This is a genomic window from Rhodococcus yunnanensis NBRC 103083 (genome assembly GCF_001895005.1).
GTDB classification, from domain to species: domain Bacteria; phylum Actinomycetota; class Actinomycetes; order Mycobacteriales; family Mycobacteriaceae; genus Rhodococcoides; species Rhodococcoides yunnanense.
In genome coordinates, this window is the sequence record NZ_BCXH01000003.1 from 344,278 (window position 1) to 401,786 (window position 57,509).

The window sequence follows — 57,509 nt, forward strand, 5'->3', positions numbered from 1 at the left end:
CGCAGGCGCAGCTCTGCTCACCCCTACCAGCCTCGGACTGCTGATCGACGCGGTTCCCGCGGAGAAGCGAGCGGGTGCTGTTCGAGTCTGGGCTGCGCTCGGTGCGCTGGCTGCAGCGTTCGGACCCGTCGTCGGCGGCCTGCTCGTCGAACTGTCGTGGCGTTGGGTGTTCGTCATCAACATCCCCATCGGCGTCGTCCTCGTCGTACTGGCCCTCCGGTTCGTGCCGGATTCGGCCGCCGGAGACCCTGCCGACACGCTCGACCTCGCCGGGGCATTGGCTCTCACGGTGGGAATCGGAACTTTGGCACTCGGACTCGTCCAGGGCCCGGACTGGGGATGGAGCAGCGCAGGCATCGTGACCTCGTTCGTGGTGGCAGCTCTCGCGGTCGGCGCATTCTGGCGCAACAACCGAAAGCATCCGTCGCCGCTCGTCGATCCCGCTCTCGTCCGCGTTCGAACGTTCGCATGGGCAAACCTGGCCGGACTGCTGTTCTCGGCGGCCTTCGCTGCAGGGCTGTTGGCCAACATCTTCTGGCTGCAGCAGGTGTGGGGATACTCCGCGCTGGCCGCGGGACTCGCGATTGCTCCAGGACCCGCCGTCGTGCCGCTCTTCAGCTATCTGGGCCAGCGACTCGCCCGACGCGTCGGCCCCGGTGTCACGGCGTCGATCGGCTGCGTGCTCCTTGCCGCCGGATCGGTGCTGATTCTGCTGTCGGTCGATACGACGCCCGGTTACGTGACCGCGTTTCTACCCGGTTGGTTGGTGGCGGGCGCAGGCGTCGGACTCGCGCTGCCGACCATCCTCTCCTCCGCCACGGCCGACATCCCCGCCGCGGTCGGTGCCACCGGAAGCGCGATCGTCAACATGAGCCGTCAGATCGGTACCGTCGCGGGCATCAGCGCCCTCGTCGCGATCCTCGGGTCGATCGACGGGCAGGCCGGATTCACCACTGCCTGGTGGGTGATCAGCGGAATCGGCGTCGCATCGGCACTGGCGGCGCTCGGGATGCACCCGAGGGCGGTGCATGAACCGTCGAATTCTGCACCGAGCACGCGCACACCGGCAGCGTAGGCGCACACTCTGTGGATGCACGCTCGGCTCGCCCCAGGTCGGTTCGTCGGAGAAACGGCCCGCTTCCTCGCCGTCTCCGACCCCGGTGGCCTGCGCCTTCGATCTGCCACCGCGACGACGATCACCGTTGTGCTTGCGATGGCGGTGCTGCTGCCCGCCTCGAAGCTGATCGGACAGCCCATCACGGTGGCGATGCTCGGGACGGTCGTCGCGATGCAATCCTCGGCAGCGGTGAAGGACAGGGACCAGCGCAGCCGCGTCGTCACGACGCTGCTGCTCGTGTTCCCGGCTGTGGCAGCGGTGTCGTTGTCGGCGGTGCTGTCGCAGTTCGGCAAGGTAGCGGACGTCGGGTTCATTCTCGTGTTGTTCGCGGCCGTATGGGTGCGGCGCTACGGCCAACGAGGAACGGCGCTCGGCATGGTGGCGTTCATCTGCTACTTCTTCTCCCTGTTCCTTCGTGCCACACCGAGTCAGATTCCCATCCTGACGGTGTCGATCGTTGTCGGCGTTGCGATCTCGCTCCTGGTACGCACGGTGATACTGCCCGACCGCCCACGAGTGGAAGTGCAGCGGCTCGTCCGCGCGCTGCGCGCCGCCTGCATCGACGTGCTGGAGGTGGCGTCCAACAGACGCGATCGCAATCTCACGTTGTTGCGCAAGAAGCTCGACCGGCTCGGCAGCACCGCCCTCATGATCGACGACTGGCTCGACCGCAACGACGCAGCCATGCTTCTCAGCGTCACCAACGAGGATCTGTCCATCCGAATCTTCGACGCCCAGATCGCGACGGAGCAACTGGTCAGCGCATTGTGGGCGCTCGACCCGGACAAGTCGTGGCCGACGTCCCTCGGACAGGCAACGACGGCGCTCGGGTCATGTCTGCAGAACAATCCCTCGGAGGATCAGCTGCGCGCGGCACGACGGCTGGCTGCATCGGCAGCCGACAAGGCCGACGCGTCGACCCAGGCAGGCATCGCGACGACCGTCGCGATGCGAGCGGTGCAGGCGCACATCGCCATCCACCACATCACGAGCAACGCCTTGAGGTCCGAATCGGAGCCGAAACCGAAAGCGGAGGAGACGCAGAGCGACGACGCCGGGCTGAATCCGAGCACCAAGGCGGCGATCCAGGTGGCCGTGGCAACCAGTGCTGCAACGATTCTCGGTGAGCTGATCTCGCCGGATCGATGGTACTGGGCGGTACTGACGGCGTTCCTGGTGTTCACCGGTGCATCGACGCGCGGTGAGATACTGTCTCGGGCGGGCCATCGCGTCGTCGGGACGATAGCGGGAGTTCTTGCAGGAGTGGTACTTTCCGCGTTGGTCGGCCACAACCAGCCGTTGCAGTTGGTGCTGCTGGTGGTGTGCGTGTTCTTCGCGTTCTACCTCGTCACGGTCGCCTATGCACTGCTCGCGTTCTTCATCACCGTGATGCTCGCGATGCTGTACGGCCTGCTCGGCACCTTCAGCGTCGACGTCCTCGAACTGCGGATCTACGAGACCGCCGCTGGGGGCGTCGTCGGGATCGCGTCGGCGTACTTCATCTTCTCCACCGGAACCAGATCGACGATGACGACCAAGATCGACGACTACCTCGACCTGATGTCCGGAATCGTCGACACCAGCATTGCCTCGGTCGTCGAACCCGGGCAGACGACCGATCTGGTCGCCGACATGCGCAGGTTCGACAACGCTTTGAAAGAACTCGTCGCCGCGGGCAAACCGCTCGAGATGGGCCCGACCACCAGAACCAGGCGCGGCGCCAAACGACTTCTGCGCATCATGACCGTCAGCAACCGCTCGGGCCACGCGCTCGCCCGCGCCGGAGTCGGGGCATCGCGCGCCGAGAAGGGCAACGGCCCGTCGGAGGCAACCGCCAAGGCGCTACGCGAGGCCGCCGACGTCACCAAGACGACGATCTCCGACGTCAAGCGAGCGCTGGCGGGCGAACACGTCGAGCCGCCGGAGAAGCTCACCGAAACCTCGGCCTTCGACGTCATGCTCACCTCGACCAACACTCCGGGATCGGTGCGTAGTGCGGTTCGATCCCTCGCCACCTTGAACCGCACGATGGGCGAGGTGTTCACCCGTGCCTGAATCAGCGCTCGTCAGGGCCGCCGCGCAGGTTCCGGCGTTGGGGGAGTACCTGAGCGGGCCGTTCGATCTACCGGCGTCGGTGATGCTCGACGCGCAGTGGATGCGCGAGCGGGTCCGGGAGATCGGCGTTCGGTGGGGGTGTTCGGACGCGCGCGTGAACGGAACGCTCTGGTGGTACGCCGCGAGTTCGACGATGGCGTTCGTCCCGATCGCGACCGCTCTCGCAGTTGGCGAAGCCGCCGATCCGCGGCTGGACGATGCACGGTGCTTCCTCCGGCCCGACGGTTCCCTCGGCGGTGTGATCGGCGAGGCAACCCTCGACGTCGAGGGGCTGGCAGCGGCGATGGTCGAGTCGTTCGGGGCACTCGTCGACGCGGTGTCCGCGGCCTCGGGCGCGCGGGTCAAGGCGCTGTGGGCGATCGCGACCGATTCGATCGCGAACCGGTGTCTCGACGTCGGTGCCGCGCTCGGGAATCGAGCGCTGGGAAGCGAATTCGCGGTTTCGCTGATCGACGACATGAGGGCGCCGATGCCTGCGCCGCGCTTCGTCGACGTCGCGGGCCGAAGATTCACCGAGCGCTGCTCGTGTTGCCTGCTGTACGAAACCGACGCCGCCGACAAATGCACCAGCTGCCCGCGCCGGACCCCGGACGACCGGCTACGGGGATTGCACATCGCCGCCCGCTGGTAACAAGGCTCGAATCAGGGAACCCACCAGTTGCCTGCGCCGCGGACGACCGTCAGTCCGCCGGGGATCTCGACCCACGCCGAGACGTCGCCCGATCCGGTGCGGATGGGGCCGGTGTCCAGCGGCCCGGGGAATGCGACGCCGCCGATCTGTGTGGAGTTGTTGAACCAGTTGATGGCGCAGTTGCACCAGTTGTTCAGCGTGAAGTCCGTGAGTCCGGGGAGTGCCGGATCGACGCGAACGAAGATCGGCTGGTTGACGAATATCTGGTCGAGTCGCCACTGGATCACTGCGGCCGGGTCGAAGCCGACGGTCGGGCTGATCGATCCCGCCGGGACGAATCGGGCTTGAGCGGTGCCCGTACCGAGGAACGCCGCCGTGAGGACGATCACGGCGGAAATCAGTGCAGCGGAGATACGAGCGCGTCGCGTCGTCATGGATCTCGGAGCCTCTCGCAAGTCGAATGTTCGTGGCGATGTTACCCGAGCTCACCACTTGGCATCGGGGCGCAGAGGCCCACCCACTTCGGGTGAAGTTCCTCCGTTGGCGTGCGTTCGCGTGTGCAGGCGAGGACTGTTATGCCACATGAAATTCGGTCAGATGGTACTCGGGTTGGTCCCTTGGATTCTGTTCGCGATCCTCACCCAGAGGTTCGGCGACAATCAGGTTGCGTTCGCGGCGTTGATCTCGGCGATAGCTGCTGTGGGGATCGCGTACTACCAGCGCAGCGGTGGTATCAAGATCATCGAGGCCTCGGCGGTGGTGCTGTTCGCGGCCATTGCGGTGGTCGGGTTCGTCGGCGGAGAATCGGTCGACGATTTCCTCGCGGACTTCGCCCGCGGTGGCACGACGCTCGTGCTCGCTGCAGTGATGCTCGTGTCGGTGGTGACCGTGCCGTTCACCGAGCAGTATGCACGTGAATCGGTGGACCGCGAGTACTGGGACAGCCCGAAGTTCCACTCGACCAACCGGAAGATCAGCCTGTTCTGGGGTGCGACGCTGCTCGTCATGGGCGTCGGTCATCTGGTGGCGGGCGCACTACAGCCGCTGAGCGATCCCGGCGAGGGCACCAGGTCGGTCGACCTGCTGCTCAACTGGATAGTGCCGATCGTGCTCCTCGTGATCGCGGTGAAATACACCCAGCGGACCGCAGCGGCGGCACGAACAGCGGTGACGTAAAAAGCGGTGACATGAAAAGCGGGGGCATGGCCCGTCGGTAGTGTGGAGCCGGTGAATACACGACGAGCACTCATCGCCGTTGCGCTGACTGCGGTCGTCGTCGCCGGATGTTCCTCGCAGACGACGCAGGAGAAGCCGGCGCCCGTTCCGAACCAGGTCACGGTGATCGATCGTTCGTACTCGCCGTCCAGCATCACGATCTCCGCAGGTGAGACGGTCACCTGGGTGTTCGACGACGGAGGCATGACGCACGACGTCGTCGCCGACGACAAGTCCTTTCGCAGCCCGCTGATGGTCTCGGATACGTTCACGCACACTTTCACCGAACCGGGAACCTACAGCTACCACTGCACTCCGCACCCCGACATGCTGGGCACCGTCGTCGTGCAACCCTGAGGATCGGTTTCAGGGGAGGGTGCGGATGAATTCGAACGCTGCGTCGGTGGCTGCGGGGTTGGCGCTGGTGACTCCGTTGACGACTCCGATGGTCGCCCCGAGCGCTGCGCCGGGAATGCAACCGACGAAGATGAACAGCACGCACCCTACGACGGCACCGATGCCCGCTCCGATGCCGGCTGAGACGGATCCCCCGTTGTTCCAGCCTATTTGGATCTGCGTTACCAGGTTCTGGTAGGCGGCGGGGCTGTACACCGGGTGGATCAGTGACGCCGAGTTCGGTGTCAGGGTGAGCGATCGACCGCCGTCGCCGATGGCACTCGCGATCGGAAGGACTTGTTCGTCAACCGAATACGAGAGCGGGACCGACGCTACGGTCGCACCCGCGGCATCGAGGATCGATACCGCGCTCCCGTCGGATGTGAGCGCGAACGTCCCCGCATCGAGAAGTGTGCGCACAGAACCGTTGTCGACGGTGGTCGAGTAACCGACGTTCGCGGGCGCGGGCTCCGCCTGTGCTGTGCCGACGGATCCGGCGACCAGTGCCACGCTCGACAGTGCAGCGATGGCGGTACGTGTTCTTCTCGTGACCCTCATGAGTGCTCACACCTTCGGTCCGCGCGTCGTTCGGTCACTGTCGACGCTAGCGACCCCGTCGTCGACCCACGATCGATTCCGGCGAAATCACCCACTCGGATGAACTCTTGTAAACCTCGAGTTCACAAGCTACGGTAAGTGTGTGAACCAAAAGTTGTCAGACCTCGATCCCGGCGACAAGCCCACCGACGTCGGAGACGAGCGGCGGCGTCGGCACGCCGCTCTGCTCGCGCTACGAGAGGCGATAGCCACCGAAGTCCGTGTCGAAGCCGAAGCTGCCGAAGCGACAGGGCACGCCGCGGAGACCGCAATGTGGTTGGGCGCCAGCCTCGCCGACCTCGCGGCAGTCACCGGCCGATCGCGTCAGGCGGCGCGTAAACGGTGGCCGACGCTCGGCGCGGTGCATCGCCGGCGAGCGTGGCTCGGCAATCATGTCGACGACATCCGCTGGGCCGTGCGGGTCGTGCTGGAGAACTCAGCCGAGATCGACGTGCAGGACCGTGCCGTGTTCGACGAGCTCCGGGCACTCGACGAGTCGGTCGGCATCGAGTTCGGCCCCGCCGCGGAGGGGGGATCCGAGCCGGCGGCCAGGTGGCACGACCTCGATCGACTCGTCGACGTCGTGCTGCGAAGGGTTACGGCCGAGGGTGCTGCGCGCGGTGGCCAGGCCGAATTCGCCCTACACGGCGCCGGTGGTGTCGTCGGTTACTACGACCACGCAGGGGCGGGCACGGGCACGCCGGACGACGACTAGCGTGCAACGTCGATAGGAAGTCCTCGGGCGCGTTCCTGGGTCAGGAGATATTTGATCGAGTATCTTCCGGTGCTCGGATCGTACGGTCGGTGCAGAACGAAAAGGAGAATATGAAATGCCCAGTGAATTCTGAGCCACCTCGCAATGGTTTTGTTCATCCTGCCGTGCAGTTCGAATGTCTTGGTCCCCGAATCGATGTACTTGTAGAACTCGATCGGTGGGGTCAGTGCGCGGCGCGGAGAAATGTTCACGTGCATTTCGGTCAACTGCGCAATTTCGATGTCCTTTGCGACAATGCACAGGGCCAGATCCAGATCTTCGTGTATATCGGGCTGCACACTGACACGATCCGCCACCTCGGCCCATGTGGACTTCCTCAGCGCCATGTTGGCGCCGTGCAAATTTTTCATCCTTCGCTCGCCGCCGAACATTCCGCGCGAAATCTGCTTCCGGACGAACCAGCCCTTGAGTGAGCGGAACGGTGAATCGTAGGAGTTGTTCAACCCGCTCACGGCTCCGACCTGGGCAGTGTCGTCCCGGCCGAAGTATTCGGTCACGCTGCGGGCCCAGCCGGGGCTGACTCTCGTGTCGGCGTCCACACGCCCCAGGATCGCCGCCGATGCTGCCTCGAAACCGGTGTTTCTCGCATGTGCGACACCTCTACGCGTTTCATGCAAGATTCTGACCTGCGGAGAGCCGGCGCCGATTTTCTCGAGAATGTCCAATGTCGAATCGGTCGAGCCGTTGTCGACGACGATGATTTCGTCGATGTCTGCCGATTGCTCCAGCAATGCCGCGATGCAGGGCCCGATGTAATTTTCTTCGTTGTAGACGGGCACTATCACTGACAAAGTAGGTAGAGGCATGTCGCATCACGATAATCGACAGTCTCGGCGTGGTCAAAAAGTTCAAAATGCAACAAAGTTGGTTTCGTAGCGAAAAAGGTCGACTGGATTGCTTATCGGACAATAAGATTCTCGTCGCCCATTTCGGCTCCTATCAGCGCGCGGCCGGTAGCGGCTATAGGGTTGAAGGCATGAACACGTCTGTCCGTTCGCGAGCGACAGGACCCCCGCTGCTCGCCGCCGGGGTTGCAGGCGCGCTGGTGGCGGTGCTGTCGGTCCGTGACCCAAGGACGTCGACGTATCTTCCGTGTCCGATTCATGCGGCCACGGGCTTGTGGTGCCCCGGTTGCGGCGCGACGCGAGCGTTCGGAGATCTGATTCGCGGTGATGTGGCGTCGGCGATCTCCGCCAACCTTCTGGCCGTTGTGCTGGCGATCGCCGGAATCGGCGTATGGGGAATGTGGATGCGGGCGAGGATGACGGGTACGACGGTGCGGCGACCACCGGCGATTCTGATCGGATCTGCAGTGGTGGTCGTCTGCGCTTTCACGATCCTCAGGAATGTTCCCGCAGGTAGTTGGCTCGCCCCCTGAAATAAGGAGTGGAATCATGTTGCTCGAAGTAGCGTCGATCGTGGTGTTGGTCGGTGTGCTGATCGTGCTGATTCCGACCGCGCGCCGCGTGTTCAAGAAGGGCGACGACGAATGACCGACTCGTTGAAGGCTCGAGTTCGCGCCAAGCTGCTCGAACAATTGGCAGGAGACGGCGGGACCGACGCCGAACTGGCGGAGGGCGACGATCCGCGTCTGGTGGCGATCGGTGACGACCTGGCCGCGCTCGACGAGGCATCCGAGAACGACCCACTGATCGATCAGCTGGCCACGAGGTACTGGGTCCCGTAGCGGCCACTCCGCCCTGTGTCACCACTCACGCACGGGTAGATCTAGTATCTATGTTGTGTCCAACACGAAATCTGCTTCGGAGCTCGCCTACCTGACGGTCAAGGAAATGATCGTCACCGGTGAACTGCCCGGCGGCGAACTGGTCAGTGAAGGCGACATCGCCGGTCGTATGGATGTCAGCCGTACGCCGGTGCGTGAAGCGTTCCTCCGACTCCAGGTCGAAGGGTGGATGCGGCTCTACCCCAAACGCGGCGCGCTCGTCGTGCCCGTGGCCCCTGGCGAGGCCGAGAACATCGTCTCCGCGCGTTGGCTCATCGAGTCGGGAAGTGTCCGTGCACTCGTCGGGGACGCTCGTGTACGCGCCGAGCTCGTCGGTGAACTGCGGACCAACCTGGTGCGCCAACACCGACTGCTCGCCCGCGACACCGGACAAGAGACAACGGCAGCCGAATTCAGTGCCGCCGACGCCGACTTTCACCGTCTGATCGTCCACGCAGGCGGCAACCCGCTGCTCGACGCGTTCTACTCGGGGCTTCGGGAGCGTCAGCGGCGGATGACGACGCATTCGCTCGCCCGTGACCCGGGCCAGATCGAGCAGATCGTCGAGGACCATACTCGACTCGCCGATTTCATCGAGGCAGGTGACGCGGACGGTTTCGAGACCGCGGTCGATGCTCACATGCGCCGGGTGCACGGATTGAACGAGAGCGGCACGCGATGACCGACACGACACGGGCCGAGGCATCGAACACGACGAGGACGGCCCGGTGGATGCTCGTCGCCGCCGGGATGTTCGCGGTCGCGTGGGGTGGCAACGAGTTCACGCCGCTGCTGGTGATGTACCGCCTCGAGCACGGCTTCTCAGCGGTGACCGTCGATACGTTCCTGTTCGCGTACGTCATCGGGATCGTGCCTGCCCTGTTGATCTGCGGCCCGCTGTCGGACCGCATCGGACGGCGTCCCGTCATGCTTCCGGCGACGTCGGTCGCAGCGGCAGGATCGATTCTGATCGCCATCGGCGCCGATACCGCAGTGGTCCTGTTCTCCGGCCGTGTGCTGAGCGGGGTCGCGCTGGGAATCGGAATGGCGGTCGGTGGTACGTGGATCAAGGAACTGTCCGCACTCGATCCGAATACCGCGCCGGGTGCAGGCGCCCGCCGCGCCGCGATGAGTTTGACGGCAGGTTTCGCCCTGGGTGCAGGTGTCGCCGGGATACTCGCTCAGTGGGCGCCCTGGCCGACGCACCTTCCGTATCTCGTGCACGTGGGTATCTGCATCGTTGCCGGGCTGGGCATGATCGGGGTGCGGGAGACCCGCGCGGCAGTTCCTCGCGGCGAACGAGGGACTCTGGCGTCGGACCTGAAGATTCCCGCCGCGGCCCATCGTCGATTCCTGATGGTGGTCGTGCCGTTGGCGCCGTGGGTGTTCGGTGCGGCGAGCGTTGCCTACGCGGTCCTTCCCTCGTTGATGGCCGATCGCAGCGGTGGGCATCCCATCGCGCTGTCGGCGTTGATGTCGGTGATCGCACTCGGATCGGGATTCGGCATCCAGGCCGTCGGCCGCAGGATCGACACCCCGAATGGGGCGCGTGGTGCACTCGTCGCGCTGTCGATCCTGGTCGTCGGGATGCTGCTTGCGGCGTGGGCGGCGACGGTACTGACCATCGCGGCAGCATTGATCGCGGCAGCCGTGCTCGGTTGCGGTTATGGCATGGCGCTCGTGTCGGGATTGCAAGAGGTGCAACGAATTGCAGGGCCCAACGATCTGGCCGGTCTGACCGCAGTGTTCTACTCGCTCACCTACCTCGGGTTCGCGATCCCGGCGATACTCGCCGCGCTCACCGAAGCTTGGCCCGGCTCGATAACCTACCCCGCCATCTTCACGGCCGGGGCAGTACTGGCAGCCCTGTGCTGGGTGTTCGTGAGGACTCGATCGAGTGCTCACCTTCCGGCCCCGCACCCCGCTCCGGAAGCGTCTAGTATCACCTGACTATGTCGGTCTCTCCGCGTGACGTCCCGCGGTGGGTGCCCATCACTGTTCCCCTCACCGGAGCACTGCGGTGGGATTGGCGCGAGAGCTACAGCGTGTTCGTGGCGTTCGCGGTACCTGTCCTGCTGTGGATTCATGTCCCAGTGCTGCTGCCGGGTGCCTTCTTCGGGCTGATCGCTCTGGGGGCGGGCATCCGCATTCGCCGGATCGCCTCGTGGTGGCCGTTGTTGCGTTCCGGTGAGGTGGCATCGGTGGATTCCGTCGAGCGGTGGACCACCGGCGCGGGAACCGTCACGCTCTCGCATGCGACGGGCTGGCGCGTCCACCGAGGGTGGTTCACCGGAGACATCACGACCAGTCGCGTGGGCTACACCGCCGCGGACCGGCGAGGAAACCTGGAGATACGCGGACTTCCCTACACCGACGGGGTGATTCTCGCGCACCCGACGGCCCCGAAGGCCATGTGCGTGAGCGAGTTTCCGTTCGATCTGAACGACAACGAGAACGGCCGATGGTCGGCGTCGGTACCGCCCCGATTCTGGGCAGGAGCGGCGGCGACGGCAGCTGTGTACCTACTGCTCGTGCTCGGCGGCGTCGTCAGCTCCGGGCAACTGTGGTTCTGAGCCTACTATCAGCTGTGCCCCAAGCAGGAGAGCCCCAAGCAGGAGAGCCCGACTCGGGATCCGGCGAAACGGTCGACGAGCGTCTCGCACGCCTCGAGCGTGAACTGGCAGAACTGCGTGCGGCCCGAGACCGAGGGCCGTCGGTACTCGGTAGCCGCGACACCGAGCAGGTCCGATCGATTCTCGGACAGTTCGGTATGGCAAGGAGCGTCGGCGGCGCGTTCGGGACACCGCCTGCCCCCGTCGTCGCCAAGTACCTGTCCGATCCGCCGCGGCCGGTACCCGCTGCTTTCCGGCTCGCCGGACTGTCGTGGAAGTGGTGGGAGGCCTTCGCGATTCTCATGACGTTCACGGCACCGATCGCGCTGTGGCTCTTCGTGCCGAAGACCCTGCCCATCCCGTTCGTCGGGCTTCTCGTGGTGATCGCGGTGACCAGGATTCGGGCCATCGGTAACCGGTCACACGTGCTGAAGTGGGGCACGGTGGCCGTCGTGACAGGAGTCGACAGAGTCTCGGTCGGAACGTATTTCAGCGGAATCACCTACAACAACGTACGGCTGGCGCAAGCAACCGGGTGGACCGTCGAACGTCGGTGGTACAGCGGGCCCGGCCACGTCACCGACGTCGCCTACACGGTGGACGGCGTCGCCGGTTCGATCCGTGTTCGCGGCCTTCCGTACACGTCGGGTGTGATCCTCGCGAGTACCAAGAATCCAGCGAAAGCACGGTGCGTCAGCGACTTTCCGTACGATCTCGACGTCGATTCGAGCGGCGACTGGGTGTCCACCGTGCGTCCGGCCGTGTGGATCGGCGCCTGCGCGTCGCTGCTCGTCTACGCCGCACTCGTGCTCGGCACCGTATGGTCCGTCGGGACGCTGTGGCTTGCCTGAGGCGCTGCGGCTTGCTCGAGGTGCTGTGGCTTGTCTGAGGTGCTGTGGCTTGCGTGACCGATCTAGGGGAGTGCCGGCAGCGTCGTATCCACCAGCCAGGCATCCCACAGGCTGCGCGGGCAGCCGAAACGTGAAGCGAGATCGGTGAAGTCGGATGTGCTGACGGTCGAGTACCGGTACTTCGACGTCCATTCCTGGATCAGCGGGAAGAACTTGTCGTCGCCGATGGTCCTGCGCAGGGCATGGAGTGCTAGGGCGCCGCGCTTGTAGACGCGGTCGTCGAACATCTTGGCGGGACCGGGATCTCCGAGGACGAGATCGCGCGGTAATCCGCGTTGCATGGTGTGCACGCGCCTGGCCTTGTCCTGTGCGGACGAGCCGCCGGAGTTCTCGGCCCAGATCCACTCGGAGTAACAGGCGAACCCTTCGTGCAGCCAGATGTCCTTCCACTTACCGAGGGTCAGGCTGTTGCCGAACCACTGGTGCGCCAGCTCGTGCGCGACGAGCCGCTCGAAGTACCGATTCCCCGAACAGTGGTTGGCGCCGAAGATCGACAATCCCTGTGCCTCGATGGGGATTTCGAGATCGTCGCCGGTGACCACGACGGTGTACGCAGCGAACGGATAGGGGCCGTACAGACGCTCGAACGTGCTCATCATCTCGGTCTGGCGCCCGAAGTCGTGCTCGAAGTTCGGCAGAAGACGTTGCGGCAGAATCACTTTCATCGGCACCGGCCCGGTGCTGGTGGTGTGCGAGACGTACGGCCCGATCTGGACGGTCGCAAGGTAGGTGGCCATCGGCTCTGGCTGCTCGTACACCCACGTCGTTCGACTCGCGCGTGTCTGCTTGCGGACGAGTGTGCCGTTCGCGACTGCGAAGTACGGGGAATCGGTGGTGATCGTGATGCCGTAACTGGCCTTCGACACGGGGTGGTCGTCGCACGGGAACCACGACGCGGCTCCGTTGGGCTGGCTGGCGACGATGGAACCCTCGGTCAGTTCGTCCCAACCGACTTCGCCCCAGAAACCGTTGATGGGCTTGGGTGTTCCGCCGTACTGGATCGTCACGACCAGCGCTGCGCCCGAGGCGATGGGCTTCGCCGGCGTGATCTTCAGCTTGGCGTGGTGCTGGCTGAACTTGACCGAGCGCGAGCCGTTCACCGATACCTTCGACACCCGCAGTGCAGGCCCGAGGTCCAAGGAGAACTTCGAGATCGTCGCGGTGGCGACGGCGGTGATCTTCGCTTTGCCCGCCAACCGATTGCTCTCGACCTTGTACTCGAGATCCAACTCGTACCGGGACACGCGGTAGCCGCGATTTCCGTTCTGCGGTAGATATTCGTCGAGCGGAGCATCGCCTCCGTCGAGATCGAAGACCGGCGTCACCAATTTCGAGCCGACCGGCTTCACTCGCTCACCTCGGCAGTCACGATACGGGCGAACGGGTCGCCCTTGGCCCACGGAGCGATCGGGTTGCCCTGCCAACGGGTGTGCGCGGGCACGGTATCGCCGCGCATCACCAGCGATGCCGGTCCGACCGTCGCGCCTTCGCCGATGCCCGCTGCGGGAAGGGCGACGCAGTGCTGGCCCAGTGTTGCGCCTCGTCCGAGTGTCACGCTGTCCATGGACATGATCCGATCATGGAACAGGTGTGTTTGCACAACGCACCCACGATTGACCGTTGCGCCGTCGGCGAGCGTCACCAGATCGGCCTCGGGAAGCCAGTAGGTCTCGCACCACACTCCGCGGCCGATGTCGGCCCCGAGCCAGCGCAGCCACATGTTCAGCACGGCCGTGCCCTCGGCGGCGCGAGCGAACCACGGCGCCGCAACGGTTTCGACGAAGGTGTCGGCCACCTCGTTGCGCCACACGAACGAGCTCCACAGCGGGTGCTCGACCTTGTCGATGCGGCCGACCCACATCCACTTGGCCACCGCGGACACTGCCGCGGCGACCGCGCCTGCGATCAGGAGCACGACGCCGCTGAGCAACGCCGCGAGCCAGTACCCGTACTCGTGCGCAAGCCAGGTCAACGCGAACAGCACTCCGAGCCCGATCCCGAACGTCACCATCACCGGTATCAACCGGCACGTCTCGACGAACGATCGAGCCACCTTGAGCTTCGTCGGTGGATCGAACGTGCGCGAGCTGTCGGCGCGACCGGCCGCCCGGCGTAATCGCACCGGGGGACTGCCGAGCCACGACGAACCGGATTTCGCCTTGTCCGGCGTCGCCGACAGCACGGCGACCAGGCCGTTCTTCGGAACGGTCCGACCGGGCCCTGTCATGCCGGAGTTGCCGAGGAACGCGCGTTTGCCGACCTTGGCGTCACCGAGGTGCATCCAGCCGCCGCCGAGCTCGTAGCTGGCCACCATCGTGTCGTCGGCGAGGAATGCGCCGTCGGCGACGGTCGTGAACTTCGGGATCATCAATACCGTCGACGCCTCGACGTCCTTGCCGATCTTCGCGCCGAGCAATCGCAACCAGTGCGGGGTCAGCAGGGACGCGTACAGCGGGAACAGGAACGTGCGCGCCGAGTCCATCAGTCGCTCGGTGGCCCACACCTGCCAGCCGATTCTGCTGCGCACCGGGTGGTAGCCCTCGGTGAGTCCGATGCTCAGAATGCGAACCGCAATCAACGTGATCAGCGCGAAGACCCCCAAGGACACAAGCGTCGCCAGCGGCAACATGATCGCCGCGCGCCCGAGTGCGCCCCACATCGTCGTCGCAGTGTGCAGCCACCATCCCATCAGGACCAGCGAGACACCGAGCGAGAAGATGGCCATCCCGGAGAGGAACAACGACGCGACGCCGTACGCCAGCACCCAGCGCGTCGCGCGCGGAGGAGCGTGCTCGGGCCACGGATGTTCGGCTTTGCCGACCTTCGTCGCGGGCGAACCCGCCCACAGCTGACCTGCTTTCACACGTCCGACGACGGCAGAGCCTGCGCTGACGACGGCGTTCTTGCCGATGGAGGTGCCGGGCAACAGAGTCGACCTGGCGCCGACGGCAGCGCCCGCGCCGATCTTGATGCCACCGATGTAGACGATGTCACCGTCGATCCAGTGCCCGGTGAGATCGACCTCGGGTTCGACGGAACAGCCGTCGCCCAGCTCGAGCATTCCGGTCACCGGCGGCAGTGTGTGCAGGTCGACGCCCTTGCCGATCTTCGCTCCCAGTGCACGGGCGTAATAGACCATCCACGGTGCACCCGAGAGGTTCGACGCCCCACTGGCGTCGGTCAGACGCGTCGCCGCCCACAGGCGGATGTGGGCACTTCCGCCGCGTCGGTACGCACCGGGTTTCACCCCGGCCAGCAGGATGCGCGAGCCGACGACCGAGATCGCCATCCGCCCCACCGGGGTGATGAACAGGACGAAGGCGAGAAGGATCCACCACCAGGACACCGTCGGCGCCCAGGAGACGTCGGCGAACCACGACATCACGTTGAACAGAACCCCGACCCAGGTGACCCACTGCAGGCCGGTCAATGTCGTCAACGGAACGGTCGCGGCGATCTGTGCCCACTGGGCCGAGCGGGGAGTCGGTTCGACGTCGCGCGGAACGACCTCGACGGGCGGCTTCAGCTCGTCCAGATACCGTGCGAGCGAACCGAGCCGAGGATGGTCGTAGAGCTGCGCGACGGTGATCTCGGGAAAACGTTCGCGCAGTGCCGTCACCAGTTGGGCCGCGGACAGCGAGCCGCCGCCGTTCTGGAAGAAATCCGCGTTCTCGTCGTTCACCTGCGCGCCGAGGATGTTGGTCCACAGCGCTGCGACCCATCCGGCAGTCCCGTCGAGATCGGAGGCTCCGCCCATGCCGGGAAGCGGCCAGGGGAGCGCATTTCTGTCGACCTTGCCCGAGGTGCGCGTCGGCATCTCCTCGACGAGTGCCAGACGCGGAACCAGCGCTGCGGGTAGCTGCTCGGCGAGGATCGCGCGCGCGGCGTCGAGATCGAAATCGGGGTTGGTGCTCGCGAGGTAACCGATGAGAACCGAGTTTCCTGCCCCGGTCTTGCGTACTGCGGCGGCAGCACCGCCGACGCCGGGGAGCGCCTGGAGTGCATTGTCGATCTCGCCGAGTTCGATGCGACGTCCACCGAGCTTGACCTGATCGTCGGCACGGCCCTGGAACAACAGCCCTTCCAGCTCCAGCCTGACGAGGTCACCGCTGCGATACGCGCGATCCCAGCCGAGCGAGGGCATCGGGGCGTACTTCTCGGCATCCTTGGCGGGATCGAGGTAACGGGCGAGGCCGACGCCGCCGATGACGAGCTCACCGACCTCACCGACCGCGACGGGGTTTCCCGACGCGTCGACCACCGCCAGATCCCAGCCGTCGAGCGGCAGCCCGATCCTGACCGGCCCCTTGCCGTCCATGATCGACGCGCACGCGACGACGGTGGCCTCGGTCGGGCCGTAGGTGTTCCACACCTCGCGGCCGTCGACGGCAAGACGTTCGGCCAGTTCGGGTGGGCAGGCTTCGCCGCCGAAGATGAGCAGCCGCACGGCCTCCAGTGCCACCGCGGGCCACAGCGACGCGAGCGTCGGAACCGTCGAGACGACGCTGATGTCTCGTGAGACCAGCCACGGGCCGAGATCGAACCCGCTGCGGACGAGTGAACGCGGGGCAGGCACGAGGCATGCACCGTGACGCCATGCCAGCCACATCTCCTCGCACGACGCGTCGAAGGCCACGGACAGACCGGCCAGCACGCGGTCGCCTGGCCCGAGCGGATCCTCTCTCATGAACATCCGCGCTTCGGCGTCGACGAACGCCGCGGCGTTGCGATGGCTGACGGCCACGCCCTTGGGTGTTCCCGTCGAACCGGAGGTGAAGATGACCCATGCGTCGTCGTCGGGCGACGGCGTGGTGAGCGCGACCGGGGCCGGGATGTCCTGTTTCTCGGCGGTTCCAGCGGCGATGCCGCCGGCCGTCACGACGGCAGTGACCTTCGCCTCACCGAAGACAAGGTCCGCTCGTTCGTCCGGATCGTCCGCGTCGACGGGCACGTACGCGGCCCCGGCGTTGAGGATCGACAGAATCGCGACGTACAACGAGAACGAGCCCGACGGCATCCTGATCCCGACGCGATCCCCGCGGCGGACACCCGCCCTGGCCAGCCACTGTGCACCCTCGTCGATGTCCTCGAGCAGCTCTCGGTAGGTGACCGACGTCGTGCCGTCGTCGATCGCCGCGGCGTCGGGAAACGTGGAGGTGGTGGAACGCAGAATGTCGATGAGCGTCCGCTCCTGTGGAGCGCGCTCCGCGCGGAGAAATTCGGCGGGGACCGTAGCCGTCAGCTGCGGGTTCGCCGAATCCGACTGTGATTGCACAGACAACCGGGTGTCCTTCTTCTCGAGTGGTACCGAAATGCGAGTGAACGTCGTCGGTCGTTATCTCATGTTCGGTTGGCCAGCAGATGAACAGACGTCGGTCTTCGGGCTCGGCACTGCGCGAAGTCTACTCGGCGCACGGGCGGAGGCTGCGGAACGACGCGGGGGTCAGGCGCGGTGCCGCGGGTGGTCACGGGCGGGGCGGCGGGTGGTCACGGGCGGGGCGGCGGGTGGTCACGGGCGGGCGCCGGCGGGGTTTCCTACCTGCCGGGTTGACAACCTCTGCGTCTGTTTGTCATTCTCTGTGTCAGGTCATGAGTACCAGCATCAAGCCCCGGCTTGCTGGTCGGCAACCCTCCTCCGCGGTGGGGTGCTCCGGGTGACGACCAGGCCGACGCCGGAAAACCGGTGCGGCAAGCGCGGACTCGACTTGCTGTGAAATTACTTCACGTTATCGATGTCCCTTGATCGACAAGGGTGAATTGTCATGACTGCTGTCCTCGAAAACTCCTGTGCGCCTTTTGCTGCTGTCAGTGGAGCCGATCTGCAGGTGCCGCTCGTCGACGGCACCACGTGCACGTACGCCAACTTCGATTACGCGGCGAGCGCGCCTGCACTGGACGCGGTGACCGACCGGATCGCCGAGTTGTTGCCGTACTACTCGAGTGTTCACCGCGGCGCCGGCTATGCCTCGCGGGTGAGTACCGCAGCGTACGAGAAGGCCCGCGTCACGGTAGCGAATTTCGTTGGCGCGCAATCCGACTCCGTCGTCGTGTTCACCAGGAACACCACCGACTCGTTGAATTTGCTCGCCGGATGTGTTCCAGGGGAGACGGTGGTGCTCGATATCGAGCATCACGCGAATCTGTTGCCGTGGAACGGTCGTCGAGTAGTGGTTGCCGCGGATTCGGTGGCCGAGACCGTTCGGCGTATCGAGGCGGAACTGGCGAGCAAGCCCGCCGCGCTTCTGGCCGTGACGGGTGCGTCCAACGTCACCGGTGAGGTGCTGCCCATCGAAGATCTCGCGGATCTGGCGCATCGATACGGTGCACGCATTCTCGTCGACGGCGCCCAGTTGGTGCCGCATCGTCGGGTGGATATCGGCGAGCTCGGCGTCGACTACCTCGCCTTCTCCGGCCACAAGCTCTACGCCCCGCACGGCGCCGGGGTGCTGATCGGGAAGCGGGATTGGCTCGACGCAGGCGAGCCGTACCTGGCCGGTGGCGGTGCCGTGCGCAGCGTGCGGATCGACCGCACCGAGTGGGCGCTCTCGCCGGCACGGCACGAGGCCGGGACCCCCAACGTGCTCGGTGTCGCCGCGCTCGCAGCGGCGTGTGACGCCGTCGCGGCCCACGAGGCGGCAGGCGCGGTCGAGCACGAGCGTCGACTCTCCGCTCGGCTGCGGCACGGGTTGCAGGCGATCACGGGTGTGGACCTTCTTCAGGTCTGGAACGACTCCCCGGACAGTGTGGGCATTGTCACATTCACGGTCGACGGATACGGGCCGGGCGAGGTTGCCGCATACCTCTCCGCAGAGCACGGAATCGGTGTGCGCGACGGTAAGTTCTGTGCTCACCCGTTGCTGGCGCGACTCGGTCATGCAGGCGGCGCCGTGCGGGCCAGCCTGGGACTCGGTAGCTCCGAAGCCGATGTGGACCGCCTCGTCGGCGCAGTCGAACTGCTTGTACAGGACGGTCCGTCGTGGTCCTACGAGGAGGACAACGGTTGGTGGAATCCGGTGCCGGACCCCCGCCCGTTCCCCGATCTGGCGGACGGCAGCGCAGGTGTGGGATCCCCGTGCGCGACCGGAGAGGTTAGCATCGACTCATGACAGCAAATGTCGTGTGGCGCAACCGCCGTTGGTGCGACAGGTACGTCGATCTCTGCCGTACCGCATCCGGTTCGTGTAAGGGTTCGGGCTGAATCAGCCCTGTCGTTCGCAGGATCAGCTCTTGCGCCCATTCGCCGATTCCTTTCTTGCACGAGAAAGACACACTTCATGTCGAACTTTTCACCGGTCCGCGTTGCAGTCGCAGGGTCCGCTGCAGTCCCAGGGTCCGCTGCAGTCCCAGGGTCCGAAGCCTGGACCGAGATCACCGCCTGGACCGAGATCACCGACGCCGAGTCGACGCAGTCGGTCGTCCGCATCCACGCGGAGGACCTCCGTGACGGGCAGCAGCAGCGGTCGCGTCTACGGGCCGAGGCCGTCGAATCGGGCACCGACGCCGACAGCGTCGCGGTGTTCCTCGACGTCGAAATCCACATCGCCGACGACGCAAGGACCGCGCGTCGCGAGTTCGCTGCCCTGGATGTACCTGCCGTCCCCGGTTCGATCCGTTACGTCGGAACGCCGTCAGGGCTGGCCGGGCTCGTCGCCGATGTGAAGGCCGCAGAGGTGGCCGACGGGGTCACTCTCATCGCTCTCGAATCGGGTCATCGCAGCCTCGACAAGGTCGCGGGTGGCGTCGTGTCGTGGTTGGAGGACCGCGGAGTCGTGTTCTCCTCGGAGGCAGTGCTGGCGGCAACCGGAACCAGGCCCACCACGCGAGTCCTCGCCTCCTGACACGCTCGGTCATGTCGCTGTGAGGTCATGTTCCTGTGAGGTCATGTTCCTGTCATGTCACGTCTACGGCCAGGCCTGCGGTGATGCGAAGGAGTTCGGCGGAGGTCGTTCTGAACCGAGCGTTCGGATGACCTGCGGCGGCCCATAGTTCCGGAAACTGGGCGAGCGCCACGTCGACGAACGTCGGTAGATTGGTCGGATGGCCTACGGGCGCGACCGAGTCGATCGGCTGTCCGGTGCAATGCGCGATCAGATCGAGCGGAGCCTCGGTCAACGTTCCGTCCAGACGCTTGCCGGTGGCGTCCAAGTTGACGTGATGCGCAGCCGAGACCAGCAGCAGCACCGGGTCGTCGTCGAGCAGAAACACCTGCGATTCGACGAGTGCACCGACTGCGACGCCGAGTGATTCGGCGACCGCGTCGGCGGATGCCGTCGGTTCGGGAGATGTCACGACGACCCCGTGGTGCCCGCGCGAGATCAGGATGTCTGCGACGTGGGCTGCGTTCGGGTGAAGAAGCCGGGGCATAACCAAAGGGTATTGCTACTGCGGCTGGTTCGCAGCCATAGACGCGCAGCCCGAGTGGCGACTCGGACTATTTCGTCAGATCACCGAACAATCGAAGCCGAGCCATGCCGCCGTCGGGGTAGATGTCCATGCGCACTTCGGAAACCGGCTCGGAGCGGTCGAGGACGAAGCGGTGCCGCGTGTCGGGTTGGAGCCGAGTGCGGGGGAGGAGTTCGACCCACTCCCCGTCGTCGAGGCGGCCGTGCAGAGATGCCGCGCCGGGGGCGTTGCCGAGGAAGCACGAGGTGTCCAGTTCGGCGAGGGCGATCGTGCCTGTACCGGCGAGCGCGACCTGCACCCAGTCGTTGGCGTCGTTGCGGCGACGCGAGGTCTCCCATCCCTCGCCCATGGACCGCGGCGGGCCGGGGAACAACAGGTTGTTGGGCGAGCTGTAGAACATGTTGGAGCATGCCGTGACGTAGGCGCCGTTCTCGAGTGCGGCGAGGTCCAGCGGCCCGGCGCCGAGGAACCGGGGATCAGGTCGTCCGCGGCCGAGAACGCGCAATCGGGCGACGCCGCCGTCGGGGTAGATCGAGAGCTTCACGTGTGTCCAGCGCTCGTCGGAGGACACCTCGAACCGATTCTCCGAGTCGCCGTTCACTGCGCTCTTGGGCACGATGGTTTCCCACTCGGCGCCGCTGTATAGCTCGGTCGCGGACGGGAAACCGTCGATCGATGTCGCCTCGATGGAGATCTCGGGCGGGTAGTTGCCGGTGAACCAGGCCGTGTCGACGATGACGGCGTCGACGACCCCTGCCGCGCCCAACCGGACGATCGCCTCGTCGTACCCCGATTCGCGGCGGCGACGCGTCTCCCAGCCGTCGTAGATCTGTCCTTTGTGGCCGAAGGTGGCGCTCTCGTAGCTCGCCTTTCCTGGCTTGACGAGATTCTCCTTCTCCGCGAACGTTTCGTCGTTCGCCCACACGACGGCGCCGCCCAGGGTTCGGACGGCGAGGTCGGGCAAGGGAAGAGGGAGAGAGGCTGTCATACCACCGAGGATACTGGGCGGTCCTCGTCCTTCGGTGCGGCCGACGGACGCGTCTTCCGCCGCGTGAAACCGAAGAGCAGAGCCACCCCGACGACCGTGTAGATCGCGAGCGCCGCGGCGGGTTGGCCGAGCCCGGTGCCGGAGAAGTAGACGATGCTCCGCACCCCTTCGGTGCCGATACCAGGGGTGATCCATCGCCCGACGGCCGCGTAGAACTCGGGAAGCACGTTCGGTCCGAATGCTCCTCCCGCACTGGGGTTTCCGAGGATGACGAACACGATGATCGCGATGGGGACCGCGGCGACGCCGATCGCTGCGCGCAGGCCGAGTGTGAATACCGATGTAGCGAGCACGACCCCGGTGCCGAGTAGCCACAGAGGGAACCAATGGCCGGCGAACGTGCCGAGCACGTGCGTGGTGATGAACGCTCCGAGCGCGCCCGACAGCACTGCATATCCGGTGAAGATTCCCAGTTGCACCGCAGCGTCGGCGACCGATTTCGGGGCGCCGACGAGCAGGCCGACTGCCGCGGCCAGCAGGTAGCCGCCGACGACCCAGCCGACGGAGAGGTAGAAGCCGGACAGCCCGCGGTTGTCGTGTGCGCCGACAGGTATGTCGTCACGGACCACGAATGTGCGGTTCTGGGCGTGCTCCACCTCGGTGAAGATCGCTTCGAGCGACGTCGAGATCGAACTGCCCGCGGCGCTCGCGGTGATCAGGGTGTCGGTCCCGGTGGGGCTGATGACGAATACGCCGAGGACGTCGCGCTCACGCAACATCGCTCGCGCATCACCGGTGTCGGATGCGGTGTGCGCGTCGAGCGGCGTTCCGTCGATCGCGTTCAGTTTGTTCGCGGTGTCGGCGTCGACTCCTGCGGGTAGCCCCTGCTCGGCGACGACGGCGATGGGGATCTCCCGCGGTGTCGGCTGATGAAATGCCGCGACGTAGCTGAGGATGAATCCGAGTTGGAGTATCAGCACTCCGAACGCGAGCCAGACCACCTTGCGCATGGGAACTCCTTCAGAAACCGATTGTGGATACCGCGGGTATTGAATACCCTAGGTATCGTGAGCGCAGAGGGTCAAGCGAAGTGGTCGGGCACACAAGAACCTGCGTCGCGGCCGGGGCGTGAGAACGTACGCGAACGGCTGCTCGACGCGGCCGCCGACGAATTCACCGAACGTGGCTTCGCCGCAGCGAAACTCCAGGACATCGCGCGCAGGGCAGGGTTCACCAAGGGCGCCGTCTACTCCAACTTCGAGTCCAAGCAGGCACTGTTCGCCGAGCTACTGTCCAAGCGATCGATGGAGCTGGCAGCACGTGTCATCGACGACGTATCGGGGTTGACGCCGGGCGACGCCGCAGGCCGAGGCGGGCACGCTATCGCGTCCTGGATCGTCGCCGAGCCGCGCTGGCCGCTTCTGGTCACCGAGTTCGGGATACAGGCAGGCCGGGACGAGAGCATCGCCGCCGGGTACCGCCGCGAACGTCGGAACCTGCGCGCCGAACTCGAGGCTCTCATCGCCGAACGTGCGACGGCCTGGGGCGTAGCGGACACCTTCGATGCGCGCCGAGTCGCGACATCGCTGCTCGCGTTGATCTCCGGACTCGCCGTCGAACATTCCGTCGATCCCGAGGTAATCGATGAGACGGTCATCGGGGATGCGGTCACCGAATTGTTCGCAGGAGCACTGTCGCGAGCCAGAATCGACACGAGCGCGGCTCACGACTAGCGATTGAGTCCTCGGTCAGCGGGTACCTGATGAACTATGACTGCTCAGAATCCCGAACCGGACGACACACCAGGGCTCGAACGCGGCGGTGGCGTCACGCCAGGGGACACGCCACCCGCCGAAACAGGTGTCGGGGGGCCCAACCACGAGCCGCCGCAACGATCACTTGCCATGCCGATCGTCTTCTTCGTACTCATCGGCATCGTCGTCGTCATCGTCGCGGCAGGATTGATCGGCCGCATCGCCGGATTGATCTAGCAGATCGACCGGTGTTTTCAGTGCAGGGATTTCAGTACAGAGCCGTTTCAGTACAGGGCCATCTCAGTACAGGGCCATTTCAATACAGAGCCATTTCAGTACAGGGGCCAACCACCCTCGGGGCCGAGAAGGCGGCCGAGCCGGAGTCGATTGATCTTTGCGAGCTCCTCGCGCATCACCTTGCGTTCGGTATCGAGACCGTTGTCCAGGCGGTGACCCAGATCGATCAGCACTGTTCGAGGGTCGGCGCTGCCGCCGTCGAGTGCGGCCGAACACACGATGTACCCGAATCCGAACCGCTCGACGTACATTCGGCACGCGTCGATGAGGACGCTCTGCGTCGCCGGATCCATTCCGGCGCACTTCTTGCCGGTCGGAGGATGTGTGGACACGAGAGCGTCGATGTCCGCGTCCGACAGTTCGCCGAGTTCGGCGTCGGCTCCGGTGAACAGATCCATATGTGAGGTGTACGACCTGCCGTCCGCCACTCTCGACGCCCACGTGACCGAACCGCAGCACTCGTACAGCGCGTGCACTGCTTTTCGACGCGGCAGGTCGTTGAACGTCTCCAACCCAAGACCCTGATGCATCATCATGGATCGATGATGATCCGTCCACGTATCTGATTTCCAGCGCTGAGCAGGGTGTTAGCGCAGGTGTAACGCGGCGTAACACAGTGCCCGTCGGCCCCATTAGGCTCAGCATCATGACGGTACGCAACTGGAATGCATTCTCGGTCGAGATCTCCGACCATGTGGCGGAGGTGACGCTGCTCGGACCAGGCAAGGGCAACGCCATGGGACCCGACTTCTGGAGTGAATGTCCTCAGTTGTTCGGGCAGCTCGACGCGGACCCGGACGTCCGTGCCGTCGTCCTGTCCGGGTCGGGCAAGCACTTCACGTTCGGCCTCGACCTCGCGGCCATGGGCGGAGAATTCGCACCGTTGCTGGCGGACAAGGCCCTCGCCGCGCCGCGAACCACGTTCCACGACACGATCAAGCGGATGCAACTGGCGAGCAACGCCGTGGCCGACTGTCGCAAACCCGTCGTCGCGGCCGTGCACGGGTGGTGCATCGGCGGTGGACTCGACTTGATCAGCGCTGCGGACATCCGCTACGCCAGCGCCGACGCCAAGTTCAGTGTCCGCGAAGTGAAGGTGGCCATCGTCGCGGACATGGGCTCGCTCGCGCGACTGCCCGCGATCATCGGCGACGGCCATCTGCGTGAACTCGCGCTGACGGGCAAGGACATCGACGCCGCACGCGCGGAGAAGATCGGCCTCGTCAACGATGTGTTCGACACCCAGGAGGCGCTCCTCGCGGGTGCTCGCGCCACGGCAGCCGACATCGCTGCCAATCCGCCGCTGGTGGTGCAGGGTGTCAAGGCCGTGCTCGATCACTCCCGGTCGGCGGCCGTCGACGACAGTCTCCGCTATGTCGCTGCCTGGAATGCTGCGTTTCTCGCGTCGAACGATCTGACCGAGGCCATCACCGCAGTGTTCGAGAAGCGTCCCGCGAAATACACCGGGAGCTGACGCGTCGTGGAGTTCGCCGATGAAATCGGATCCCACCTGGTTCGGATGCAGCGGATCCGTGAACGAAATCTGGCTCAGCTCTCGGCCGAGTCCGGTGGTGTCGACGGTGCGGCGTTCGTGTGCCTGTTCCGTCTACTGCGAGACGGCCCGATGCGGTCGAGCGAGCTTGCCGCCATGGTGAATTCGGATCCGTCGACGGTCAGCCGTCAGGTCGCGCAGCTCGTCGAGCGCGGGCACGTCGAGAGGCTGCGGGATCTCAGTGACGGACGTGCATATGTGCTGGCGGTGACCGAGTTGGGGCGCGAGGTCGCGCAGCGAATTCTGGACCAACGCAACGCGAGCCTCGCCCGCGTACTCGAGGACTGGTCGCACGAGGATCGCGCGCAGCTGGTCGAACTGCTCGACCGATTTCTGACCGATTACGAACGGGTCAAGCCGGACCTGCATTCCGGGCGCAACGGCCGAGTGTGACGCCGGTCCGATCGGATCCGTGAGCGCGGCCTGCACGGTGCGCACACGGATCCGGGGCGTGGTCAGCGCAGTGCGCTCTTCGGGTCGTTCCACAGCTGATCGGTGAAATCCTCCAACGCGACGAGTACCAGGTCGTCCTCGGCTCGTCGGAGAATCGACTTACTCGCACGCACCTGCACGACGTCCCCGGTCTTGTCGGTCATGCGCCACAGCGAATCGGCACGCGTGGCGACCGTCGTCAGGAACATCTCGGCAACGTTGACACCCTGAGGCGCCTGATCGGGAAAGATATCGTGCAGGTGGAAGTCCGAGCGCTCGGAGCGGTCCGTTCCGAACAGTTCGTCGAAGGCCTCGTTGGCGAAGACGATGGTGCCGCTCGGATCGACAGCAAGGATCGGTACCGGAATGCGGTCGAGAACAACCGTGACCGGCAGGTCCGGAAACTGTGCCGGATCGGAAATTGGCCGCGATTCGGCGTTGCGTCGTTCCCCGCCTCCGCCGACCGAAGTGTCGCCCGCGTTGCTGTCGGTCATATCTCTCCCCATCACGTGCTTCGATTGAAGGCTTCGAACTGATCAGTGTTCCGGATTGTCCGCCAAACGCTTGAACGATGCAGCGATTTCGGCTTCGGCCTCGGCGCGCCCGACCCAGTCTGCGGCCGTGACATGCTTGTTCGGCTCGAGATCCTTGTAGTGAACGAAGAAGTGCTTGATGGCGTCCAATTCGAAAGTGGACACGTCGGACAGGTCCTGGATGTGATCCCAGCGCTGGTCTCCCGCGGGAACGCACAGCACCTTGTCGTCGCCGCCTGCTTCGTCGACCATCTTGAACATCGCTACCGGACGGGCTTCGACGATGACACCGGGGAACACCGACTCGGGCAGCAGCACGAACGCGTCGAGCGGATCGCCGTCCTCGCCGAGCGTGCCTTCGATGAAGCCGTAGTCGGCCGGGTAACCCATCGCGGTGTACAGGTAACGGTCGAGGCGTACACGGCCACTGACGTGGTCGACCTCGTACTTGTTGCGCTGCCCCTTGGGGATCTCGATGGTGACGTCGAACGGCACGTGCTGCCCTCGCTCTTCTCTTCGTCTCTTGCGTCTCGTGCGACGCATGATGCTTCGCGGCGCAAGCGTACCGGACCCATGGATACTGTTGGATGAACTGCCGCCACGGCAGCTCAGCGAACCATGGAGGAATGTTGGCGGGCCTGACCAAGCGAAATCTGGGTCCGACCGCTGGACGGCGGCGACGGAGAACTCGCATCCTTCTCGTCGTCGTGGCAGTCGTGGCAGTCGTCGCGGGCGGTACCGCGGTAGCGGCCATCGTTCCCGACGCCTCGGATTCTCACTCCGATCGTGCGACGTCACCCGAACCGGACCCGGTTCTGCCCGTCCCCGACATCGTTCCACTTCCCGACACGGCGCCCGTCCCGGTTCCGGCCGCACTGGCGGCAGCACTGGCACCCGTGACCGGCTCCGACGCACTCGGAGCGTTCACCGGTGTCGTCGCGGACGCGGTGAGCGGCGAGGTCCTGTGGTCGTCGAACCCGGACAACCCCATGACACCTGCGTCGACGACCAAGGTTCTGACCGCCGCCGCCGCGATGCTGGCGCTTCCGCCGGAGCACCGTGTCACCACGAAGGTCGTCAAGGGCCGCGCCGACGGCGAGATCGTCCTGGTGGCGGGCGGCGATCCGACGCTGACCGCTCAGCCCGTCGGCAGCCCCGGCTTCTACCCCGGCGCGGCGCGGATCGACGACCTGGTGGAGCAGATCTCACGGTCCGGAACGCCGGTGACGCGAATCGTCGTCGACACCTCGATCTACAGCGGGCCGACGATGGCTCAGGGCTGGTTCGCCCCCGACGTCGCCGCGGGATACATCACACCGATCGAACCGATCATGATCGACGGCGGGCGATCCGTTCCGCTCGAGGACGAGTCGCCGCGCAGTGCGGAGCCTGCCCTCGATGCAGGACGTGCATTGGCACGTGGACTCGGCGTGGACGAGGCTGCCGTGACGATCGGCACCGCCGCGTCCGGCACCGATCAAGTCGCAGCCGTGCAATCGGCGCCGCTGCGAGATCGGCTCGGGCAGATGATGGGTCGATCCGACAACGTTCTCGCCGAGGCAGTCGGGCGCGAGATCGCCATCGAGACCAACGCGGAGGCGTCGTTCACCGGTGCCGTCGATTCCATCGGGCAAGCGTTGTTCGCAGCCGGATTCGATCTGGCAGGCATGCAGCTCCACGACGCGAGCGGCCTGTCCGTCGACGGACTGATCCCCGCCCGACTCCTGGATCAGATCCTGACCTCGGCAGCAGGTTCGGGTCGACCCGAGTTGCGCCCGATGCTCGACTACCTGCCGATCGCAGGCGCGACGGGCACGTTGTCCGATCGATATGCGAGCGCCGATCGTGTGGGTGCAGGCTGGATCAGAGCGAAAACTGGCACACTGTCCACAGCGAGTGCGCTCGCCGGATACGTCGTCGACGTCGACGGCAGAACGTTGACGTTCGCATTGATGTCCAATGACCGCCCGCCGGAGATCAGCAGGCCGGCACTCGACGCCATTGCGTCGACCCTGAGATTGTGTGGTTGTCGATGAGATTGTGTGGTTGTCGATGAGACTGTGTGGTTGTCGATGAGTCGGGGCAGTTCCGAATCGAATACGGACACCGATGATTCCTCGGGGTTCGGATCCTCGGTGGACTGGGCGTTGGCCGCCAAGACCGGAGCGAAGCTCGCACCGAAGGCGCCGTCGACGTCTCGCTACACCGCCGATGCCGTCGTGGCCGAACTCGCCGAGGCATCGGTCCGAGCCGAGGGCCCCGTCCGCGACACCACCTTGCTTGCCGACGGGTTGCCGGTCCCGCAGGCGCGTGTCGTCGACCGCGCCGGCTGGATCGACGCGGCTGCGGCGTCGATGAAGCATCTGACCGGTGATTCCGAGACAGAGCCGTCCGGGCTGCTCGCAGGAAAGCCGGCAGGACTCCAGGCAGGGGCGATGCTGGCATTTCTGTCCAGCGCAATTCTCGGACAGTACGATCCGTTCACCGGCGAGCACGGCACCCTCCTGCTGGTAGCGCCCAACGTGATCGCCGTCGAACGTGCATTGCGCGTATCTCCGAGCGATTTCCGGCTGTGGGTGTGCCTGCACGAGGTCACCCACCGGGTTCAGTTCTCGTCCGCGCCGTGGCTGGGGGAGTACATGCGCAGCTCCGTGGCGGTGTTGTCGGACGGGGTGGACGAGCCGATGAGCGAGTTCGCGAACCGGTTGACGTCGGCGTTGAAGAATCGGAAGCAATCGGACAAGGCCGAGGACGCAGGTGTCGTCGGCCTGCTGCGCGCCACCCAGCCACCCGAACAGCGAGACGCGATCGATCGCCTGTTGGTGCTGGGAACTCTTCTCGAAGGCCACGCGGACCACGTCATGGACGCGGTGGGCCCTGCCGTCGTTCCGTCGGTGGTGCAGATTCGCAGCGCCTTCGACAATCGCCGGAGACGCAAGGCCAATCCGCTGCAGCGACTCGTCCGCGCGCTCCTCGGTATGGACGCGAAGATGGCCCAGTACGTGCGCGGCAAGGCGTTCGTCGACCACGTCGTCGCCAAGGTCGGAATGGCGCAGTTCAACGCCGTCTGGACCGACGCCGACACGCTGCCGCTGCTCGACGAGATCGAAGACCCGGACCGGTGGATCGCACGCGTTCTGGGATGACGGCAGGGGAGTTGCCCGAGGGCAGGGCGATCCTCGAGGTCAGGCAGGCGGTCAGATCCTGGCGTGCCCACCGCGTCGACAGGTCCGGGCCTCTGGCTGTCGCGCTGTCCGGCGGCGCCGACTCACTGGCCCTCACCGCCGCGACGGTCGCCGAAGCACCCTCGGTGCGAGCGCTCGTCGTCGACCACGGCTTGCAGAGTGGGTCGAGCGACGTCGCGGCCGGCGCAGCGGAGACCGCGCTGGCGCTCGGCTGCGTCGAGGCGACGGTGTTGCGTGTGACGGTCGGCCGTGAGGGCGGCATGGAGGCCGCGGCACGACGCGCCAGGTACCGCGCCCTCGACGACGCGCGAGGCGGTGCGACGGTGCTCATCGGCCACACGCTCGACGACCAGGCCGAGACGGTCCTGCTCGGGCTTGCGCGTGGGTCGGGCCCCCGCTCGATCGCGGGTATGGCGGCGGAGGATCCACCGTGGGGTCGGCCGCTACTCGGCACCGCACGCGCAGTGACGAGGGCGGCATGTGCCGAGTTGGGGCTCACACCGTTCGAGGATCCGCACAACAGCAACAGCGACTTCACCAGGGTTCGGCTTCGCCGAGAGGTGCTGCCGCTGCTCGAGGACGTACTCGGTGGGGGAGTCGCGTCGGCGTTGGCGCGCACTGCCGCGCAGCTGAAGGAAGACGGCGCGGTGCTCGACGACCTCGCCGGCGCCCTCGTCGCGAAGGCGACGATCGGCAGCGAGCTGGACGTGACGACACTCACGGCGGCGCCAGTCGCCCTGCGTCGTCGAGCGCTCCGGTCGTGGTTGCACGGTGTGGGTGCGAAAGCGTTGTCGGACAATCAGTTACGGACGATGGACGCGCTGGTCGTCGACTGGAGAGGGCAGGGCGGAGTCGCAGTGGGCGGCGGGGCGCCCGGTGCGAGGTTGGTGGTCGAGCGTCGGCATGGCAGGCTGAGAGCCGAGCTCGAATGGAGTCTGCCTCGATGATCCTGGTCGGTGAAGCGAGCTGTGAACAACGAGAACCTATGAAGGGACGCGCCGTGTACGAGGGCGATATCGAGTCGATTCTCATCTCCGAGGAGCAGATCAGGGCGCGTACCACCGAGCTGGCGGAGGAAATCGCGAAGCGTTATCCGGTCGGCGCCCCCGAAGGTGACCTTCTGCTCGTCGGTGTCCTCAAGGGCGCCATCATGTTCATGACCGACTTCGCCCGTGCACTGCCGATCCCGGCGCAGCTCGAATTCATGGCTGTCAGTTCCTACGGGTCGTCGACGTCGTCCTCGGGCGTCGTTCGAATTCTCAAGGATCTCGACCGCGACATCAACGGCAGGCACGTACTGATCGTCGAGGACATCATCGATTCCGGCCTGACGCTGTCGTGGCTGAAGCGAAATCTCGCGACGCGCAACCCTGCGTCGCTGTCGGTGGTGACGCTGCTGCGTAAGCCGGACGCGATCAAGGTCGACGTCGAGGTCGCGAATGTCGGCTTCGACATTCCCAACGAATTCGTGGTCGGATACGGACTCGACTACAACGAGCGGTACCGCGACCTGCCGTACATCGGCACACTCGACCCGAAGGTGTACGGCGGCTGAGACCGCACGCTCAGGACGGCGTCGACACCACGCGTAGCAGCGCTTGAAGGTCTCCTTCGAGCAATCGAAAGATGTAGTACGACGCCACGAAGGCGAAGATTCCTCCGACACACACGACGCGTACGACGTCGATGATGTCCGGAATGTTCACGGCCGGAACGAAAGTGAGTCCGGCGACGCCCACGAGCGGGATCGACGCAGCGATGGTCAGATACACGACACTCCGGCGGTAGAGGGCGAGAAGACGCCGCCGGTCTCCGTCGTCGGCCCGTCCGTAGGGCAAGAACGACGGATAGATGCTCCGAATCGTGAACAGGGACACGAGAAAGAACGGATACGCGGTCGCCATCGCCCCGCACACGACGAGGGACGCGATGAAGTGCACGTACGCCTGCGCGGGCACCGACCCGGCTGCGATCTGCAGGGATACCGGAAAAGCCACCCCGGCGGCGATCCACAGGCCGAGGCACACCGCGACGGCGCGGTCGGCGACGAGCAAGGTGTCCGCCCGTGTGTGAGCCAGCTGTTTCTCCGGCACCTCACGCCCTGCTCGCAATGCCCGTGGCACCGTGAGCACACGACGGCAGAAGTAGACGATCAGTATCAGCCCGATCGGCCAGACCAGGCCGTTGATGATCGTGCTGACCGTTTCGAACCGCTCCTGAGCCACCGGTAACAGGTCGCTGATGATCAAGGCCTTGTTGTGCTTGTAGTTGTAGACGGCGGCGATCAGGTTGGGGATGCCGATCGCGGCCGCGGCGACCGGAACGGTGTACGGGCGCAGTCGCAGCCGCGGGCTCGTCGGCGGCGGGTCGACGAGATCGCGGGCACGTGCGTCGAGGCAGAGATCGAACTGCTGCGCCAGCTCCTGACCGGTGGACCATCGGTCCTCCGGGCTCGCAGCCAGGCACTTCAGCAGCACACGCCGAAGGGTCGCCGGGCAGTCGGCGGGTAGCGCCGCGAGTGCATCCTCGCCGACGCCTGCTCGACGTGCGCCGAGAAGTCCGTCGATCGTGGTGCGATCGCCTGCCTCGGCGCCGACGTCGGTGTCCTCGAACGGCTTGCTGCCGGTGAGCAGTTCCCACAGCAGTACTCCGAGCGAGTACAGATCACTTCTGGTGTCCAGATCCTCTGCGCGTCCCGGCTTTCCCGGATGGCACGCCTCCAGTTGTTCCGGTGACATGTAGGACAGCGAACCGCCGAAGTACGCGACGGGACTGTCGCCTTTGACGTGGTCGCTGAAGCTGATGTTGAAATCCGCCAGTTTCGGCACACCCTCGGCCGTCAGCAGAACGTTCGCAGGTTTGATGTCCCGGTGCAGTACCCCTCGTTCGCCTGCGTAGTGCAACGCCTCCGCCAGACGACGACCGAGCCACGCAACGGTCTCCGGCCAACTCAGAGTGCAAAGATGTTGTCGGACAGTGGAATCGGTCGGCCGCAGCCCGCCCTTGTCCTCGAGTGACGCGTCGACGGCGTCGAGCAGACTCCGCCCGCTTCGCTCGGCGGCGGGAATCTGCTTCGATCGAGCGAGCACACCGAGCAGCGTCCCGCCCGGCAGATACTGCATGTACAGCAGGCGTAGTCCCTGTGCGGGCAGGACTCGTTGGTCGAACACTCGAACGATGTAGTCGTGATCGAGTTGCGCCAGCGTCTGCGGTTCACTACCGCGATTCTCGGAGATCTTCACCGCGACGATGCGCTGCATGGACCTCTGCCTGGCCAGGAACACCCGCGCGAACGCACCACGCCCGAGCCCCATCAGCAGGTCGAAATCGTCCAACCGATCACCGACGTCGAGATCCTCCAACTCGTCTCTCGACCCCGGCTTCGTCCACTCGAGGTCGGCGGAGGCCGTCCCCGTCCCATCGGCCGCGAAGGTTGCGGTCGATTCGAGCGGTGCCGGGCTCGCCCGCGTCGAATCGACGCCGGGGGCTGCGTCGTGAAATTCGGTCTTCTCGTCGGCAGTGGTGTTGAGCAGATCGGCCAGTTCGTTCGCCTGGGCCGGATACTCCGCAACGTAGTCCTGCGGCGACACCGAGTCGCCGCTCTGTCTACGGATACAGAATTCCTCGTAGATCAGCCCGACGGGAAGCGTCGAACGATCGAGGTCGTCGAATTCGGCGCAGTACTCGCGCAGCCGCTTGGGCAAACCGGAGTGCAGCCAGCGTTCCTGCAGATCGACGGAGATCAACTGCACCAGCCAGCGGCGCCGGGTCGCGTCCGAATCGGGCAGATAGGACGCCAGCTCTGGAGGGTCGACGGGCTCCGAGGACCGAGCCGTACGCCACGCCTCGCGCAGCGGTGTCCCGACGTCGGAGATCGAGTCGACGAGGGCAGCATGCACCGTCGACGGACCGTCCGGAACGGCTGGGACGCGGCCGACATTGGCGGTGACTCTGCCCGAGCCTGGCTGCACGCTGACCACGATAACCCCGCACACGGTTCGCCGTGCAGCTAAATCAGCCATCGCACACCGCTCGCGGATGCCGCCGAATTTGACACAATGTGGCGGAGGTCATGTGCATCGAACGCAGGTGAAGCACTATGGCAGTGCATAGAAGCAGCAGAGCTGGGTGCAGGGAACCAGCAGGGCTGGGTGCAGGGAACCAGCGGGGCAGGGGGGACGTTGAAGTCGGTGAAGCACGATGCGTTCGTGGCGCACGCCGCCGCAGCACGCATCGATGCAGCGCGGGGCACGATGCACTTCAGGCCCGTGGTTGCCGTTCGCGGTAGCCTTGAGCATCCGGTGTGCGGCCGGAATCCGCGCATCGGAGCAGACTGGAAAGGACGAGGCCGTCTCGGCTGAAGCTGTATGAATCGGAAGACAGTTATACGGAACCTGGCCATCGTTTTCGGCATCCTGCTGGTGATCTATGCCTTCAGCTACTTCGGAAACGACACTCGCGACTGGAAGACAGTCGACACGTCGGTGGCTATATCGCAGCTCGATTCGAAGAACGTCGACACGGCACAGATCGACGACCGTGAGCAGCAGGTACGGCTGACGCTGAAGAACGGCAACGACACCGACGGCGAGACGCAGATCCTGGCCAAGTACCCGGACTCCGCGTCGCAGACGATCTTCGACAAGGTGAACGAGGACGGGCTGCAGAGCTACAACACCGTGGTCTCCCAGGAGAGCTGGTTCTCGTCGCTGCTTCTGTTCGTCCTTCCGATGATCATTCTGCTCGCACTCTTCGTCTTCGTCATGAGCCGTATGCAGGGCGGTGGCCGCGGTGGCGTCATGGGCTTCGGGAAATCGAAGGCCAAGCAGCTCAGCAAGGACATGCCCAAGACGACGTTCCAGGACGTCGCGGGTGCCGACGAGGCTGTCGAAGAGCTGTACGAGATCAAGGACTTCCTGCAGAACCCGGCCCGCTACCAGTCGCTCGGCGCCAAGATCCCCCGCGGAGTCCTGCTGTACGGTCCGCCCGGAACCGGTAAGACGCTTCTCGCTCGTGCAGTGGCGGGCGAGGCAGGCGTTCCGTTCTTCACCATCTCCGGCTCGGACTTCGTCGAGATGTTCGTCGGCGTCGGTGCCTCGCGTGTGCGCGATCTGTTCGAACAAGCCAAGCAGAACAGCCCGTGCATCATCTTCGTCGACGAGATCGACGCCGTCGGTCGTCAGCGCGGCGCAGGCATGGGCGGCGGTCACGACGAGCGTGAGCAGACCCTCAACCAGCTCCTCGTCGAGATGGACGGATTCGGTGAGCGCACCGGAGTCATCCTCATCGCTGCCACCAACCGGCCGGACATCCTCGATCCCGCACTGCTGCGTCCCGGCCGCTTCGATCGCCAGATCCCGGTCGGTGCACCCGACCTTGCCGGTCGTCGCGCCATCCTCGCCGTGCACTCGGCGGGTAAGCCCGTCGCCCACGACGCCGATCTCGAAGGTCTGGCCAAGCGAACCGTCGGCATGTCCGGCGCCGACCTGGCCAACGTCATCAACGAGGCAGCGCTGCTCACCGCTCGTGAGAACGGCACGGTCATCACCGAGGCTGCGCTCGAGGAGTCTGTCGATCGCGTCGTCGGTGGACCGCGTCGCAAGAGCCGGATCATCAGCGAGCACGAGAAGAAGATCACCGCCTACCACGAGGGTGGACACACCCTGGCGGCATGGGCGATGCCGGACATCGAGCCCGTCTACAAGGTCACCATCCTCGCGCGCGGCCGGACCGGTGGGCACGCCATGACGGTCCCCGAGGACGACAAGGGCCTGATGACCAGGTCCGAGATGATCGCTCGGCTCGTCATGGCCATGGGTGGCCGTGCTGCCGAGGAACTCGTGTTCCACGAGCCGACCACCGGTGCGTCCTCGGACATCGATCAGGCGACCAAGATCGCCCGTGCGATGGTCACCGAGTACGGCATGAGCAGCAAGCTCGGCGCGGTGCGCTACGGCCAGGAGCAGGGTGACCCGTTCCTGGGACGGTCGATGGGCGTCCAGTCCGACTTCTCGCACGAAGTGGCACGCGAGATCGACGAGGAGGTGCGCAACCTGATCGAGGCGGCGCACACCGAAGCGTGGGCCATTCTCAACGAGTACCGGGACGTGCTCGACATCCTCGCGACCGAACTCCTCGAGCGAGAGACTCTGACGCGCAAGGACCTGGAGAAGATCTTCACCAGCGTCACCAAGCGACCGAGAATCACTGCGTTCAACGATTTCGGCGAGCGGGTCCCGTCGGACAAGCCCCCCGTCAAGACGCCACGCGAACTCGCCCTCGAGCGCGGCGAATCGTGGCCTCCGCAGCCCATTGCCCCCAAAGTGGTCCCGCCGCAGCAGTTCCCGCAACCCACCTACGCCGGCTCGCCGCAGCTGAGCAAGGGGGGCCCGGACAACTACACCGGCGGACGCAACGGCGGTTACACCAACGGTGGCCAGAACAACGGTGGCCAGAACAACGGCGGTTACACCAACGGTGGCCAGAACAACGGCGGTTACACCAACGGTGGCCAGAACAACGGCGGTTACACCAACGGTGGTCCATCAAACGGGGCGCCGTCGAACGGGTACAGCGGTGGACCGGGCAGCAGTGCTCAGGGCGGATATCGCGCTCCCGAGCCGCGGCCGCAGGGCTCCCGACCCGACTACGGCGCACCTGCAGGCTGGTCCGCGCCGGGCTGGCCTCCCCGGGAGACCTCCGCGGGTGGACCCAGCCACAGTGCGGGCGAACCCACGTACCAGCCTCCTCAGTATCGCCCGCCGCAATACCAACCCCCGGAGTACCGGGCTCCGGAGTATCAGGCGCCCGAGTATCAGGCGCCCGAGTATCAAGCACCCGGCAACCGGAACCCCGATCCCGAACCCTCGGACGGGCCTCCCACTCAGCAGTGGGATCCGCTCGGTGGACAGCCGGCCGACCCGCACGGGCGCGCCGAGGACACCGAGGCTGGCCGGGATTCCGACGACGGTCCGCGGACCCAGCGCTGGGAAGGTCCGAACGGGCAGCACTAGCTCGTTCGGGCGTTCGCGCCGGGCGATAGGCTGACGGACAATGCTCGGGGCATCGTTGCCCCGTCAACGGAGGTGCGATCTTGGTGTCAGTCAGGCAGATGGACGAAGACGGCATAGCGGCTGCAGGCAGCAACAGCAACAACAACAACGACGGTACGGGTGCCGGAGATGTCGTTGCCGTCGCAACCGGCAAGGCGTTCGACCAGCCGCGTGCGGAAGCGGCGATCCGTGAACTCCTCATCGCAGTCGGTGAGGACCCGGACCGCCCAGGCCTGGTCGATACGCCCGCTCGCGTCGCACGCGCGTATCGCGAGATCTTCGGCGGGCTGTACACCGATCCGGATTCGGCGTTGAACACGACGTTCGACGAGGGACATCAGGAGCTGGTTCTCGTCCGCGACATCCCGATGTTCTCCACGTGCGAGCACCACCTCGTCTCGTTCCACGGTGTCGCGCACGTCGGTTACATCCCTGGCAAGAGCGGCAAGGTCACCGGGCTGTCCAAGTTGGCTCGCGTCGTCGACCTCTACGCCAAGCGTCCGCAGGTTCAGGAACGTCTGACCAGCCAGATCGCCGACGCAGTGATGCGCAAACTCGATCCGCGCGGCGCCATCGTCGTCATCGAGGCCGAGCACCTGTGCATGGCGATGCGCGGTATTCGCAAGCCGGGGGCGAGCACGACGACGTCGGCGGTCCGCGGATTGCTCCAGTCGAGCGCCGCGTCTCGGTCCGAAGCGTTGGATCTCATCCTTCGCAAATGAGCCTTCCCGCTGCACCCGTCGTCATGGGTGTTCTCAACGTCACCGCCGATTCGTTCTCCGACGGTGGCCGCTACCTCGATACGGATGCCGCGCTCGCGCACGGTGTTCGACTTCGTGACGCAGGCGTCGACATCGTCGACGTCGGCGGAGAATCCACCCGTCCTGGCGCCGAACGCATCGAGCCCGCTGTCGAGGCAGACCGTGTGGCACCGGTCATCGCCGCATTGTCGGCGGAAGGCATCACCACCAGCGTCGACACGATGCGCGCTTCCGTTGCTGCAGCTGCCATCGAGGCCGGGGTGTCGATCGTCAACGACGTCTCGGGTGGCCGCGCCGATCCCGACATGGCATCGGTCGTCGCCGAATCCGGGCTTCCCTGGGTACTCATGCACTGGCGATCCGCGTCCGATTACGTCCACGCAGGCGCCGCCGAACAGTACGACGACGTCGTCGCCGACGTCAGGCGAGAACTGCTCGAACAGGTGGATGTCGCGGTCGCCGCCGGGGTCGACCCGTCGAACATCGTGCTCGATCCCGGCCTCGGGTTCGCCAAGAACGCCCAGCACAACTGGGCTCTTCTGCGCGCGGTCCCGACGTTCGTCGAACTCGGAATGCCGGTGCTGATCGGGGCGTCGCGCAAGCGTTTCCTCGGGTCGCTGCTCGCAGGCGGAGACGGAACACCTCGTCCGCCCGCGGGCCGCGAGGTCGCCACGGCCGTCGTGACCGCTCTCGCCGTCGCGGGCGGCGCATGGGGTGTGCGGGTGCACGACGCCAGATCCTCGCTCGACGCCGTGGCCGTCGTCGCAGCCTGGCAGGGTCAGTCAGGGGCCAGGTCAGAACCAGGGCAGGGCAAGGGGCACGGCGCATGAGCGACAGGATCGAGCTGCGCGGGCTCGTGGTGCGCGGGAATCACGGTGTCTTCGATTTCGAGAAGCGCGACGGCCAGGACTTCGTCGTCGACATCACCGTGTGGATGGATCTGCGGCCGGCGGCCGCCACCGACGATCTGACTCTGACGATGCATTACGGCGAACTCGCCGAGGCAGCTGCACAGATCATCGCGGGTCCGTCGAGGGATCTCATCGAGACCGTCGCCGCCGAGATCGCCGACGGCGTTCTGTCCGACGAGCGGGTCGATGCCGTAGAGGTGGTGCTGCACAAGCCGTCGGCTCCGATTCCCTTGACCTTCGGCGATGTCGCCGTGGTGGCGTACCGCAGTCGGACGAAGGGAAGTGGGCGGTGACCCGCGCCGTCCTGTCGATCGGTAGCAACGTCGGCGATTCGCTCGCGCATCTTCGTTCGGTGGTGTCCGCGTCGGGCGGGCACCTCGTGTCCGTCTCGTCCGTGTACGCGACCGCGCCATGGGGCGGCGTCGAACAGCAGGACTTTCTCAATGCCGTGTTGATAGTCGACGACGTCGAGCGCGGACCGTGGGAATGGCTCGCCTTCGCACGGGAGTGCGAGGCCGCGGCCGAGCGCGTGCGTCTGCAGCGGTGGGGTCCGCGAAGCCTCGACGTCGACATCGTCACGTGCGACGACGCGGTGAGCGCCGACCCCGAACTGCTGTTGCCGCATCCTCGCGCGCACGAGCGTGCATTCGTGCTCGTGCCCTGGCTCGAGCTCGACCCTGATGCGACGCTGCTGGTCGACGGCCTGGTGCGACCCGTCTCGCACTGGCTCGCCGACACGACCGAGGAGGACCGTGCCGGGGTTCGGCGAACAGACATGACACTTCACACACCGAGGCACGCCGAGTGAAGCCGACCCGGGTGTGGGACCTGGTCGCGCTGACCGTGCTCGCCGCCGTCGCCACGTGGCTGTTGGTCCGCGTCTTCTACGGCTCGCTGCCGCCGATTCCGGTGTACGCGGGCGCGTCGCTCTATCCCGTCGCCCTCATCGAGGTAGTGCTGGCATTCGTGATCCGATCCCGGATCGAGGGGCACCAGATCGGCGACGGGCCCTCGCAGATCCACCCGATCACCGCAGCGAGGGCTTTGGCTCTTGCCAAGGCGTCGGCGCTGGTGGGGGCCGCCGCGGCAGGTGTGTGGATCGGGTTCCTGCTGCACGTCGTTCCGATGGTGTCGACGGTGCGGGCCGCCTCGGCCGACAGATCGGGAGCGATCGTGGGACTCGTGGCAGGCGTCGTTCTCGTCGGCGCAGCATTGTGGCTCGAACACTGCTGTCGGACGCCCACAGACTCACCCGACGAGCCCGCGCACTGACACCGTTCGGTACGCGTCACAAGGTCCAATCGTTACAAGTCCTGGGCAGAACCACAGTCCCGCATGGGCTGTCCACGTCGATTTCCCGGCTACCCTTGGTGCCATGACCGAACCGACTCGCGCGAAAGCAGGCCGCAGGCCGCGACGCAGTGCGAGCCAGCTGTTCATCGCCGCCCTGGTGGTGTTCGGCATCGCGGCCAGTATGCTCCTGTTGTTCAGCGAAAACATCCAGTGGTTACGCGTCGGGCTCGTCTCTGCTCTGTGGGCCGCCATAGTCGGCGCCTTCGCGATGACGAAATATCGCCGTGAGGCAGTCGCCGACCAGACCAGGGCGAAAGACCTGCAGACGGTGTACGAACTGCAGCTCGCACGTGAGATCTCTGCCCGACGCGAATACGAGTTGGGCGTCGAAGCCCGGGTACGCAGCGAGGTCCAGCTCGACACCAGCGAGGTGGCTGCCCTACGCGCTGAGCTGGCGCAGCTGCGAAACAACCTGCAGGTGCTGTTCGAGGGAAATCTCCCCACCGAACGGGTCGCGCTTCGCGCCGAGGCGACCAGAATGCAAGAGCTCGGCGGGCGCGGCTACGACGGATATCAACCTGCGGCGTCAGGACTGTACGTGCGCGGCGGCGCGCCGCAGCAGTCCCAGCCCGGCGTCGATCCCCAGAACTCACCCGTGGCCGGTATCGCCACTCCGTACGACGAGCCGGTCACCGCCGAGACCTCGGTGCTGTATCCGGACGTGCCGATCGGTAGCGAGGATCCTGCAGCCGCCGGTTACACCTCGGCCGCACCGTCACGCGTTCGATCGGAAAGACAAGCTCGCCCGACCGTCGGCACTCGTCGGACACCGCCACGGCCGCCGTCCGGACCTCGTGTCGGTGAACCGGCGGCCTATCCCGAGGCGCAGAGCGAGGCCAGCGCAGCTGTGCCCGAGCCCTCGCAGGTGCTCACGCCCGAGCCCACGCGGGTGTTCACGCCCGAGCCCGAGCCAGAACCCACGCCTGAGCCAGAACCCACGCCCGAGCCAGAATCGCGGCCCGAGCCGGAAACACAGTCCGAGGCCGCCGCCGAGTGGGACCTGCCGCCCGCAGCGCCGAGGCGTCGCCGTCGAGCAGAGCCCGAGGACGACGCTGCTGCCGGCGCTCATTCGAACGGCCGTTCCGTTGCGGAGATCATGGCGGGTCTGCAGTCCGGCTCCGGCGAACCGCAGGCTCGCAGGCACCGCAGACGCGCGGACTGACGTTCTCGCTGCGATTCGCGCATACGCGTCGAAGGTTTCGCGCATACGCGTCGGTGAAATAGATCACCGCCCGCGGCCGTGTTCGACGGGCCCGCGGCCCGCTATCCTTCGTTCAGGACGTCTGGTACCCGCCGTGCGGGACTGGAACGAACGAGAGGAATTTGTCGGTGACCTCATCGGAGTTCACTGCCGATCTGGCCCCTGCCCGTTTGACCGTAGGAATCGTATCCGCGGGACGAGTGGGCACTGCGATCGGTGAAGCGCTGGAACGTGTCGGGCACGTCGTCGTGGCGTGTGCAGCCGTCTCTGCCGAGTCGATCGAGCGCGCCGAGACTCGCCTCCCCGACACCGAGATTCTGCCGGTCGACGAGGTCGCCCGCAGAGCAGAGCTGCTGATTCTCGCCGTTCCGGATACCGAACTTGCTTCCATTGCAGCAGGATTGGCGGCAACTGGTGCAATTGCCCCCGGCAAACTCGTCGTACATACATCGGGAGCGAACGGCATCTCGGTGCTCGCACCGTTGACTGCGTGCGGTGCGATTCCGCTGGCAATTCACCCTGCGATGACGTTCACCGGGCACCCGGAGGACACCGATCGCCTGTCCTCCGCCTGTTTCGGAATCACTGCGGCGGACGAGATCGGATACGCCGTCGCCCAGGCGCTCGTCCTCGAACTCGGCGGTGAGCCGGTGCATGTGGCCGAGAGCAATCGGGTGCTGTATCACGCAGCGCTTGCCCACGGTTCCAATCACCTCGTCACCGTGATATCCGATGCCGTCGACGCGTTGCAGGTCGCGTTGGACGGGGAGGGTTTTCCCGGGATCGACAAGGATCCGGACGTCGCCGCCCGCGTGTTGGCCCCGCTGGTGACGGCCGCACTCGACAATGCGTTGCGACGGGGTCAGTCCGCCTTGACGGGTCCGGTGGCTCGCGGGGACGTCGCAGCGGTGAAGAACCATCTGGCAGCGTTGAATGCCGTCGACCCGGCAATTGCAACCGGGTATCGCGCACTGTCTCTCCGCTCCGCGCTCAAGATAGGCGCCGGTGCCGAACTGATCGAATTTCTGGAAGGCGAGAAATGACCCTGGCAGGTAGCTACAAGGCGGGGGAGCTGACCGTCCATCATGATCCGGCGGTGGTGAGCTCGGTGTCGAAGGCGCTCCGCGCAGTCGGCAAGACGGTGGCGTTGGTGCCGACGATGGGCGCGCTGCACGCAGGTCACATCCACCTGGTGCGTCAAGCGCGGCTGGCCGGTTCGGTGGTGATCGTCTCGATCTTCGTCAATCCGTTGCAGTTCGGGGTCGGTGAGGATCTCGACGCGTATCCCCGAACCCTGGACGCCGATGTGGAGCTGCTGCGCGGCGAGGGAGTCGAGATCGTCTTCGCGCCGTCGGCGGCCGACATGTATCCCACGGGACCGCGGACGACGGTGCATCCGGGCCCGCTCGGCAGTGAGCTGGAAGGTGCCTCGCGCCCTACGCATTTCGCCGGAATGCTGACGGTGGTGGCGAAACTGCTACAGATCGCCGCTCCCCACAGGGCGTACTTCGGTGAGAAGGACTATCAGCAGCTGACGTTGATTCGACAGATGGTGCGGGACTTGAACTTCGAGACCAAGATCCTCGGTGTGCCGACGGTGCGCGAGCAGGACGGCCTGGCCCTGTCCTCGCGCAACCGGTACCTCGACGGCGCCCAACGTGATGCAGCGATGGTGCTCTCGGCTGCATTGGTGGCGGGTGCGCATGCGGCGGCAGGAGGTGCCGAGACGATCCTGGCGACGGCTCGGGCGGTGCTCGACGCCGTCCCCGAGGTGGCAGTGGACTACCTGGAGCTGCGCGGGGTGGATCTGGGGCCTGCTCCCGAACGCGGGGACGGTCGCCTGTTGGTGGCGGCGAAGATCGGTTCGACACGGTTGATCGACAACGTCGGAGTGGCTGTAGGAACCGGCTTCCTGGAGGCCGGAGTGGAGCCTGCGGAACGACTTGAAGTGGGCGGAGTGGAGCCTGCGGAACGACCCAGGGGGGCGGGAGTGGAGCCTGCGGAACGACCCAGGGGGGCGGGAGTGGAGCCTGCGGAACGACCCAGGGGGGCGGGAGTGGAGCCTGCGGAACGACTTGAAGTGGGCGGAGTGGAGCCTGCGGGACCAGTGGGTCGTACACAGTCCGATGATCCGAAGAATTGAAGGGAATCACCATGTTTCGCACGATGATGAAGTCGAAGATCCACCGCGCCACCGTCACTCACGCTGATCTGCATTACGTGGGTTCGGTGACGGTGGACGAAGATCTGATGGATGCAGCCGATCTGCTCGAAGGTGAGCAGGTGACCATCGTCGACATCGACAACGGTGCGCGGCTCGAAACCTACGTGATCACCGGTCAACGTGGAAGCGGCGTCATCGGAATCAACGGTGCTGCAGCGCATCTCGTCAATCCTGGCGATCTCGTCATTCTGATCGCCTATGGCGTCATGGACGAGCAGGAATGCAAGGACTATGCCCCTCGGGTGGTGTTCGTGGACGGCAAGAATGCGCCGGTCGAGCTCGGCACCGATCCGGCGCACGCGCCCGAGGGTTCCGGTCTGATCACGCCGCGCTCGCTGCGCGCCGACACCGTATCGGTGTAATCGTGTTGCTCGCGATCGACATCCGCAACACGTCGATGACGTTGGGGTTGTTCACCGGTAGCGGTGGTCATTCGAATTTGTTGCGTGACTGGCGAATGCGGACCGACCCTCGCGTCACCGCGGACGAGCTGGCGTTGATGCTCCGCGGTCTGCTCGGTGAGGACGTCGACCGGATCACCGGTGTATCCGCGCTGTCGACCGTGCCGTCGGTGCTCCGGGAGATGCGCACGATGCTCACTCGGTACTGGGAACACGTTCCGCATGTCGTCGTCGAACCCGGCGTGCGAACCGGAGTTCCGTTGCTGGTGGACAATCCGAAGGAGGTCGGGGCCGACCGGATCGTCAATACGCTTGCGGCGCACGATCTTTACGGCAGTGCGTGCATCGTCGTCGACTTCGGTACGACGACGTGTGTCGACGTGGTGTCCGCCAAGGGTGAATTCCTCGGCGGTGCGATCGCGCCGGGGTTGGAGATTTCTACGGCGGCGATGTCGTCGAGATCCGCGGCTCTCCGTGAGGTCGAGTTGGTCCGTCCCCGGTCGGTCGTGGGAAAGAACACCGTCGAATGCATGCAATCGGGCGCCGTGTTCGGATTCGCGGGCCTGGTCGACGGCCTCGTCGGACGCGTCCGCCATGAGTTGCCCGAGTTCGCAGGCAAGGACGTCGCGGTTATCGGCACCGGTGACAGCGCGCCGTTGATCATGGGGGAGAGCACGTCGATCGAGCATCACGAGCCCGACCTCACCCTCGAAGGGCTGCGTCTGGTGTACGAGCGCAACCTGGCGAAAAGACGGGCGCGCTAGCGTATCCGCGCTGCGTGTGTCAGAATCTTCCTCGTGATGATGTGCATGGGACCCCAGGAGTGTTGTCGAGGCTGACCTCTGCCTCGTTCAATTGCCGACCCTGGAGTAGTTTCCCGTGCTTTCCACACCTGTATTCACTGGTGCTTCCGCGCCCAGCTCTGCACCCCAGTTGTCATTGCCGACTCGGTTGCGACCCCACGACCTGCTTCGCATCACCGATCAAGGCGCGTCGGAGGTCCTAGAAGGACGGTTCGACCACCTGCTTCCCGGTGGCGGTATCTGGCCGACGGACGAGCGTTGGTCTACCCGCCTGCACGCCGACGACGACCTCGACGTGTGGCTCATCAGCTGGGTTCCGGATCGTTCCACCGAGCTTCACGACCATGCAGGTTCGCTCGGTGCGCTCACGGTACTCAGCGGATCGCTCGTCGAATATCGTTGGGCGGGTGTCGAACTCAAGCGACGGCGACTCGACGCGGGGGACCAGGCCTCGTTCCCCCTCGGGTGGGTCCACGACGTGATGCGTGCTCCCGCGGCCAGCACTCCGGCCCTCGCTGCCGACGGGCAGGCCCCGACGCTGAGCGTGCACGCGTATTCGCCGCCGCTGACCGCCATGTCCTACTACGAGGTGACCGACCACTCGACGCTTCGAAGAACCCGCACCGAGCTCACCGACGAGCCTGAAGGACCCTCGAAATGACCAACGTCGAACTCGCCCGCCCGCCACGCAAGACCATCGTCGAGATCCTGGAGAACGCTCGAACCAAGATCGATCGACTCACGGTCTTCGAGCTCCGTGAGGCAGTGTCCCGCGGGGCAATCGTCGTCGACATCCGCCCGCAGGCGCAACGCGCGATCGAGGGCACGCTTCCCGGCGCGTTGGCCATCGAACGCAACGTTCTCGAATGGCGGCTCGATCCGTCGAGCGACGCGCGTCTCGCTGCCGCAGTCGACCATGACGTCGAATGGATCGTCATCTGCTCGGAGGGGTACACCTCTAGCCTCGCCGCCGCGTCGTTGCAGGAGCTCGGCCTGACCAAGGCCACCGATCTCGTCGGCGGATATCAGGGGCTCAAGGCAGCAGGACTGCTGGGCGTGCTCACCAAGGCCAAGCATTGCGTCCGTGAAGCAGAGGCCGTCACCGCGCACTGATCTACCCACCCCGTCTTTACCGACCCCCGTCTTTACCGACCACGCAAATGCACGTGCATTTGTGGGGTTGGTGGGTGGTCGCCCCGCATCTGACGCAAATGCACGTGCATTTGTGGGGTTGGTGGGGTGTTGTCCCGCATCTGACGCAAATGCGTGTGCGTTTGTGGGGTTGGTGGGGTGTTGTCCAGTGTCCGACGCAAATGCGTGTGCGTTTGTGGGGTCTTCGATTGCCGGTTCTTCGATTGACGGACCTGGCAGATAAAGTGTGTGCCTGTGACTGACGCAGCCTCTCCCATCATCGACGACACTCCGGAACAGCTTCGGATTCGTCGTGCCAAGCGGGACCGGTTGCTGGAACAGGGCCAGGAGGCCTATCCGGTCTCCGTCGCGCGCACGCACTCGCTGCGTGAGATCCGCGACCTGTTCCCGAGCCTCGACGCAGATTCGACAACCGGCACGCTGGTCGGAGTCGCCGGCCGCGTCATCTTCGTCCGTAACACCGGCAAGCTGTGCTTCGCGACGCTGCAGGAAGGCGACGGCACCCAGCTCCAGGCAATGATCAGCCTCGCGGGCGTCGGCGAGGATGCGCTCGCGGCGTGGAAGTCCGATGTCGACCTCGGTGACTTCGTCTTCGTGCATGGTGAGGTCATCTCCAGCCGACGCGGCGAGTTGAGCGTCATGGCCGACTCGTGGCAGATCGCGTCGAAGGCGCTCCGTCCGCTACCCGTCGCGCACAAGGAGCTCAACGAGGAGACGCGGATCCGTCAGCGTTACCTCGACCTGATCACGCGCCCCGAGGCCCGCGACGTCGCGCGCAAGCGCATTGCCGTCGTCCGGGAGCTTCGCAACGCTCTGGAGCGTCGCGGATTCCTCGAGGTCGAGACTCCGATGCTGCAGACCCTGCACGGCGGCGCCGCGGCCCGCCCGTTCGTGACGCACTCCAACGCGTTGGACACGGACCTCTTTCTCCGTATCGCGCCGGAGCTGTTCCTCAAGCGTTGCGTCGTGGGCGGCATCGAGAAGGTCTTCGAGATCAACCGCAACTTCCGCAACGAAGGCGCGGATTCTTCGCACTCGCCGGAATTCGCGATGCTGGAGACATACGAGGCCTACGGGACGTACGACGACTCGGCGAGGATGACTCGCGAGCTCATCCAGGAAGTTGCGCAGGCGGCCCTCGGCACACAGATCGTGTTGCTACCCGACGGGGAGACGTACGACCTGAGCGGAGAATGGACGACGCTCGAGATGTACCCGTCGCTGTCGGAGTCCATCGGCGTCACCGTCACCCCGGACACGACCGTCGAAGAGCTTCTCGCGCTCGCGGACAAGGTCGGACTCGAGGTACCGCGGAAGGACGGCAAGCCGATCTACGGACACGGCAAGCTCGTCGAGGAGCTGTGGGAACACCAGGTCGGCAACGATCTGTTCGCACCGACGTTCGTCCGTGACTTCCCGGTCGAGACGTCTCCGCTGACTCGTCAGCACCGCAGCAAGCCAGGCGTCACCGAGAAGTGGGATCTGTACATCCGCGGCTTCGAGCTGGCCACCGGCTACTCCGAACTCGTCGATCCGGTCATCCAACGCGAGCGGTTCGAGGATCAGGCACGTCAAGCTGCCGCAGGTGACGACGAGGCGATGGTGCTCGACGAGGATTTCCTCGCCGCCATGGAACAGGGCATGCCGCCGACCACTGGAACCGGTATGGGGGTCGACAGACTCCTCATGGCGCTGACAGGATTGGGTATCCGGGAGACCATTCTGTTCCCCATCGTCAAGCCGCAGGTCTGAGCTCGCCGATACGTGACCGAGCAAGGCAGCGCGAGCTGACGAGCCTGTTCGCCAGCAGCGGACAGAAAATGGGAAACGAAATCGCCCGGCCCCGCGTTATGAACGGTAAGCAGGCACATAAGGAACCCGCGGCACCGAGAACCGGTGGCGATAACGGGGACCGAGGGTCGGCAAGTGAACCACCGGCCAACTACAGTGAAGCTGAAGGCGCAGACGTCACAGGCGTCGGCGTGAGACACCTTCAAGCCGAGCGACCCCGATTTGCTAGTTACTGTGGTGCTGGAAAGACCTGGTGGGTGCGTGCTACCACCCACCGAGAAGTGAGGGAGAGCGATGTTCGAGAGGTTCACCGATCGCGCGCGGCGTGTTGTCGTCCTGGCTCAAGAAGAAGCCCGGATGCTCAACCACAACTACATCGGCACGGAGCACATCCTGCTCGGCCTCATCCACGAGGGTGAGGGCGTTGCAGCCAAGTCTCTGGAGTCGCTGGGTATCTCCCTTGAAGGAGTCCGCAGCCAGGTCGAGGAGATCATCGGTCAGGGCCAGCAGGCTCCGTCCGGTCATATTCCCTTCACCCCGCGCGCCAAGAAAGTACTCGAGCTCAGCCTGCGTGAAGCGCTGCAGCTCGGCCACAACTACATCGGAACCGAGCACATTCTGCTGGGTCTGATCCGCGAGGGCGAAGGCGTCGCGGCTCAGGTTCTGGTCAAGCTCGGAGCCGATCTCAACCGTGTACGCCAGCAGGTCATCCAGCTGTTGTCCGGCTATCAGGGCAAGGAGCCGTCGGAGTCCGGCAGTGGCCGCGGCGAGGCGGGCACTCCGTCGACGTCACTGGTTCTCGACCAGTTCGGGCGCAACCTGACTCAGGCTGCTCTCGAAGGCAAACTGGATCCGGTCATCGGACGCGCGAAAGAGATCGAACGCGTCATGCAGGTCCTGAGCCGCCGCACCAAGAACAACCCTGTTCTCATCGGTGAGCCCGGTGTCGGTAAGACCGCCGTCGTCGAGGGTCTCGCGCAGGCCATCGTCAACGGCGAGGTCCCCGAGACGCTCAAGGACAAGCAGCTCTACACACTCGACCTCGGATCCTTGGTCGCAGGCAGCCGTTACCGCGGTGACTTCGAAGAGCGCCTGAAGAAGGTTCTCAAGGAGATCAATACTCGCGGCGACATCATCCTGTTCATCGACGAGCTGCACACTCTCGTGGGTGCGGGCGCGGCCGAGGGCGCTATCGACGCGGCCTCGATCCTCAAGCCCAAGCTCGCACGTGGTGAGCTGCAGACAATCGGTGCCACCACCCTCGACGAGTACCGCAAGTACATCGAGAAGGATGCAGCGCTCGAGCGTCGTTTCCAGCCCGTGCAGGTCGGCGAGCCGACTGTCGAGCACACCATCGAGATCCTCAAGGGTCTGCGCGATCGATACGAGGCTCACCACCGCGTCTCGATCACCGACGGTGCCCTCGTGGCCGCTGCCACGCTGGCCGACCGGTACATCAACGACCGCTTCCTGCCGGACAAGGCAATCGACCTCATCGACGAGGCGGGCGCGCGGATGCGCATCCGCCGGATGACCGCGCCGCCAGACCTGCGCGAGTTCGACGACAAGATCGCCGACGCACGCCGGGAGAAGGAATCTGCGATCGACGCGCAGGACTTCGAGAAGGCCGCGAACCTGCGCGACAAGGAAAAGCAGCTGGTTCAGCAGCGCGCCGAGCGGGAGAAGCAGTGGCGTTCCGGTGACCTCGACGTCATTGCCGAGGTCGACGACGAGCAGATCGCCGAGGTCCTCGGAAACTGGACCGGCATCCCCGTCTTCAAGCTCACGGAGGAGGAGACGACCCGTCTGCTCCGTATGGAAGACGAGCTGCACAAGCGCATCATCGGACAGGTCGAGGCCGTCAAGGCAGTGTCCAAGGCCATCCGTCGTACGCGTGCAGGCCTGAAGGATCCGAAGCGTCCGTCCGGTTCGTTCATCTTCGCCGGCCCGTCCGGTGTCGGTAAGACCGAGCTCTCGAAGGCGCTGGCGAACTTCCTGTTCGGCGAGGACGACGCACTCATCCAGATCGACATGGGCGAGTTCCACGACCGCTTCACCGCGTCGCGGCTCTTCGGTGCTCCTCCCGGATACGTCGGCTACGAAGAGGGTGGCCAGCTCACCGAGAAGGTCCGTCGCAAGCCGTTCTCCGTCGTGCTGTTCGACGAGATCGAGAAGGCACACCAGGAGATCTACAACACGCTCCTGCAGGTGCTAGAAGATGGTCGTCTCACCGACGGCCAGGGACGCACGGTCGACTTCAAGAACACCGTGCTGATCTTCACCTCGAACCTCGGTACCTCGGACATCTCGAAGGCAGTCGGCCTCGGCTTCTCCTCGGGTGAAGGCACCGGCTCGAACTACGAGCGGATGAAGCTCAAGGTCAACGACGAGCTGAAGAAGCACTTCCGTCCGGAGTTCCTCAACCGTATCGACGACATCGTCGTGTTCCACCAGCTCACCAAAGACGAGATCATCCAGATGGTCGATCTCATGCTCAACCGAGTCGAAGGTGCGCTCAAGAACAAGGACATGGCGATCGAGGTCACCGAGAAGGCCAAGTCTCTGCTGGCCAAGCGTGGATTCGACCCCGTCCTGGGTGCGCGGCCATTGCGTCGCACCATCCAGCGCGAGATCGAGGATCAGCTGTCGGAGAAGATTCTCTTCGGAGAGATCGAAGCCGGACAGATCATCCTCGTCGACGTCGAGAACTGGGACGGCGAAGGCCAGGGCGAGGACGCGAAGTTCACGTTCCGCGGCGAGAAGAAGCCGATCAGCGTGCCCGACGAGCTGCCCGTCGACCTGGCAAAGGCCGCAGGCGACAGCGACAGCGAGTAGTCGGTAAGTTTCACCGAAGCGGGCCGCATCCGAAAGGGTGCGGCCCGCTTCGGTGTGTCCGACCCACGGTGTGGTTGTGCCGCAACATGATCGCTTGAATGGTCCATTCATACGTTCAGATAGCTTGAAGGCGACATTCAAGCGAAGGGATGCGCGAGCCGTCAGCGCGCGAGCAGTCCCGCGATCCACGGCATCACGTCGGTGTAGGCGATCAGCCCACCCGGTGCGTGGTTGGCGCCAGGGACCGGGACGGTGGGGATCGGGTATTCGATGTAGGTGAGATCGGTGAAGCCCGCGGCCGTCCAACTGTCTCGAAGAGTGCGGCTCTGGTGGATCGGCACCGTGTCGTCGGACACCGATTGCGACAGCATGACCGGTGCACTCGGCGCGACGTGGCCGACGGTGTTCTCGGCGATCAACGACGCGGCTGGCTCCTGTCGGAGGTGGTCGCCGAGAGGGCGGCCGTCGGCAGTGAGTTCGGCCGAATGGATTGTGCGGGTGGCGGCAAGGTCGGTCGAGCACCAATTCTGGGATGCATCGAGTAGAGCTCGGCCCGACGGATTCAGCTCCGCGACAATGTCTTCTGCGTGTTCCGGGTAGGCGTTGATCAACCCACCCGCGGCGTAGAGCAGGGCCGCGGCAAGGGGAGTGTTGTCGAGATTGTCGACGTTGAGCGACGGGTCGGCGGGCGGCGCCCCGACGTACGACCCACGAATATCGAGCTCAGGCGCGTACGACGCGGCGAGCTCTGCCGCAGCCCCCGCAGCGTGCCCGCCTTCGGAGTATCCGAACAGCACGACTGGGGCTGCCGAACTCCCGACCCCGGCTCGTGCGACGTCGAGCAGAGCGTTTCCGGCGTCCGTGCGGTTGAGGTAGGTGTGCCCGCCGGGTGTGCCGAGTCCCCGATAGTCGGTAGCGGCGACGGAATAGCCGGCAAGCAGCAACGGCAGAACCGCAGGTGAGGATCCGACGGTACCGAGGACGGCCGACCCCGCGCATCGGTCGGCCATGCCGGAGGTACCGGGTGCGTAGGCGATCACCGGACGCGGTCCCGGCCCGGGCCAGGGCGCCTGCGGGGTCATGGTGTAGCCCGAGACGACCATGGGATCGCCGTGTGTGTCGGTGGATCGGTAGAGGATTCGTTCGATGTCGAGTCCCAACCCTTCACCGAGGGGCGGTCCGACGTGGATGCGGCGGACGATCTCGCCGTCGGAGTGCGTCGGGAGGTCCGGTACCGGCGCCGAGTAGAAGTCGGCCAACGGGTCGGCATGTGCAGGAGTTCCGGAGAGCAGCAGGACGACGAGTGCGCAGGGGACGGCGATGCGAAGGCCTCTCACGGTCGCACACGCTAGCGCCTCCGGGCACGCGCCGCTTGAATGGCGCTCCGAAGCTATCTGATCGTATGAATGAACCATTCAAGCGGTGGGCCGACAGTTCGCATTCAAGCGGTGGGCCGACAGTTCGCACGCACGCGGTGGGCCGACAGTTCGCACGCCAAAGGTGAGGCGCATACCGGCAGGCTGAGATTTACTGACGCCTGTGACTACCGTCGAGAAGGGTTCGGTGCCTGCGCGCGCCGGGCTGGTGCTGTTCGTTCTCATCCTCGTTGCTGCCGTGGCGAACTTGAATCTGGCGGTGGCCAACGTAGCGCTGCCGGAGATCGGGAGAGATTTCGACGCCAGCCAGACCCAACTCAATCTCATCGCCGTCGCGTACTCGCTCGGACTCGCCGCCTCGGTTCTCTACCTCGGTGCAATCGGTGACCGGTACGGGCGCAAGTTGCTTCTCGTACTCGGAATGGCGCTGTCGATTCCGGCGTGCATCGTCGCCGGCTTCGCACCCAACTTCGAGGTGCTCTTCGGCGCACGGTTGGTGGGGGGCCTGTCGGCCGGTCTGGCATATCCGACGACGTTGGCATTGATCACTGCGCTGTGGGCCGGTGCACCGCGGACCAAGGCCATTGCGCTGTGGTCGGCCCTCGGCGGCGCGCTGTCCGCCCTCGGGCCGCTGTTGTCCGGTGCGTTGCTCGAGAAGTTCGCGTGGGGCTCGGTGTTCATCGTGACCTCTCCGCTCGCGGTACTCGCATTGGTGTTGGCGATCGTGCTCGTCCCGTCGCACGTGAACGAAACGACCGATCCGGTGGACAACTTCGGCGGCATGGTCTCGGTCGTGTTCATCGCAGCCCTGGTGCTCGGCATCAACTTCGCGCCGGTGGACGGGATGGGGACACTCGCGATCGGCCTCGGCGCCATCGCGATCGCGTCGGGCGCGGTGTTCGTCTTTCGGCAGAGCCGCGCCCGGTTCCCGCTCTACGACTTGAGCGTCGCCCGGCGTCGTACGTTCTGGGTAGCTGCTCTGGCCGGGATCATCGTGTTCGGATCGTTGATGGGCGTCATCTTCGTCGGCCAGCAGTTCCTGCAGAACGTGCTCGGATATTCGACGCTGGCGGCGGGCGCTTCGACGCTGCCGGCCGCCATCGCGATGGTTCTGGTCGCCCCGCAATCGGCCAAGCTCGTCGAGTCGCGTGGGTCGAGGTTCACGCTGCTGTTCGGCTACGTGTTCATCGTCGTCGGGTTGGTGCTGGCATGGCTGACCTGGAAGGAGGACGTCTCGTACTGGGTCGTCGCCCTCAGTTACGTCTTTCTGGGAATCGGTGTCGGGTTGGCGGGCACACCTGCATCCCGTTCGCTCACCGGTGCAGTTCCCGTCGATCGTGCAGGAATGGCCTCGGGCACTGCCGATCTGCAACGGGATCTGGGCGGCGCGATCATGCAGTCCACGCTCGGTGCGTTGTTGACGGCTGGGTACGCGGCGTCGTTCACGTCGCAGATCGCGAGCTCACCCGATGCAAGCAGCATCAGCGCGGAGACGCAATCGGTGCTGACGAAGTCGTTCTCCTCGGCCGCCGACCTGGCCACGCGCTATCCGCAGTACTCCGAGCAGATCATCGGGGCGGCGAAGCAGGCCTTCCTCGACGGTGACCAGAAGTCCTATGCCGCCGCCATACTCGTGGTCCTCGTAGGCGCGGTCCTGGTGTTCTTCGCATTCCCCAAACACGACGAGGAAAAAAGGCTGCTCGCGCAGTATCACTCGATCGACGCGCGGCGATCGCAGTCGGTCGGCTGATCGACAGCGCACCGGTAAGACAGCGCACCGGCAAGACGTGCATGATCACGCGAGCGGGGAACAGCCCGGCCCCGGAATCGGTTGTACTGCTTCGTGACTTCTACGAATTCGTCCGTCCTGCAGGTGGAGATCTGGTCCGACATCGCGTGCCCGTGGTGCTTCATCGGGAAGACTCGGTTCGCGGCAGCGCTGGCCGAGTTCGACCGTCGCGATCGAGTCGAGGTGACCTGGCGGTCGTATCAGCTCTCCCCTGAGACGCCGGTCGGATCCGGCGAGCGAGAACTCGACGCGCTCGTCCGTATGAAGGGCTTGCCGGCGGAGCAGGTCGCGGTCATGTTCGAGCGGGTCGCAGGCGTCGCCGCAGCGGATGGGTTGACCATCGATTTCGACACCGTCATCGCCGCGAACACCTTCGACGCACACCGTCTCGTGCACATCGCGAGCGCGCAGGGTCTCGGCGACGAGGTCCTGTCGTCACTTTTCGTGGCGCATTTCACACAGGGCCGCGTCGTCGACGACATCTCCGTCCTGGTCGAGCTGGCCGAGCGCGCAGGCGTGAAAGGAGCGTCCGACGCGTTGGCCCGCGGTGAGGGGGCCGACGAGGTCCGATCCGATCTTGCCTTGGCCCGAGAAGTGCAGGTCAGCGGTGTTCCGTTCTTCGTGGCGGACCGCCGAATGGTGGTATCGGGCGCGCAACAGGTCGAGGTTTTCGCCCAGTTGCTGGACCGCGGATTCGTGGAACTCGACGGCGACCGACGGTAGGCGACGGCCCGAGAAAACCGTCCACAAGGGGGACCTGAGCGTCCGTTCGTTCCTGGAGTCTGCAATCCTTGAATATCGAACCAATCCAGTGCGGTAACGGAAACGAATACCGTAGAAATAACCGGTTTGTGTTCGGCAGGGGACGCGAGGGTTGGGGGACCAGGAAGGACTCACCCGAAACAATGGCCTGGTCGAGGTTCCTGATAGTGGGGTTCGCCGGCGTGGCGGGGTATCTACTGCTGCCCGACGGCTCGGCCCGGGTGGTCGTGTACCTGCTTGTCGCCTGCGTATCGCTGGCGGCGTACCTGGCTCGTGGCCGTGCACGCTCTCCCCGGAACGCCGTGACGTCGATGCTTCTCGCCGCGGGTTTCGTCGCCTGCTTCGCCGGCGATGTCGTGGTCGGGATTCGTCAGATCGGTGGACACCCCAGTCCCGTCGTATCGCCCGTGGACGCACTGTTTCTGCTTGGCCATGCTGCGTTCATCGCAGCTGTTTTCGCCGGTCACGACGGCAAGGGCCGGATCGTCCGCATCGAGGATGCACTCGAAGCCATGATCGTCGCGACGGGCGTCGGACTCGTGTCCTGGATATTCGTCATCGGCCACCACGCCGACGTCTCGCTCGGTTCCGGCGTGTTTCTGCACAACTGGACGGCCGTTCTCTACATCACCGGTGACGGTTTCCTCGTCGCTCTGACCCTGATCGTCTGGCTGACCAACCGGCATCGGACTGCGCCGTTCATCATGCTGGTGGCGGCGTTCTGTTCGTTCGCGACCGCAGGGTGGTTCACGTACGCAGGCGTGGTCGGAACCGAAGTGGAACGCTCTGTCGTCGCCCACGCTCTGTGGCTGTGCGGTTACGTGCTGCTGGCGTCGTCGGCGCTGCACCCGGCTCCCAATCTGTCGCCGAAGACGAGCGAGGGGATAGAGCTCTTCTCCGATCGGACGCGGTTGTTCGGGCTGAGCGCGGCGATCCTGATGGCCCCCATCGTGATGGGCGTCGAACTCGCGCGCGGTGTCGCAGTGTCCGAGTGGGGATGGGTGGTCATGTGCGCGTCGATGCTCGTCGTCGTCCTCGTCGCCGCCAGAATGGCATGCTTCCTGGCGGTGATGCGGCGCCAGGCCGTGTTGCTGACGTCGGTGGCGATGTCGGATTCCGTCACCGGGCTCGCCAACCGACGGCGTATCGGCGAGCTGCTGGACCGAGCGCTCGCCGAATCCGGTGACGAGGGAATTCTTGTGCTGATCGTGGACATCGATCGGTTCGCGCACATCAACGAGACGTTCGGCTATCCGGTCGGCGACAGTGTGCTCCGCGAGATCGGCGAAAGGCTGGTAGCGGCGACCGTCACGGACGCCGTCGTCGGGCGTCTCGGCGGCGATCAGTTCGTCGTTGCCATCCCCGTCGAGCGGATGCCGTTGACGCCGGTCGAATGCGCCGAGCACTTCCAGCGGTCGGTGAGCCGGACCATGTTCGTCCGCGACATCAACGTCTCGTTGGAAGCGACCGTCGGTGTCGTGCAGTCGTCGAAGCTTCCAGCGGTCGACGCGGGTGCGTTGCTGCAACATGCACACGTCGCTCTGACCGCGGCGAAAGCGGGCCACACCCGTGTGTCGATCTACGCGCCGTCGATGGACAGCGATCGACACGAGCAGATGCGCTTGCTCGGCGAACTCGAAACGGCTGTCCTTCAACGCCAGCTCAGGGTCCATTTCCAGCCTTGCCTCGATCTGCGGACCGGCCGGGTGACGGGTGTCGAAGCGTTGCTGAGATGGCAACATCCCAGAGAAGGGTTGATTGCCCCGTCGTCGTTCCTCCCCGATGCGGAGCAGACCGGGATGCTCCCGGCGATCACCGCCTACGTGCTCGAGGATGCCCTCGCCTGCTGCAGCGCCCTGCGTCGACGCGGCGTGATGATCTCGGTGTCCGTCAATCTCTCGGTGCGCAATCTGGTGGACCCCACTCTCGTAGAGCAGGTGGAGGCTGCGCTCCAACGGCATGACGTTCCGTCCTCCGCAGTCGAATTCGAAGTGACCGAAACCTCGGCGATGACCGATCCGCGACGATCGGTGGATTCGCTGATCGCACTGCGAGACATCGGAGCCTCGATCGCGGTGGACGACTACGGCACCGGATACAGTTCGCTGGCCTACCTGCGATCCCTACCGGTGCAGACGCTGAAGATCGACAAGTCCTTCGTGACGGCGATGACCGACCAGCCGACCAATGCGGCCATCGTGCGTTCGACGATCGAGCTCGGACGCAGTCTCGGAATGTCGGTCGTCGCAGAGGGCGTCGAGGACGAGGAGACACTCGATCGGCTTCGTGTGCTCGGGTGCAACGGGGCTCAAGGCTTTCACATCGGGCGCCCGGTTCCCGCGGAGGAATTGGAAGCACTCATCGAGCGCATCGAAATCGACTCGCGTACAGAGATTCTCGGATCGGCAGCCCCCTGGCGATAACTGCGGAAGCGTTCAGACGTGGAACGAAGCGATGTGCACCACGATCCATCGGGGGATTCGAGTGCTGGTGAGCGAGAGTGCAGGGCAGTGGATCCGTTCGTCGAGGAGTGGGTGGCCGAGTTCGCCGCCACAGCCGACCGATCCCCCGACGCGATGTGTCTACGGGGGTCGGACGGCCGTGTCTCGTATGTGAACGACGCAGCACTGGAAATGGTCGGGGCACCCGATGTGAGCGCGGTGAACAACGCTGCCGACTGGATATTCGGCACTGTCGACTCGCAGGACGGGCCGATCTCTCGCGCCGTCGCGAGCGGCGTGTGGACCGGCGACGTCGAACTGATGAGTCTTCGTCACGACGAGCCGATACCGGTCTGGGTATCGGCGTACGTGGTCACGGGACGGCATGCGGCGACCGCGATGGTGGCTCTCGTGTGCCGTGATCTTTCCGGTCGTTTCGACCGCGAGCGCCGCTTGTTCGAAGTTGCGGTCGCGGCGGACGCGCACGCCAGGGAGCAGCGCGCAGTGGCGGACCTGAGCCGAATCGCATTGACCGCGAGCTCATCCGAGGTCATGAGGACGGCGACGGACGCGGCGCTGTCGTTGATGGGAATGAAGTGTGCCGTGATATTCGAACCGGCGTTTCCGGACAGATCCGAGCTGATCGCCGTGGCGTACTCCGGGCCGGACGGATCGCCGCCCCCGATCTCGCTCGCCCGCAGATCGCATGCGGCGGCCGCGCTCCAGGCAGGGGAAGCGATCGTGTGCGCCGATCGAGACACCGAAACACGGTTCCCGACGGAGTTCATGCATGCCAGAAATGTGCGAAGCGGAGCGGCCGTCGTGATCGAAGGCATCGGCGAGGCTTGGGGTGTTCTGGCTGTGTACGGCAGCGAGACAAGGGGTTTCGACGACGGCGAGCTGGCATTTCTGCAGACCGTCGCCGGTGTAGTCTCGGCAGCGGTTCTGCGGCATGACCTCGAGAACGAACTGCGCCGGCGGATCTTGCACGATCCGCTGACCGGGCTTCCCAATCGGGTGCTCGTTCGCCAGCGGATCGACGACGTGAAGACTCACGGGAACCCGTACCCCATAGCGCTTCTCGTGATCGACCTGGACAACTTCAAGATGATCAACGACACCCTCGGGCATTCGGTCGGTGACCGCACGCTTCAAGTCGTCGCCGATGTCCTCGCCGGCGCTGCCGGTGCGCGAGACACGGTCTCCCGCTTCGGCGGTGACGAGTTCGTCGTACTGCACCGCGGGTCCGATGCGGTCGGGTTGGCCAGGCGGATACTCGCCGAACTCGCCGACCCGTTCGATATCGACGGATACGACATCACTGTGTCGGCGAGTATCGGCGTGGCGCTCGACGAACGCTTCGAAGCCGATGCGGACGACCTGATACGCCGAGCGGACTCGGCGATGTATGTTGCGAA

53 protein-coding genes, 1 pseudogene and 1 riboswitch (2 of these 55 only partly in view) are annotated in these 57,509 nt (G+C 65.3%); of the genes and pseudogenes, 41 read left to right on the forward strand and 13 right to left on the reverse strand.

The window, feature by feature from the left end; all coding sequences use genetic code 11:
- The 3 genes in view from RY1_RS07995 to RY1_RS08005 are tightly spaced (at most 15 nt apart) and all read left to right on the forward strand, a layout consistent with a single transcriptional unit that may run on beyond the window.
- A protein-coding gene (locus RY1_RS07995) for an MFS transporter (RefSeq protein WP_072803082.1) crosses the window boundary here: on the forward strand, positions 1-1,075 show its 3' portion. The gene continues 332 nt to the left of window position 1, outside the view; the window shows 1,075 of its 1,407 coding nt (coding positions 333-1,407); its start codon lies off the left edge, out of view; its stop codon occupies positions 1,073-1,075.
- 15 nt (positions 1,076-1,090) lie between these two features.
- Positions 1,091-3,172 (forward strand): FUSC family protein, encoded by a 2,082-nt coding sequence (locus tag RY1_RS08000; protein WP_072802987.1) that lies wholly within the window; start codon positions 1,091-1,093, stop codon positions 3,170-3,172.
- Positions 3,165-3,863, forward strand: coding sequence for a (2Fe-2S)-binding protein (locus tag RY1_RS08005; RefSeq protein WP_072802988.1), 699 nt, complete (start codon positions 3,165-3,167; stop codon positions 3,861-3,863). The genes RY1_RS08000 and RY1_RS08005 overlap by 8 nt, the downstream gene beginning before the upstream one ends.
- An 11-nt stretch (positions 3,864-3,874) precedes the next feature.
- Here RY1_RS08005 and RY1_RS08010 read toward each other — a convergent pair whose 3' ends face one another.
- Positions 3,875-4,297: a hypothetical protein gene (locus tag RY1_RS08010; RefSeq protein WP_072802989.1), complete on the reverse strand. Its 423-nt coding sequence runs from the start codon at positions 4,295-4,297 to the stop codon at positions 3,875-3,877.
- Positions 4,298-4,445: 148 nt separating this feature from the next.
- Here RY1_RS08010 and RY1_RS08015 point away from each other — a divergent pair, with 148 nt between their 5' ends.
- Both RY1_RS08015 and RY1_RS08020 read left to right on the forward strand, forming a co-directional pair.
- Positions 4,446-5,039, forward strand: a complete 594-nt coding sequence (locus tag RY1_RS08015; RefSeq protein ID WP_072802990.1) for a hypothetical protein — start codon at positions 4,446-4,448, stop codon at positions 5,037-5,039.
- A gap of 51 nt (positions 5,040-5,090) precedes the next feature.
- Complete coding sequence (locus tag RY1_RS08020) at positions 5,091-5,435, forward strand: plastocyanin/azurin family copper-binding protein (protein ID WP_072803083.1); 345 nt, start codon at positions 5,091-5,093, stop codon at positions 5,433-5,435.
- Positions 5,436-5,444: 9 nt separating this feature from the next.
- On the opposite strand, the gene RY1_RS08025 is transcribed toward RY1_RS08020, so the two are convergent.
- Entirely contained in the window at positions 5,445-6,032 is a 588-nt protein-coding gene (locus RY1_RS08025) for a DUF8020 domain-containing protein (protein WP_072802991.1), read from the reverse strand.
- 142 nt (positions 6,033-6,174) lie between these two features.
- Here RY1_RS08025 and RY1_RS08030 point away from each other — a divergent pair, with 142 nt between their 5' ends.
- Entirely contained in the window at positions 6,175-6,786 is a 612-nt protein-coding gene (locus RY1_RS08030; protein ID WP_072802992.1) for a hypothetical protein, read from the forward strand.
- Here the strand turns inward: RY1_RS08030 and RY1_RS08035 are convergent.
- Positions 6,783-7,652: a glycosyltransferase family 2 protein gene (locus tag RY1_RS08035; protein WP_072802993.1), complete on the reverse strand. Its 870-nt coding sequence runs from the start codon at positions 7,650-7,652 to the stop codon at positions 6,783-6,785. The genes RY1_RS08030 and RY1_RS08035 overlap by 4 nt on opposite strands.
- Before the next feature lie 170 nt (positions 7,653-7,822).
- On the opposite strand from RY1_RS08035, the gene RY1_RS08040 reads away from it, so the two are divergent.
- The 6 genes from RY1_RS08040 (at position 7,823) to RY1_RS08065 (ending at position 12,035) form a co-directional block, all read left to right on the forward strand.
- The gene (locus RY1_RS08040; RefSeq protein WP_072802994.1) at positions 7,823-8,224 is read left to right on the forward strand and encodes a DUF2752 domain-containing protein; all 402 of its coding nucleotides are present in this window, start codon (positions 7,823-7,825) and stop codon (positions 8,222-8,224) included.
- A gap of 111 nt (positions 8,225-8,335) precedes the next feature.
- The gene (locus RY1_RS08045) at positions 8,336-8,533 is read left to right on the forward strand and encodes a hypothetical protein (RefSeq protein ID WP_072802995.1); all 198 of its coding nucleotides are present in this window, start codon (positions 8,336-8,338) and stop codon (positions 8,531-8,533) included.
- 55 nt (positions 8,534-8,588) lie between these two features.
- Entirely contained in the window at positions 8,589-9,254 is a 666-nt protein-coding gene (locus tag RY1_RS08050; protein WP_072802996.1) for a GntR family transcriptional regulator, read from the forward strand.
- Positions 9,251-10,522 carry an MFS transporter gene (locus RY1_RS08055; RefSeq protein ID WP_072802997.1) on the forward strand — a complete coding sequence of 424 codons (1,272 nt, stop codon included), beginning with the start codon at positions 9,251-9,253 and terminating at the stop codon, positions 10,520-10,522. Before RY1_RS08050 ends, RY1_RS08055 begins: the two co-directional genes overlap by 4 nt.
- 2 nt (positions 10,523-10,524) lie before the next feature.
- A complete protein-coding gene (locus tag RY1_RS08060; protein ID WP_072802998.1) occupies positions 10,525-11,145 on the forward strand; it encodes a hypothetical protein in 621 nt (206 codons plus the stop codon).
- 14 nt (positions 11,146-11,159) lie between these two features.
- Positions 11,160-12,035 (forward strand): hypothetical protein, encoded by an 876-nt coding sequence (locus tag RY1_RS08065; protein WP_084727248.1) that lies wholly within the window; start codon positions 11,160-11,162, stop codon positions 12,033-12,035.
- A gap of 62 nt (positions 12,036-12,097) precedes the next feature.
- Here RY1_RS08065 and RY1_RS08070 read toward each other — a convergent pair whose 3' ends face one another.
- Together RY1_RS08070 and RY1_RS08075 are read right to left on the reverse strand one after the other, a co-directional pair.
- Positions 12,098-13,444: a M1 family metallopeptidase gene (locus RY1_RS08070; protein WP_072802999.1), complete on the reverse strand. Its 1,347-nt coding sequence runs from the start codon at positions 13,442-13,444 to the stop codon at positions 12,098-12,100.
- A complete protein-coding gene (locus RY1_RS08075) occupies positions 13,441-17,376 on the reverse strand; it encodes a Pls/PosA family non-ribosomal peptide synthetase (RefSeq protein WP_072803000.1) in 3,936 nt (1,311 codons plus the stop codon). Before RY1_RS08075 ends, RY1_RS08070 begins: the two co-directional genes overlap by 4 nt.
- Positions 17,377-17,680: 304 nt before the next feature.
- Positions 17,681-17,796, forward strand: a riboswitch (SAM riboswitch).
- Between the two features lie 61 nt (positions 17,797-17,857).
- Here RY1_RS08075 and RY1_RS08080 point away from each other — a divergent pair.
- Positions 17,858-19,201, forward strand: a complete 1,344-nt coding sequence (locus tag RY1_RS08080; RefSeq protein ID WP_072803001.1) for an aminotransferase class V-fold PLP-dependent enzyme — start codon at positions 17,858-17,860, stop codon at positions 19,199-19,201.
- 168 nt (positions 19,202-19,369) lie between these two features.
- Positions 19,370-19,933 carry a hypothetical protein gene (locus RY1_RS08085; RefSeq protein ID WP_072803002.1) on the forward strand — a complete coding sequence of 188 codons (564 nt, stop codon included), beginning with the start codon at positions 19,370-19,372 and terminating at the stop codon, positions 19,931-19,933.
- A 52-nt stretch (positions 19,934-19,985) separates the two neighbouring features.
- Here RY1_RS08085 and RY1_RS08090 read toward each other — a convergent pair whose 3' ends face one another.
- From RY1_RS08090 to RY1_RS08100, 3 genes are all read right to left on the reverse strand, one after another.
- Positions 19,986-20,459: a YbaK/EbsC family protein gene (locus tag RY1_RS08090; protein WP_072803003.1), complete on the reverse strand. Its 474-nt coding sequence runs from the start codon at positions 20,457-20,459 to the stop codon at positions 19,986-19,988.
- 67 nt (positions 20,460-20,526) lie between these two features.
- Entirely contained in the window at positions 20,527-21,486 is a 960-nt protein-coding gene (gene alc, locus RY1_RS08095; protein WP_072803004.1) for an allantoicase, read from the reverse strand.
- Positions 21,483-22,496, reverse strand: a complete 1,014-nt coding sequence (locus RY1_RS08100; RefSeq protein ID WP_072803005.1) for a YhgE/Pip domain-containing protein — start codon at positions 22,494-22,496, stop codon at positions 21,483-21,485. The genes alc and RY1_RS08100 overlap by 4 nt, the downstream gene beginning before the upstream one ends.
- A 57-nt stretch (positions 22,497-22,553) precedes the next feature.
- Here RY1_RS08100 and RY1_RS08105 point away from each other — a divergent pair, with 57 nt between their 5' ends.
- Positions 22,554-23,219, forward strand: a complete 666-nt coding sequence (locus RY1_RS08105) for a TetR/AcrR family transcriptional regulator (RefSeq protein ID WP_371829454.1) — start codon at positions 22,554-22,556, stop codon at positions 23,217-23,219.
- Between the two features lie 36 nt (positions 23,220-23,255).
- On the forward strand, positions 23,256-23,477 hold the full coding sequence (locus tag RY1_RS08110; RefSeq protein ID WP_072803006.1) for a DUF6480 family protein: 222 nt from the start codon (positions 23,256-23,258) through the stop codon (positions 23,475-23,477).
- Positions 23,478-23,572: 95 nt separating this feature from the next.
- On the opposite strand, the gene RY1_RS08115 is transcribed toward RY1_RS08110, so the two are convergent.
- The gene (locus RY1_RS08115; RefSeq protein ID WP_072803007.1) at positions 23,573-24,073 is read right to left on the reverse strand and encodes a 2-oxo-4-hydroxy-4-carboxy-5-ureidoimidazoline decarboxylase; all 501 of its coding nucleotides are present in this window, start codon (positions 24,071-24,073) and stop codon (positions 23,573-23,575) included.
- 110 nt (positions 24,074-24,183) lie between these two features.
- On the opposite strand from RY1_RS08115, the gene RY1_RS08120 reads away from it, so the two are divergent.
- Positions 24,184-25,011 carry a crotonase/enoyl-CoA hydratase family protein gene (locus RY1_RS08120; protein WP_072803008.1) on the forward strand — a complete coding sequence of 276 codons (828 nt, stop codon included), beginning with the start codon at positions 24,184-24,186 and terminating at the stop codon, positions 25,009-25,011.
- A gap of 6 nt (positions 25,012-25,017) precedes the next feature.
- On the forward strand, positions 25,018-25,482 hold the full coding sequence (locus tag RY1_RS08125; RefSeq protein WP_072803009.1) for a MarR family winged helix-turn-helix transcriptional regulator: 465 nt from the start codon (positions 25,018-25,020) through the stop codon (positions 25,480-25,482).
- 62 nt (positions 25,483-25,544) lie between these two features.
- Here RY1_RS08125 and RY1_RS08130 read toward each other — a convergent pair whose 3' ends face one another.
- Together RY1_RS08130 and RY1_RS08135 are read right to left on the reverse strand one after the other, a co-directional pair.
- Positions 25,545-26,015 carry a PAS domain-containing protein gene (locus tag RY1_RS08130; protein ID WP_072803010.1) on the reverse strand — a complete coding sequence of 157 codons (471 nt, stop codon included), beginning with the start codon at positions 26,013-26,015 and terminating at the stop codon, positions 25,545-25,547.
- A gap of 42 nt (positions 26,016-26,057) precedes the next feature.
- On the reverse strand, positions 26,058-26,597 hold the full coding sequence (locus RY1_RS08135) for an inorganic diphosphatase (protein ID WP_371829455.1): 540 nt from the start codon (positions 26,595-26,597) through the stop codon (positions 26,058-26,060).
- Between the two features lie 83 nt (positions 26,598-26,680).
- Between RY1_RS08135 and dacB the strand changes: the two genes are divergently transcribed.
- The 4 genes from dacB to hpt are packed head-to-tail and all read left to right on the forward strand — an operon-like array spanning position 26,681 to position 30,794.
- Positions 26,681-28,090 (forward strand): D-alanyl-D-alanine carboxypeptidase/D-alanyl-D-alanine endopeptidase, encoded by a 1,410-nt coding sequence (dacB, locus tag RY1_RS08140; RefSeq protein WP_072803012.1) that lies wholly within the window; start codon positions 26,681-26,683, stop codon positions 28,088-28,090.
- Between the two features lie 36 nt (positions 28,091-28,126).
- Entirely contained in the window at positions 28,127-29,200 is a 1,074-nt protein-coding gene (locus RY1_RS08145; RefSeq protein WP_174565350.1) for an Rv3626c family coenzyme F420 biosynthesis-associated protein, read from the forward strand.
- The gene (gene tilS, locus RY1_RS08150) at positions 29,197-30,186 is read left to right on the forward strand and encodes a tRNA lysidine(34) synthetase TilS (RefSeq protein ID WP_072803013.1); all 990 of its coding nucleotides are present in this window, start codon (positions 29,197-29,199) and stop codon (positions 30,184-30,186) included. Before RY1_RS08145 ends, tilS begins: the two co-directional genes overlap by 4 nt.
- Before the next feature lie 53 nt (positions 30,187-30,239).
- Positions 30,240-30,794, forward strand: a complete 555-nt coding sequence (gene hpt / locus RY1_RS08155) for a hypoxanthine phosphoribosyltransferase (protein ID WP_072803087.1) — start codon at positions 30,240-30,242, stop codon at positions 30,792-30,794.
- A 10-nt stretch (positions 30,795-30,804) separates the two neighbouring features.
- Here the strand turns inward: hpt and RY1_RS08160 are convergent, their stop codons facing one another.
- On the reverse strand, positions 30,805-33,210 hold the full coding sequence (locus RY1_RS08160) for a serine/threonine-protein kinase (protein WP_245819537.1): 2,406 nt from the start codon (positions 33,208-33,210) through the stop codon (positions 30,805-30,807).
- Between the two features lie 396 nt (positions 33,211-33,606).
- Between RY1_RS08160 and ftsH the strand changes: the two genes are divergently transcribed.
- The 15 genes and pseudogenes from ftsH (at position 33,607) to RY1_RS08240 (ending at position 49,723) form a co-directional block, all read left to right on the forward strand.
- Positions 33,607-36,252 carry an ATP-dependent zinc metalloprotease FtsH gene (gene ftsH, locus RY1_RS08170; RefSeq protein WP_072803015.1) on the forward strand — a complete coding sequence of 882 codons (2,646 nt, stop codon included), beginning with the start codon at positions 33,607-33,609 and terminating at the stop codon, positions 36,250-36,252.
- A 98-nt stretch (positions 36,253-36,350) separates the two neighbouring features.
- Positions 36,351-37,013 carry a GTP cyclohydrolase I FolE gene (gene folE, locus RY1_RS08175; RefSeq protein WP_245819549.1) on the forward strand — a complete coding sequence of 221 codons (663 nt, stop codon included), beginning with the start codon at positions 36,351-36,353 and terminating at the stop codon, positions 37,011-37,013.
- Positions 37,010-37,882, forward strand: coding sequence for a dihydropteroate synthase (folP, locus tag RY1_RS08180; protein ID WP_245819538.1), 873 nt, complete (start codon positions 37,010-37,012; stop codon positions 37,880-37,882). Before folE ends, folP begins: the two co-directional genes overlap by 4 nt.
- Positions 37,879-38,256: a dihydroneopterin aldolase gene (gene folB, locus RY1_RS08185; protein ID WP_072803016.1), complete on the forward strand. Its 378-nt coding sequence runs from the start codon at positions 37,879-37,881 to the stop codon at positions 38,254-38,256. Before folP ends, folB begins: the two co-directional genes overlap by 4 nt.
- The gene (gene folK, locus RY1_RS08190) at positions 38,253-38,771 is read left to right on the forward strand and encodes a 2-amino-4-hydroxy-6-hydroxymethyldihydropteridine diphosphokinase (RefSeq protein WP_072803017.1); all 519 of its coding nucleotides are present in this window, start codon (positions 38,253-38,255) and stop codon (positions 38,769-38,771) included. Before folB ends, folK begins: the two co-directional genes overlap by 4 nt.
- Positions 38,768-39,235, forward strand: coding sequence for a DUF3180 domain-containing protein (locus RY1_RS08195; protein ID WP_072803018.1), 468 nt, complete (start codon positions 38,768-38,770; stop codon positions 39,233-39,235). Before folK ends, RY1_RS08195 begins: the two co-directional genes overlap by 4 nt.
- A gap of 103 nt (positions 39,236-39,338) precedes the next feature.
- Positions 39,339-40,478 (forward strand): DUF6779 domain-containing protein, encoded by a 1,140-nt coding sequence (locus RY1_RS30075; RefSeq protein ID WP_072803019.1) that lies wholly within the window; start codon positions 39,339-39,341, stop codon positions 40,476-40,478.
- Between the two features lie 167 nt (positions 40,479-40,645).
- Complete coding sequence (locus RY1_RS08205) at positions 40,646-41,560, forward strand: Rossmann-like and DUF2520 domain-containing protein (protein WP_072803020.1); 915 nt, start codon at positions 40,646-40,648, stop codon at positions 41,558-41,560.
- Positions 41,557-42,450 (forward strand): annotated as a pseudogene (gene panC / locus RY1_RS08210) (pantoate--beta-alanine ligase); the annotation flags it as partial. The gene RY1_RS08205 and the pseudogene panC, both read left to right, overlap by 4 nt.
- Before the next feature lie 221 nt (positions 42,451-42,671).
- Complete coding sequence (gene panD, locus RY1_RS08215) at positions 42,672-43,103, forward strand: aspartate 1-decarboxylase (protein WP_072803091.1); 432 nt, start codon at positions 42,672-42,674, stop codon at positions 43,101-43,103.
- Between the two features lie 2 nt (positions 43,104-43,105).
- Positions 43,106-43,906, forward strand: a complete 801-nt coding sequence (locus RY1_RS08220; protein WP_072803021.1) for a type III pantothenate kinase — start codon at positions 43,106-43,108, stop codon at positions 43,904-43,906.
- A 115-nt stretch (positions 43,907-44,021) separates the two neighbouring features.
- Positions 44,022-44,606 (forward strand): cysteine dioxygenase, encoded by a 585-nt coding sequence (locus RY1_RS08225; RefSeq protein ID WP_174565351.1) that lies wholly within the window; start codon positions 44,022-44,024, stop codon positions 44,604-44,606.
- The gene (locus RY1_RS08230) at positions 44,603-45,058 is read left to right on the forward strand and encodes a rhodanese-like domain-containing protein (protein ID WP_072803023.1); all 456 of its coding nucleotides are present in this window, start codon (positions 44,603-44,605) and stop codon (positions 45,056-45,058) included. The genes RY1_RS08225 and RY1_RS08230 overlap by 4 nt, the downstream gene beginning before the upstream one ends.
- A 273-nt stretch (positions 45,059-45,331) precedes the next feature.
- Positions 45,332-46,849, forward strand: coding sequence for a lysine--tRNA ligase (lysS, locus tag RY1_RS08235; RefSeq protein WP_072803024.1), 1,518 nt, complete (start codon positions 45,332-45,334; stop codon positions 46,847-46,849).
- Between the two features lie 333 nt (positions 46,850-47,182).
- Entirely contained in the window at positions 47,183-49,723 is a 2,541-nt protein-coding gene (locus tag RY1_RS08240; RefSeq protein ID WP_072803025.1) for an ATP-dependent Clp protease ATP-binding subunit, read from the forward strand.
- Positions 49,724-49,884: 161 nt separating this feature from the next.
- Here the strand turns inward: RY1_RS08240 and RY1_RS08245 are convergent, their stop codons facing one another.
- Positions 49,885-51,060: a lipase family protein gene (locus RY1_RS08245; RefSeq protein ID WP_245819539.1), complete on the reverse strand. Its 1,176-nt coding sequence runs from the start codon at positions 51,058-51,060 to the stop codon at positions 49,885-49,887.
- A gap of 202 nt (positions 51,061-51,262) precedes the next feature.
- On the opposite strand from RY1_RS08245, the gene RY1_RS08250 reads away from it, so the two are divergent.
- The 4 genes from RY1_RS08250 to RY1_RS08265 form a co-directional block, all read left to right on the forward strand.
- On the forward strand, positions 51,263-52,849 hold the full coding sequence (locus RY1_RS08250) for an MFS transporter (protein ID WP_072803026.1): 1,587 nt from the start codon (positions 51,263-51,265) through the stop codon (positions 52,847-52,849).
- 93 nt (positions 52,850-52,942) lie between these two features.
- A complete protein-coding gene (locus tag RY1_RS08255; RefSeq protein WP_072803027.1) occupies positions 52,943-53,611 on the forward strand; it encodes a DsbA family oxidoreductase in 669 nt (222 codons plus the stop codon).
- A 182-nt stretch (positions 53,612-53,793) separates the two neighbouring features.
- Positions 53,794-56,073: a putative bifunctional diguanylate cyclase/phosphodiesterase gene (locus tag RY1_RS08260; protein WP_084727251.1), complete on the forward strand. Its 2,280-nt coding sequence runs from the start codon at positions 53,794-53,796 to the stop codon at positions 56,071-56,073.
- 18 nt (positions 56,074-56,091) lie between these two features.
- Positions 56,092-57,509 carry the 5' portion of a diguanylate cyclase domain-containing protein gene (locus RY1_RS08265; protein ID WP_245819540.1) on the forward strand. 70 nt of this gene lie beyond the right edge of the window, so only the first 1,418 of its 1,488 coding nucleotides appear in the window; its start codon is at positions 56,092-56,094; its stop codon lies beyond the right edge, outside the window.

Bases quoted from the DNA above. Each gene is read 5' to 3' on its own strand.
- tilS (WP_072803013.1), top strand. From the start codon at position 29,197: ATGACGGCAGGGGAGTTGCCCGAGGGCAGGGCGATCCTCGAGGTCAGG.
- RY1_RS30075 (WP_072803019.1), top strand. From the start codon at position 39,339: ATGACCGAACCGACTCGCGCGAAAGCAGGCCGCAGGCCGCGACGCAGT.
- RY1_RS08040 (WP_072802994.1), top strand. From the start codon at position 7,823: ATGAACACGTCTGTCCGTTCGCGAGCGACAGGACCCCCGCTGCTCGCC.
- RY1_RS08230 (WP_072803023.1), top strand. From the start codon at position 44,603: ATGACCAACGTCGAACTCGCCCGCCCGCCACGCAAGACCATCGTCGAG.
- folP (WP_245819538.1), top strand. From the start codon at position 37,010: ATGAGCCTTCCCGCTGCACCCGTCGTCATGGGTGTTCTCAACGTCACC.
- ftsH (WP_072803015.1), top strand. From the start codon at position 33,607: ATGAATCGGAAGACAGTTATACGGAACCTGGCCATCGTTTTCGGCATC.
- RY1_RS08110 (WP_072803006.1), top strand. From the start codon at position 23,256: ATGACTGCTCAGAATCCCGAACCGGACGACACACCAGGGCTCGAACGC.
- RY1_RS08240 (WP_072803025.1), top strand. From the start codon at position 47,183: ATGTTCGAGAGGTTCACCGATCGCGCGCGGCGTGTTGTCGTCCTGGCT.
- RY1_RS08260 (WP_084727251.1), top strand. From the start codon at position 53,794: ATGGCCTGGTCGAGGTTCCTGATAGTGGGGTTCGCCGGCGTGGCGGGG.
- RY1_RS08145 (WP_174565350.1), top strand. From the start codon at position 28,127: ATGAGTCGGGGCAGTTCCGAATCGAATACGGACACCGATGATTCCTCG.
- RY1_RS08130 (WP_072803010.1), bottom strand. From the start codon at position 26,015: ATGACCGACAGCAACGCGGGCGACACTTCGGTCGGCGGAGGCGGGGAA.
- RY1_RS08120 (WP_072803008.1), top strand. From the start codon at position 24,184: ATGACGGTACGCAACTGGAATGCATTCTCGGTCGAGATCTCCGACCAT.
- RY1_RS08035 (WP_072802993.1), bottom strand. From the start codon at position 7,652: ATGCCTCTACCTACTTTGTCAGTGATAGTGCCCGTCTACAACGAAGAA.
- folE (WP_245819549.1), top strand. From the start codon at position 36,351: ATGGACGAAGACGGCATAGCGGCTGCAGGCAGCAACAGCAACAACAAC.
- RY1_RS08080 (WP_072803001.1), top strand. From the start codon at position 17,858: ATGACTGCTGTCCTCGAAAACTCCTGTGCGCCTTTTGCTGCTGTCAGT.
- RY1_RS08090 (WP_072803003.1), bottom strand. From the start codon at position 20,459: ATGCCCCGGCTTCTTCACCCGAACGCAGCCCACGTCGCAGACATCCTG.
- RY1_RS08025 (WP_072802991.1), bottom strand. From the start codon at position 6,032: ATGAGGGTCACGAGAAGAACACGTACCGCCATCGCTGCACTGTCGAGC.
- RY1_RS08135 (WP_371829455.1), bottom strand. From the start codon at position 26,597: ATGCGTCGCACGAGACGCAAGAGACGAAGAGAAGAGCGAGGGCAGCAC.
- RY1_RS08010 (WP_072802989.1), bottom strand. From the start codon at position 4,297: ATGACGACGCGACGCGCTCGTATCTCCGCTGCACTGATTTCCGCCGTG.
- RY1_RS08115 (WP_072803007.1), bottom strand. From the start codon at position 24,073: ATGATGATGCATCAGGGTCTTGGGTTGGAGACGTTCAACGACCTGCCG.
- dacB (WP_072803012.1), top strand. From the start codon at position 26,681: ATGTTGGCGGGCCTGACCAAGCGAAATCTGGGTCCGACCGCTGGACGG.
- RY1_RS08045 (WP_072802995.1), top strand. From the start codon at position 8,336: ATGACCGACTCGTTGAAGGCTCGAGTTCGCGCCAAGCTGCTCGAACAA.
- alc (WP_072803004.1), bottom strand. From the start codon at position 21,486: ATGACAGCCTCTCTCCCTCTTCCCTTGCCCGACCTCGCCGTCCGAACC.
- RY1_RS08060 (WP_072802998.1), top strand. From the start codon at position 10,525: ATGTCGGTCTCTCCGCGTGACGTCCCGCGGTGGGTGCCCATCACTGTT.
- RY1_RS08015 (WP_072802990.1), top strand. From the start codon at position 4,446: ATGAAATTCGGTCAGATGGTACTCGGGTTGGTCCCTTGGATTCTGTTC.
- panD (WP_072803091.1), top strand. From the start codon at position 42,672: ATGTTTCGCACGATGATGAAGTCGAAGATCCACCGCGCCACCGTCACT.
- RY1_RS08085 (WP_072803002.1), top strand. From the start codon at position 19,370: ATGTCGAACTTTTCACCGGTCCGCGTTGCAGTCGCAGGGTCCGCTGCA.
- folB (WP_072803016.1), top strand. From the start codon at position 37,879: ATGAGCGACAGGATCGAGCTGCGCGGGCTCGTGGTGCGCGGGAATCAC.
- RY1_RS08000 (WP_072802987.1), top strand. From the start codon at position 1,091: ATGCACGCTCGGCTCGCCCCAGGTCGGTTCGTCGGAGAAACGGCCCGC.
- RY1_RS08100 (WP_072803005.1), bottom strand. From the start codon at position 22,496: ATGCGCAAGGTGGTCTGGCTCGCGTTCGGAGTGCTGATACTCCAACTC.
- RY1_RS08055 (WP_072802997.1), top strand. From the start codon at position 9,251: ATGACCGACACGACACGGGCCGAGGCATCGAACACGACGAGGACGGCC.